This is a genomic window from Aestuariivita sp. (assembly GCF_021404545.1).
GTDB lineage: Bacteria > Pseudomonadota > Alphaproteobacteria > Rhodobacterales > Rhodobacteraceae > Aestuariivita.
In genome coordinates, this window is the sequence record NZ_JAAWWD010000007.1 from 1 (window position 1) to 57671 (window position 57671).

Annotated in this window: 51 protein-coding genes, 1 tRNA gene and 2 pseudogenes (1 of these 54 running past the window's edge); 23 read left to right on the forward strand and 31 right to left on the reverse strand. The window is 62.5% G+C overall.

Going from position 1 to position 57671, the window contains the following annotated elements:
- Nucleotides 1-517: 517 nt before the first annotated feature.
- The 4 genes from HEP69_RS04855 to HEP69_RS04870 form a co-directional block, all read right to left on the reverse strand.
- A complete protein-coding gene (locus HEP69_RS04855; RefSeq protein WP_290557410.1) occupies nucleotides 518-3016 on the reverse strand; it encodes an FAD-dependent oxidoreductase in 2499 nt (832 codons plus the stop codon).
- Nucleotides 3017-3243: 227 nt separating this feature from the next.
- Complete coding sequence (locus HEP69_RS04860) at nucleotides 3244-4647, reverse strand: FAD-linked oxidase C-terminal domain-containing protein (RefSeq protein ID WP_290557412.1); 1404 nt, start codon at nucleotides 4645-4647, stop codon at nucleotides 3244-3246.
- Nucleotides 4648-4725: 78 nt separating this feature from the next.
- The gene (ggt, locus tag HEP69_RS04865) at nucleotides 4726-6519 is read right to left on the reverse strand and encodes a gamma-glutamyltransferase (protein ID WP_290557413.1); all 1794 of its coding nucleotides are present in this window, start codon (nucleotides 6517-6519) and stop codon (nucleotides 4726-4728) included.
- A gap of 36 nt (nucleotides 6520-6555) precedes the next feature.
- A complete protein-coding gene (locus HEP69_RS04870) occupies nucleotides 6556-7542 on the reverse strand; it encodes a D-glycerate dehydrogenase (protein WP_290557414.1) in 987 nt (328 codons plus the stop codon).
- A gap of 150 nt (nucleotides 7543-7692) precedes the next feature.
- On the opposite strand from HEP69_RS04870, the gene HEP69_RS04875 reads away from it, so the two are divergent.
- The gene (locus tag HEP69_RS04875; protein WP_290557508.1) at nucleotides 7693-8175 is read left to right on the forward strand and encodes an SH3 domain-containing protein; all 483 of its coding nucleotides are present in this window, start codon (nucleotides 7693-7695) and stop codon (nucleotides 8173-8175) included.
- A 155-nt stretch (nucleotides 8176-8330) separates the two neighbouring features.
- On the opposite strand, the gene HEP69_RS04880 is transcribed toward HEP69_RS04875, so the two are convergent.
- The gene (locus HEP69_RS04880; protein WP_290557416.1) at nucleotides 8331-9239 is read right to left on the reverse strand and encodes a haloalkane dehalogenase; all 909 of its coding nucleotides are present in this window, start codon (nucleotides 9237-9239) and stop codon (nucleotides 8331-8333) included.
- A gap of 92 nt (nucleotides 9240-9331) precedes the next feature.
- Here HEP69_RS04880 and HEP69_RS04885 point away from each other — a divergent pair, with 92 nt between their 5' ends.
- The 4 genes from HEP69_RS04885 (at nucleotide 9332) to HEP69_RS04900 (ending at nucleotide 14293) form a co-directional block, all read left to right on the forward strand.
- Nucleotides 9332-10327, forward strand: coding sequence for an NADPH:quinone reductase (locus HEP69_RS04885; RefSeq protein ID WP_290557418.1), 996 nt, complete (start codon nucleotides 9332-9334; stop codon nucleotides 10325-10327).
- 79 nt (nucleotides 10328-10406) lie between these two features.
- The gene (locus HEP69_RS04890; protein WP_290557509.1) at nucleotides 10407-11732 is read left to right on the forward strand and encodes a mechanosensitive ion channel family protein; all 1326 of its coding nucleotides are present in this window, start codon (nucleotides 10407-10409) and stop codon (nucleotides 11730-11732) included.
- Between the two features lie 78 nt (nucleotides 11733-11810).
- Nucleotides 11811-11885, forward strand: a tRNA-Gln gene (locus tag HEP69_RS04895).
- A gap of 506 nt (nucleotides 11886-12391) precedes the next feature.
- Nucleotides 12392-14293, forward strand: coding sequence for an ATP-binding protein (locus tag HEP69_RS04900; RefSeq protein ID WP_290557420.1), 1902 nt, complete (start codon nucleotides 12392-12394; stop codon nucleotides 14291-14293).
- A 6-nt stretch (nucleotides 14294-14299) separates the two neighbouring features.
- On the opposite strand, the gene HEP69_RS04905 is transcribed toward HEP69_RS04900, so the two are convergent.
- Nucleotides 14300-14986 carry a response regulator transcription factor gene (locus tag HEP69_RS04905; RefSeq protein ID WP_366111303.1) on the reverse strand — a complete coding sequence of 229 codons (687 nt, stop codon included), beginning with the start codon at nucleotides 14984-14986 and terminating at the stop codon, nucleotides 14300-14302.
- 265 nt (nucleotides 14987-15251) lie between these two features.
- Here HEP69_RS04905 and HEP69_RS04910 point away from each other — a divergent pair, with 265 nt between their 5' ends.
- Complete coding sequence (locus tag HEP69_RS04910; protein ID WP_290557423.1) at nucleotides 15252-15962, forward strand: hypothetical protein; 711 nt, start codon at nucleotides 15252-15254, stop codon at nucleotides 15960-15962.
- 93 nt (nucleotides 15963-16055) lie between these two features.
- Complete coding sequence (locus tag HEP69_RS04915; protein ID WP_290557425.1) at nucleotides 16056-17342, forward strand: surface lipoprotein assembly modifier; 1287 nt, start codon at nucleotides 16056-16058, stop codon at nucleotides 17340-17342.
- Nucleotides 17343-17397: 55 nt separating this feature from the next.
- Here the strand turns inward: HEP69_RS04915 and HEP69_RS04920 are convergent.
- Nucleotides 17398-17619: pseudogene (locus HEP69_RS04920) on the reverse strand (hypothetical protein); the annotation flags it as partial.
- Nucleotides 17620-18074: 455 nt separating this feature from the next.
- Between HEP69_RS04920 and HEP69_RS04925 the strand changes: the two are divergent.
- Complete coding sequence (locus tag HEP69_RS04925; RefSeq protein ID WP_290557427.1) at nucleotides 18075-18329, forward strand: hypothetical protein; 255 nt, start codon at nucleotides 18075-18077, stop codon at nucleotides 18327-18329.
- Between the two features lie 365 nt (nucleotides 18330-18694).
- On the opposite strand, the gene ychF is transcribed toward HEP69_RS04925, so the two are convergent.
- Complete coding sequence (ychF, locus tag HEP69_RS04930; RefSeq protein ID WP_290557429.1) at nucleotides 18695-19792, reverse strand: redox-regulated ATPase YchF; 1098 nt, start codon at nucleotides 19790-19792, stop codon at nucleotides 18695-18697.
- A 151-nt stretch (nucleotides 19793-19943) separates the two neighbouring features.
- Here ychF and HEP69_RS04935 point away from each other — a divergent pair, with 151 nt between their 5' ends.
- Both HEP69_RS04935 and trpA read left to right on the forward strand, forming a co-directional pair.
- A complete protein-coding gene (locus HEP69_RS04935) occupies nucleotides 19944-20498 on the forward strand; it encodes an acyloxyacyl hydrolase (protein WP_290557431.1) in 555 nt (184 codons plus the stop codon).
- 54 nt (nucleotides 20499-20552) lie between these two features.
- Nucleotides 20553-21344, forward strand: a complete 792-nt coding sequence (gene trpA / locus HEP69_RS04940) for a tryptophan synthase subunit alpha (RefSeq protein ID WP_290557433.1) — start codon at nucleotides 20553-20555, stop codon at nucleotides 21342-21344.
- On the opposite strand, the gene HEP69_RS04945 is transcribed toward trpA, so the two are convergent.
- The 3 genes from HEP69_RS04945 to HEP69_RS04955 form a co-directional block, all read right to left on the reverse strand.
- Nucleotides 21332-21775 carry a MaoC family dehydratase gene (locus HEP69_RS04945; RefSeq protein WP_290557435.1) on the reverse strand — a complete coding sequence of 148 codons (444 nt, stop codon included), beginning with the start codon at nucleotides 21773-21775 and terminating at the stop codon, nucleotides 21332-21334. The genes trpA and HEP69_RS04945 overlap by 13 nt on opposite strands.
- A 154-nt stretch (nucleotides 21776-21929) precedes the next feature.
- Nucleotides 21930-22421, reverse strand: a complete 492-nt coding sequence (locus tag HEP69_RS04950) for a MarR family transcriptional regulator (protein ID WP_290557437.1) — start codon at nucleotides 22419-22421, stop codon at nucleotides 21930-21932.
- Complete coding sequence (locus tag HEP69_RS04955; RefSeq protein WP_290557439.1) at nucleotides 22414-23550, reverse strand: twin-arginine translocation pathway signal protein; 1137 nt, start codon at nucleotides 23548-23550, stop codon at nucleotides 22414-22416. The genes HEP69_RS04950 and HEP69_RS04955 overlap by 8 nt, the downstream gene beginning before the upstream one ends.
- 136 nt (nucleotides 23551-23686) lie before the next feature.
- Here HEP69_RS04955 and HEP69_RS04960 point away from each other — a divergent pair, with 136 nt between their 5' ends.
- Nucleotides 23687-24853: an alpha-hydroxy acid oxidase gene (locus tag HEP69_RS04960; protein ID WP_290557441.1), complete on the forward strand. Its 1167-nt coding sequence runs from the start codon at nucleotides 23687-23689 to the stop codon at nucleotides 24851-24853.
- A gap of 22 nt (nucleotides 24854-24875) precedes the next feature.
- Nucleotides 24876-25502 carry a hypothetical protein gene (locus HEP69_RS04965; protein ID WP_290557443.1) on the forward strand — a complete coding sequence of 209 codons (627 nt, stop codon included), beginning with the start codon at nucleotides 24876-24878 and terminating at the stop codon, nucleotides 25500-25502.
- Here the strand turns inward: HEP69_RS04965 and HEP69_RS04970 are convergent.
- A complete protein-coding gene (locus tag HEP69_RS04970) occupies nucleotides 25497-26636 on the reverse strand; it encodes an MFS transporter (protein WP_290557445.1) in 1140 nt (379 codons plus the stop codon). The genes HEP69_RS04965 and HEP69_RS04970 overlap by 6 nt on opposite strands.
- Nucleotides 26637-26730: 94 nt before the next feature.
- Here HEP69_RS04970 and HEP69_RS04975 point away from each other — a divergent pair, with 94 nt between their 5' ends.
- Nucleotides 26731-28170: an MFS transporter gene (locus HEP69_RS04975; RefSeq protein ID WP_290557447.1), complete on the forward strand. Its 1440-nt coding sequence runs from the start codon at nucleotides 26731-26733 to the stop codon at nucleotides 28168-28170.
- Nucleotides 28171-28251: 81 nt separating this feature from the next.
- Nucleotides 28252-28896, forward strand: a complete 645-nt coding sequence (locus HEP69_RS04980) for a 50S ribosomal protein L25/general stress protein Ctc (protein WP_290557449.1) — start codon at nucleotides 28252-28254, stop codon at nucleotides 28894-28896.
- A 295-nt stretch (nucleotides 28897-29191) separates the two neighbouring features.
- Here HEP69_RS04980 and HEP69_RS04985 read toward each other — a convergent pair whose 3' ends face one another.
- A complete protein-coding gene (locus HEP69_RS04985) occupies nucleotides 29192-29503 on the reverse strand; it encodes an antibiotic biosynthesis monooxygenase (protein ID WP_290557451.1) in 312 nt (103 codons plus the stop codon).
- Between the two features lie 71 nt (nucleotides 29504-29574).
- On the opposite strand from HEP69_RS04985, the gene pth reads away from it, so the two are divergent.
- From pth to HEP69_RS05000, 3 genes are all read left to right on the forward strand, one after another.
- On the forward strand, nucleotides 29575-30249 hold the full coding sequence (gene pth, locus HEP69_RS04990) for an aminoacyl-tRNA hydrolase (RefSeq protein ID WP_290557453.1): 675 nt from the start codon (nucleotides 29575-29577) through the stop codon (nucleotides 30247-30249).
- A gap of 116 nt (nucleotides 30250-30365) precedes the next feature.
- Nucleotides 30366-31532 (forward strand): serine hydrolase, encoded by a 1167-nt coding sequence (locus HEP69_RS04995; RefSeq protein WP_290557455.1) that lies wholly within the window; start codon nucleotides 30366-30368, stop codon nucleotides 31530-31532.
- A gap of 13 nt (nucleotides 31533-31545) precedes the next feature.
- Nucleotides 31546-31920, forward strand: a complete 375-nt coding sequence (locus HEP69_RS05000) for a DUF2237 domain-containing protein (protein ID WP_290557456.1) — start codon at nucleotides 31546-31548, stop codon at nucleotides 31918-31920.
- A 452-nt stretch (nucleotides 31921-32372) separates the two neighbouring features.
- Here the strand turns inward: HEP69_RS05000 and HEP69_RS05005 are convergent, their stop codons facing one another.
- From HEP69_RS05005 to HEP69_RS05040, 8 genes are all read right to left on the reverse strand, one after another.
- Nucleotides 32373-32633, reverse strand: coding sequence for a hypothetical protein (locus HEP69_RS05005; protein ID WP_290557458.1), 261 nt, complete (start codon nucleotides 32631-32633; stop codon nucleotides 32373-32375).
- Between the two features lie 449 nt (nucleotides 32634-33082).
- Entirely contained in the window at nucleotides 33083-34312 is a 1230-nt protein-coding gene (gene trpB / locus HEP69_RS05010; protein ID WP_290557459.1) for a tryptophan synthase subunit beta, read from the reverse strand.
- A 107-nt stretch (nucleotides 34313-34419) separates the two neighbouring features.
- The gene (locus HEP69_RS05015) at nucleotides 34420-34650 is read right to left on the reverse strand and encodes an N-(5'-phosphoribosyl)anthranilate isomerase (RefSeq protein ID WP_290557460.1); all 231 of its coding nucleotides are present in this window, start codon (nucleotides 34648-34650) and stop codon (nucleotides 34420-34422) included.
- 24 nt (nucleotides 34651-34674) lie between these two features.
- Nucleotides 34675-35367: a phosphoribosylanthranilate isomerase gene (locus HEP69_RS05020; protein ID WP_290557461.1), complete on the reverse strand. Its 693-nt coding sequence runs from the start codon at nucleotides 35365-35367 to the stop codon at nucleotides 34675-34677.
- A 12-nt stretch (nucleotides 35368-35379) separates the two neighbouring features.
- Entirely contained in the window at nucleotides 35380-35730 is a 351-nt protein-coding gene (locus HEP69_RS05025; protein ID WP_290557463.1) for a LapA family protein, read from the reverse strand.
- Nucleotides 35731-35736: 6 nt separating this feature from the next.
- On the reverse strand, nucleotides 35737-36018 hold the full coding sequence (gene ihfB / locus HEP69_RS05030) for an integration host factor subunit beta (RefSeq protein ID WP_290557465.1): 282 nt from the start codon (nucleotides 36016-36018) through the stop codon (nucleotides 35737-35739).
- A gap of 268 nt (nucleotides 36019-36286) precedes the next feature.
- Nucleotides 36287-37966, reverse strand: coding sequence for a 30S ribosomal protein S1 (gene rpsA / locus HEP69_RS05035; RefSeq protein ID WP_290557466.1), 1680 nt, complete (start codon nucleotides 37964-37966; stop codon nucleotides 36287-36289).
- A 642-nt stretch (nucleotides 37967-38608) separates the two neighbouring features.
- The gene (locus tag HEP69_RS05040) at nucleotides 38609-38860 is read right to left on the reverse strand and encodes a hypothetical protein (protein ID WP_290557467.1); all 252 of its coding nucleotides are present in this window, start codon (nucleotides 38858-38860) and stop codon (nucleotides 38609-38611) included.
- 459 nt (nucleotides 38861-39319) lie between these two features.
- Between HEP69_RS05040 and HEP69_RS05045 the strand changes: the two genes are divergently transcribed.
- On the forward strand, nucleotides 39320-40237 hold the full coding sequence (locus HEP69_RS05045) for an alpha/beta hydrolase (RefSeq protein WP_290557469.1): 918 nt from the start codon (nucleotides 39320-39322) through the stop codon (nucleotides 40235-40237).
- 83 nt (nucleotides 40238-40320) lie between these two features.
- Here HEP69_RS05045 and HEP69_RS05050 read toward each other — a convergent pair whose 3' ends face one another.
- From HEP69_RS05050 to HEP69_RS05085, 8 genes and pseudogenes are all read right to left on the reverse strand, one after another.
- Nucleotides 40321-40878: a hypothetical protein gene (locus tag HEP69_RS05050; RefSeq protein ID WP_290557470.1), complete on the reverse strand. Its 558-nt coding sequence runs from the start codon at nucleotides 40876-40878 to the stop codon at nucleotides 40321-40323.
- 93 nt (nucleotides 40879-40971) lie between these two features.
- A pseudogene (locus tag HEP69_RS05055) lies at nucleotides 40972-41667 on the reverse strand (fasciclin domain-containing protein).
- 80 nt (nucleotides 41668-41747) lie between these two features.
- Nucleotides 41748-42368: a d(CMP) kinase gene (locus HEP69_RS05060; protein ID WP_290557471.1), complete on the reverse strand. Its 621-nt coding sequence runs from the start codon at nucleotides 42366-42368 to the stop codon at nucleotides 41748-41750.
- Nucleotides 42365-43717, reverse strand: coding sequence for a 3-phosphoshikimate 1-carboxyvinyltransferase (aroA, locus tag HEP69_RS05065; protein WP_290557472.1), 1353 nt, complete (start codon nucleotides 43715-43717; stop codon nucleotides 42365-42367). Before aroA ends, HEP69_RS05060 begins: the two co-directional genes overlap by 4 nt.
- Nucleotides 43718-43837: 120 nt before the next feature.
- Complete coding sequence (locus HEP69_RS05070) at nucleotides 43838-44917, reverse strand: amidohydrolase family protein (protein ID WP_290557474.1); 1080 nt, start codon at nucleotides 44915-44917, stop codon at nucleotides 43838-43840.
- Between the two features lie 80 nt (nucleotides 44918-44997).
- Entirely contained in the window at nucleotides 44998-45702 is a 705-nt protein-coding gene (locus HEP69_RS05075; RefSeq protein ID WP_290557475.1) for a tRNA (guanine(46)-N(7))-methyltransferase TrmB, read from the reverse strand.
- A 48-nt stretch (nucleotides 45703-45750) separates the two neighbouring features.
- A complete protein-coding gene (locus HEP69_RS05080; protein ID WP_290557477.1) occupies nucleotides 45751-46341 on the reverse strand; it encodes a GNAT family N-acetyltransferase in 591 nt (196 codons plus the stop codon).
- Nucleotides 46338-47117, reverse strand: coding sequence for a methyltransferase domain-containing protein (locus tag HEP69_RS05085; protein ID WP_290557478.1), 780 nt, complete (start codon nucleotides 47115-47117; stop codon nucleotides 46338-46340). The genes HEP69_RS05080 and HEP69_RS05085 overlap by 4 nt, the downstream gene beginning before the upstream one ends.
- 187 nt (nucleotides 47118-47304) lie before the next feature.
- On the opposite strand from HEP69_RS05085, the gene HEP69_RS05090 reads away from it, so the two are divergent.
- The 5 genes from HEP69_RS05090 to HEP69_RS05110 all read left to right on the forward strand — a co-directional run bounded on the left by HEP69_RS05090 (nucleotide 47305) and on the right by HEP69_RS05110 (nucleotide 55701).
- Nucleotides 47305-49764, forward strand: a complete 2460-nt coding sequence (locus tag HEP69_RS05090; RefSeq protein ID WP_290557479.1) for an FAD-dependent oxidoreductase — start codon at nucleotides 47305-47307, stop codon at nucleotides 49762-49764.
- Between the two features lie 250 nt (nucleotides 49765-50014).
- Nucleotides 50015-52204 carry a thiamine pyrophosphate-dependent enzyme gene (locus HEP69_RS05095; protein ID WP_290557480.1) on the forward strand — a complete coding sequence of 730 codons (2190 nt, stop codon included), beginning with the start codon at nucleotides 50015-50017 and terminating at the stop codon, nucleotides 52202-52204.
- Complete coding sequence (locus HEP69_RS05100) at nucleotides 52201-53238, forward strand: ACP S-malonyltransferase (protein WP_290557481.1); 1038 nt, start codon at nucleotides 52201-52203, stop codon at nucleotides 53236-53238. The genes HEP69_RS05095 and HEP69_RS05100 overlap by 4 nt, the downstream gene beginning before the upstream one ends.
- A 16-nt stretch (nucleotides 53239-53254) precedes the next feature.
- A complete protein-coding gene (locus HEP69_RS05105) occupies nucleotides 53255-54466 on the forward strand; it encodes an FAD-binding oxidoreductase (RefSeq protein WP_290557482.1) in 1212 nt (403 codons plus the stop codon).
- An 86-nt stretch (nucleotides 54467-54552) separates the two neighbouring features.
- Entirely contained in the window at nucleotides 54553-55701 is a 1149-nt protein-coding gene (locus HEP69_RS05110; RefSeq protein ID WP_290557484.1) for a lytic murein transglycosylase, read from the forward strand.
- Between the two features lie 109 nt (nucleotides 55702-55810).
- Here the strand turns inward: HEP69_RS05110 and hutU are convergent, their stop codons facing one another.
- Nucleotides 55811-57478, reverse strand: coding sequence for a urocanate hydratase (hutU, locus tag HEP69_RS05115; protein ID WP_290557485.1), 1668 nt, complete (start codon nucleotides 57476-57478; stop codon nucleotides 55811-55813).
- A protein-coding gene (gene hutG, locus HEP69_RS05120) for an N-formylglutamate deformylase (protein ID WP_290557486.1) crosses the window boundary here: on the reverse strand, nucleotides 57475-57671 show its 3' end. The gene runs 589 nt beyond the window's last position; the window shows 197 of its 786 coding nt (coding positions 590-786); the start codon falls outside the window, past its right edge; it ends in the stop codon at nucleotides 57475-57477. Before hutG ends, hutU begins: the two co-directional genes overlap by 4 nt.

The following is a 57671-nucleotide window of genomic DNA, read 5'->3' on the forward strand; positions in this document are numbered from 1 at the left end:
GGGGGTGTGAGGGGTCTCATGGGACGTGGGATGTGGAGATAAGGCGGCCCTGGCCGCGGGGGCCGCCCTGCGGCGCAGCCCGGGCCTGTCCCGTGCGCCGGATCGCAAGACCCCAACGCGCTCCGGTGGCGGGTGAAAGCTTCAACCGCAATGCCGCCGCACGCCCGCTTAACCCTTCTTCAACCAACTTCTGAAACCGCGCTCGCAGCGCATCCGGCAAAGGTGCTGACATAATCCATCCTCCCAAACAGGATGAATCACAAATCAGCATTCATGGGAATCCCAACGATTCAGGTTTTCGGCCGGACGCTTTAAAAGCGCGCCTTTGGCTTCTTCTGGCCACAAGTATTCCCGGGGGAGGCCGAAGGCCGGGGGCAGCGCCCCAAATGCCACTCGGCCAGATGCGTCGACCAACATCGGTCGCGCACCGGTTCACATCGCACAGGGCCCCATCAAAGCGGACCATGCCAGCCGGATGAGTCTTTTCTCATCTGGCCCAATGGTGGCCGACACACCGTCATCCGTCCTTGCGGATGACCTCGTTTTTCGGGTCATAGGGGCTGTCCTCTACCACTTCGGCATCCCAGAGCTGATTGAGGATCTTGACCTTCAGCAGCTTGCCCGGCACCGCCAGATCCGGTGTGACATACCCCATCCCAATAGATTTTCCGAACGCCACCGAATAGCCGCCGGATGTCAGGCGACCCACCCGGCGATCGCCGTAATAAAGCGCCTCGCGTCCCCAGGGATCAGCATCTTCCGGCCCATCAATAAGCAATGTACAGCACTTCACCCGAACGCCAGTTTTTTCCATCGCCGCCTTGCCGAGAAACTCTTTCGACAGATCCACAAAGCGCGGCAGATCGGCCTCCAGAGGGGTGGCGTCCCGCCCCAGCTCGGTGCCGAATGCACGATAGGATTTCTCCTGCCGCAGCCAGTTTTGCGCGCGGGCGCCGACAAGTTTCATGCCATGCGCCTCACCTGCAGTAAGCAATTGATCCCAGAGGTAATTCTGCATCTCGATGGGGTGATGCAACTCCCAACCCAGCTCACCGGTATAGGCCACGCGAATGGCACGGACCGGGCACATCCCCAACTCGATCTCGCGCATGCTCAACCACGGGAAGCGCTGATTCGACAAGACAGTCGCGGGATCGGCATCCCTGACGATGTCACGCAGCACATCGCGGGATTTCGGACCGGCAATGGCAAAAACACCCCATTGCGTGCTCACATCCTGGATCTCGATATAGCCAAACTCCGGCACTTTATCTTCCGCTGCCTTGCGCAGGTAATCCGCGTCATAGGCCGTCCATGCCCCGGCGGAGACAAGATAGTATTCGTCCTGTCCCAGCCGCACGATCGTGTATTCCGTGCGTGTGGTCCCCTGGTTGGTCAGCGCATATGTGAGGTTGATCCGTCCGACCTTGGGCAACCTGTTGCAGGTAAACCAATCCAGAAACGCCGTCGCCCCCGGACCCTTGACGACATGTTTGGTAAAGGCCGTGGCATCGATCAACCCGACACTCTTGCGCACCGCCTCAGCCTCCGCCTTGGCATAGTCCGACCAACCGCCACGCCGGAATGACCGCGCGTCATGGTCGAAACTGTCCTGTGCATCCAAAGGCCCATAGTAATTGGGCCTTTCCCAACCGTTCACCGCACCAAACTGGGCACCAAGCGCCTTTTGGCGGTCATAGGCCGGTGCCGTCCGCAGCGGCCTGCACGCGGGTCGCTCCTCGTCAGGATGGTGCAGCACATAGACGTGATCATAGGCCTCTTCATTCTTGCGCGCCGCATATTCCGTCGTCATCCACGACCCGTACCGCCTGGGATCAAGCGACGCCATGTCGATCTCGGCCTCTCCCTCGACCATCAACTGTGCAAGATAGTGGCCCGTGCCGCCGGCGGCGGTAATGCCAAAGGAAAACCCTTCGGCCAGCCACATGTTGCGCAACCCCGGCGCGGGCCCCAACAGCGGGTTGCCATCCGGCGTGTAACAAATCGGCCCGTTATAGTCATCCTTCAGCCCCACCTCTTCGGAGGAGGGAATGCGATGGATCATCGCCATATACTCGTCCTCGATCCGCTCCAGATCCAGCGGGAACAGATCCGCGCGAAAACTCTCTGGTACATCATACAGGAACCGCGCGGGGGCATTCTTCTCATAAGGCCCCAGGATCCAGCCGCCGCGCTCCTCACGCACATACCATTTGGCATCCGCATCACGCAGCACAGGGTGTTCGCCGTTCTCCTTGCGCCAGGCCAGCAGAGCCGGGTCGGGTTCGGTCACGATGTACTGATGCTCAACCGGAATGGCAGGGATCTTGATCCCCAACAGCCGTGCCGTGCGCTGCGCGTGATTACCGGTGGCGGTCACCACATGCTCGGCGTGGATAACGGTTTGCTCCTCCGAAGCCACCAGACTGCCGCCCTTTTCCACCATCCGCGTGCAGGTCACATCCCAATGATCACCGGTCCAATGATACCCGTCCACCTGCCATTTCCGCTCGATTGTCACACCGCGCTGGCGTGCGCCCTTGGCCATCGCCATCGTCACATCGGCGGGGTTTATGTACCCATCGGTGGGATGGAAGATCGCGCCCACCAGATCCTCGGTCCGCACCAGCGGATAGCGCGCCTTGATCTGCGCAGGGCTCAGCCACTCATAGGGCACCCCACAGGTCTCGGCCGTCGAGGCATAGAGCATATACTCGTCCATCCGCGCCTGGCTTTGCGCCATGCGCAGGTTGCCCACCACCGAAAAGCCCGCGTTCAGCCCGGTCTCGTCTTCCAGCGTCTTGTAGAACTTGATCGAATAGTCGTGAATATGCGTGGTCGCATAAGACATGTTGAAATAGGGCAGCAACCCCGCCGCATGCCAGGTCGAGCCGGAGGTCAACTCATCGCGCTCCAGCAACATGACATCGTCCCAGCCAAACCGCGCCAGGTGATACGCAATCGACGTGCCAACGGCGCCGCCACCTACAACCAGAGCTTTGACATGGGTTTTCATCGGACGACTCCCCTGAACCTGAATTGCTTCCGTTTTAGGCCGAAACCGCCAGGCCCGCCAAAGCCAGCCGACCTGCCATCGCCCAAATGCGACGCCCGCAGGGCAACTGGTGCACCCTGCCCCTTCTTCTTGCTGAAAATACGCAACACCGCCGCCAACCCCATGGCGCACCGCACGCGCATCGCACCAATCCGGTATCGTGTCACGCCGCAGGCGTGTCCTTTGGATCAGACCGCGACGATCTTACCGGGGTTGAGGATATTGTGCGGATCCATCGCGCGTTTGATCGCCCGCATCGTCACGGTCGCGGGGCCCAGCTCCTTTTCCAGATAGGGCATCTTGCCTTGCCCGATCCCGTGCTCGCCCGTGCAGGTCCCGTCCATTGAGATCGCAAGATCCGCCAGCCAACCGGTAAACGCATCCGCGCGGGCACGCTCCTGCGCGTCGTCCATATCGACCAGCAGTGCGGTATGGAAATTGCCATCCCCCACATGTCCCGCGATGGGGCCGATCAACTCCAACTCGGCCAGCTTGGCCTGGCTCGCCGTGACGCATTCCGCCAAACGGGAGATCGGAACACACACATCCGTGGCAAAGGCCTGGGTGCCGGGCCGCAGCGTCTGCATCGCCCAATAGGCATCGTGCCGCGCCTGCCACAGACGGTTGCGCTCCTCAGTTGTCGCCGCGGCCCGATAGCCGCTGCCGCCAACCTCTTCGACGATTGCGCGAAACGTCTCTGCCTGCTCGGCCACACTGGCTTCCGAGCCGTGGAACTCCAGCAACAGAAGCGGTTCTTCCGGCAGATCCAGTTTGGAATAGGTGTTGATCGCGCGAACCGAGAGGACATCCAGCAATTCGATGCGCGCCACCGGCAGCCCGTATTGAATGGCCATCATCGTCGCCTGACAGGCCGCGTCAACGGATGGGAAGGAGCAGCGCGCCGCCGAGATCGCCTCCGGGATGCCTTGCAGGCGCAAGGTGATCTCCGTGATCAGGCCCAGCGTACCTTCGGAGCCCACCATGAGCCGTGTCAGATCATACCCGGCCGAGGATTTCTTGGCCCGGTTGGCGGTGCGCATCACCGTGCCGTCGGCGGTAACCACCTCAAGCCCGATCACATTGTCCTTCATCGTGCCATAGCGCACCGCATTGGTGCCCGAGGCGCGCGTCGCCGCCATCCCGCCAATCGAAGCATTCGCACCCGGATCAATCGGAAAAAAGAGCCCCCGATCGCGCAGATGGGTATTGAGATCCTCCCGCGTGACACCGGGCTGGACCACCACGTCCAGATCCTCCGCATGCACCGCCAGGATCCGGTTCATCTCCGACAGATCGACCGAGATGCCGCCGGCGGGCGCGTTGACATGCCCCTCCAGCGAGGTGCCTGTGCCGAACGGGATCACCGGCACCTTATGCGCGGCGCAGATCCTGACGATCTGCGAGACGTCGTCGGTGTCTTGCGGATAGACCACGCCGTCAGGGGCCTGATTGACGATCCAGGTGGTGGTGTGCCCATGCTGCTCGCGGATCGACTGGCCGGTCTGGAATTTCTCCCCGAACCTTTGCTTGAGAATACCCAGCACCGTCTCGATCCCGGTTTCATTGCGCGGCAACGCGGTCGTGTGCACCATCTTCTCAATCCTCCCAAAGGCATTGGTCACAAAGACTGCCCTATCGCCCGATCCACGGCAAGCACCTTGAGGCGCCGATCACTCGCCCAGCGCAATCCCTTCGCGGCGCGGATCAGCGGCGCCTTTCAGGCCCTCGCCGATCTCGATGGCATGCAGACCCGATGTCAGCGCCCGCACCGCGACCTCGTATCCCAACTCCTCCAGCGCGGGCGCCAGCGTCTCCGCCCCGGTGCCCTCCTCCAGATCGAAGGTGCCGAACCGGTTGACCGCATGGGGCAGTGACACGGCCTCCTGAATATTCAGCCCCCAATCGGCCCAGGCGATGATGGTCTTGGCCACATAGCCGATGATCCGACTACCGCCCGGGGAACCGATGGCCAGAACCGGCGCACCATCGCGCATCACAATCGTGGGCGCCATCGACGAGCGCGGGCGTTTGCCCGGCTCCAGCCGATTGGCGATCGGCACGCCGTCGCGATGCGTGCGAAAGGAGAAATCCGTCAGCTCGTTGTTCAGCAGGAACCCCCGCACCAACAGCCGCGACCCAAAGGCGTTCTCGATGGTCGTCGTCATCGACAGCACATTGCCCGCGCCGTCCACAATCGAGATATGCGAGGTCGACGGAAACTCGATGGAGGCATCATCCGCCCAAAGCTGCGCATGATCCCAGTCCGGAGTGCCGGGGCTGACCTCGGGCAGCGCATCCCCGCCCGCCAAAAGCGCGCCGCGTTGCGCCAGGTATTCGGGCGCCACCAGCCCTTGGGTCGGCATCGGCACGAAATCGCTGTCGGCCATGTACCGGCCCCGATCCGCAAAGGCGAGCCGCGAGGCGTCGCCGATCAGCCTCCAGGCCTCGGCACTTTGGGGGCCAAGTGCGGCCAGATCGTACCCATCGAGCATGCCCAGGATCTGGCCAACGGTCAGCGCCCCCGATGAGGGCGGCCCCATCCCGCAAACCTCATGCACGCGATACGTCGCACAAACCGCTGGCCGCTCGCGCACCTGATAAAGCGCCAGATCAATGGCCGACAGCATGCCGGGATTGCCCTCGGCCCCGGTCACGGTGCGCACGATATCGGCGGCAATCGGGCCGGAGTAAAACGCATCCGCGCCGCCATTGGCCAATGCGCGCAGCGTCGCAGCATAAGCCGGGTTACGCAGAATCGCGCCTTCGGCGACCGGCTGCCCACCGGGCAGGAAATAAGCGGCGGTCTCAGCAAACCGGCCCAGCCGCTCGGCATCGCGCGCCACCAGACCCGCAAGCCGGGGCGAGACGGCAAAGCCCTCTTCCGCCACCGCGATCCCGGCCTCGAAAAGATCGGGCCAGGGCGTGCGCCCCCAGCGTCGATGCACCTCGGCCAAAAGCGCGGGCGTGCCGGGCGCGCCAACAGACCGCCCCCCAACAACCGCGTCAAAAAAGCCCAGAGGTTCGCCGTTTTCGTCCTGAAAAAGCGTCGGTGTGGCCGCAAGCGGCGCGGTTTCACGCGCATCAAGCGTGGTCAACTCCCCCGACGCCGCATCGTACCAGATCAGAAACGCGCCCCCACCCAGGCCCGAGGATTGCGGCTCCACAAGCCCCAGCATCACCTGTACGGCCACCATCGCATCCGCGGCACTGCCGCCCTGGCGCAAAACCTCGGCCCCCGCGGTGACCGCCAGCGGGTTGGCGGCCGACACCATCCACCGCTGTGCCTCAACCGGTTGTCCTGCGTCCCGTGCCCCATAGGCTGCGATAACATCCTCCGACAGCGCCATTGCGGCACGCGCTGTCGGCGCCTCCGGCGCCACGGCATCGGTCACCTGCTGAGCCTGGGTCAGGCCCGCCCATCCCATCAAGAGGGCGATCAATGCACCGCTCAATCCATATCTCATGTCAGCTCCTCACGCAGTGCACCGACCATCGGTGGGCTATAGCATGGATGGGACCACCTGATCGGGCGGGCGGTGGCCATCCTCGAACGTCTTGATATTGATGATGACTTTTTCGCCCATTTCGATCCGCCCCTCGATCGTGGCCGACCCCATATGCGGCAAGAGCACCACATTGGGCAATTCACGCAGGCGTGGATTGATGTTGGTGCCATGCTCGTAAACATCGAGACCGGCGCCCGCGATCTCGCCCGCGCGCAGCATTCGGGTCAGAGCGTTTTCGTCGATCACCTCGCCGCGCGATGTGTTCACGATCACAGCATCCGGCTTCATCAGCTTGAGCCGCCGCGCATTCATCAAATGAAAGGTCGAGGGCGTCGACGGGCAGTTGACACTGATCACATCCATCCGCGCCACCATCTGATCGAGGCTGTCCCAATAGCTGGCTTCAAACGCCTCTTCGATTTCGGGGCGCAGGCGGCGGCGGTTGTGATAGTGGATCTGCATGCCAAAGGCAGCAGCCCGGCGCGCAACGGCCTGGCCGATCCGGCCCATGCCCAGAATACCCAGCCGCCGACCCGCAATCCGCCCACCCAAAAGCGCAGTGGGCGCCCAACCATCCCATTCACCCTTTTGCATCAGGTTCAGCCCCTCCGGCAGCCTGCGGGTGACGGCCAGGATCAGACCCATGGTCATGTCGGCGGTATCGTCGGTCAGCACACCGGGCGTGTTGGAGACCAGCACGCCACGCTGGCGGGCAGTGGCCACGTCGATGTGATCAACTCCCGCACCGTAATTCGCGATCAGCTTGAGCCTGTCGCCCGCCCGCGCAATCAGTCCCGCGTCAATCTCATCGGTCACCGTGGGCACCAGCACATCAGCCGTCTGAAGGGCGGCCGCCAACTCATCGCGCGACATAGGGGCGTCGTCTTCGCGCAGAGCTACATCAAATAGTTCCTTGAGCCGGGTCTCTACCGCATCGGGTAACCGTCGCGTCACGACAACACTCAGACGTTCTCTGGGCACAGATTATCCCCCCGCGCTTTTCAAACCGTTCCATTGCATGGCATGGTGGCCCAGTCCGTGACGGGGCACAAGAACCCCCGCGGCAAAAAGAGCAGAGCAGACGAACCGAGGCAGACAGTGATCACGCGACTTTTGGGATTTACACGCGCCCTGGCGGCTCTTTTGGTGGTAGCTGTCGCGGGCAGTGCCGTGGCCCAGGAGGTGGCACGCGGCCCGGTCACCAACCTGCCCCTGCCACGTTATGTGTCGATGAAGGCGTCAGAGGGCAATGTCCGTCGTGGCCCGTCGCTTAGCCACCGCATTGACTGGGTGTTCAAGCGCCGCGACATGCCGCTGCAGATCACCGCCGAACATGGCCATTGGCGCCGGGTCCAGGATCGTGACGGGCAGGGCGGCTGGGTCCACTATGCGCTCCTGTCCGGCGCAAGAACTGTCCTGGTCGAGCAGGATATGCTCACAATCCACGCGCGCCCCGAGACCGCAGCGGCGGTCGTGGCCGCATTCGAGAACGGTGTTGTCGCACGGCTGGGCAAATGCGAGCCGGAGTGGTGCCGCGTCTCGTCTGGCGGGTTTCGCGGCTGGGCACGCAAGTCCGCGCTCTGGGGTGTGGCCCCGGACGAGCTGCGCGACTGAGACCATCGGGTGTTCCTTTCGGGGGCTCTGCCCCCGCGCTACGCGCTCCCCCGGGAATATTTAGGGCCAGAAGAAGCAGGGGCGCCAATGGCTTCTTCTGGCCCAAAATATCCCCGGAGCGCGAGGCAGAGCCTCGCATATCGCCCCCTCGCCGTTCAGCGCGTCGCCGAGATGAATGCAGTGATCAAGGCCGCAAGCTCGGGCCCCACATCCTCCTGAAGGAAATGCCCGGCCTCCGGCAGGATGGTATGCGGCTGACCTGCAGCCCCAGGGATCATCTTTTGGAACACCCGGTCGATGCCCGCCATGACTTTGTCATCCGCGCCAAAGGCGGTGAGCCAGGGTTTGTCGAAGCCGCGCAACACCTCCCAAGCCGCGCGATTGGGCGCGGATGCCGGGTCGTCGGGCGTCGAGGGGACAAGCATCGGAAACTGCCGCGCGCCCGCTTTGTAACGCTCATCCGGGTAGGGCGCATCATACGCGGCAATCTCTTCCCCGTCGATCTTGGACGTCGTGCCGCCATAGATGATGCGACCCGCGGGAAAGATCTCGACCTCCTGGGAAAAAGCGCGCCAGGCCTCAAACGCCTCCCCCATCGGCTGATCGCCTATTGGGAGCGCTGTATTCGCCGTCACCACCCGGTCAAACCGATCGGGCATGGCCGCCACCAGGCGCAGTCCGATCAACCCGCCCCAGTCCTGACAAACCAGAGTTATCCGGTGCAGGTCGAGGCCGGTCAGCCACTCGGTCATCCAATCCACATGCCGCTGGTAGGTGTAGTCGCTCCGCTCGGTCGGTTTGTCGGATTTTCCGAATCCGATCAGGTCGGGCGCCAACACGCGGTGCCCGGCTTTTGTGAAGACAGGTATCATGTGGCGATAGAGATACGACCACGACGGCTCCCCATGCAGGCACAAGACCGCAGGCGCGTCCGATGGTCCCTCATCGAGATAGTGCATCCGCAGACTGCCCCCGTCGCCGTCGGCTAGCGCGACATAGTGCGGCGCGAATGGATAATCCTTGAGGCCTTCAAAGCGGCTGTCGGGGGTGCGCAGATACTGCATCTCACTTCCTTTCCTTGTCCTGGCCATGCTACCCCGGTCTCGCTACTGGGCCAGAGGGAACGTGGCGGCATGACAACAGGAAGGAAATCCAGATGCAGGCCATGATCTATCGCGCATTCGGCGCCGCACGGGATGTCTTGCACCTCGAAGAGGTTGCCAGGCAAACACCTGAGCCGGGCGAGGTGCGCGTGGCGCTGCGCTGGTCCGGGGTCAACCCGTCGGACGTCAAAGCGCGGGCGGGCGCGCGCGCAGGAGTGACCGAACTTCCTTTCCCCGCCATCATTCCGCACAGCGACGGCGCAGGCGTGATTGCCGATGTCGGCGCAGACGTGGACCCTGCCCGCTTAGGTGAACCTGTCTGGATCTGGAACGGTCAGTGGCGACGCGCCTTCGGCACGGCGGCATCCGAAATCACCCTGCCTGCCGAACAGGCCGTTGCCCTGCCACGCGATATCGATCTGCAAACCGGCGCGATCCTTGGCATTCCGGGCCTAACTGCGGTTCACACGGTCTTTAACGGTGGGCCGGTCGCAGGCAAAACCGTCCTGGTCCAAGGGGCCGCAGGCACGGTGGGGCTTCTGGCCGTGCAACTGGCCAAATGGGGCGGTGCGCAGGTGATCGCCACCGCACGCGGTGCGGGGCTGGAGCGGGTCGCAGCCCTTGGTGCCGATGCCGTTTTCGATTTCACCCGGCCCGATCTGGCGCAGGCCATCCTGGCGGCCAGTGACGGCGCACCTATTGACCGGATCGTTGAGGTCGAGTTCGGCCTCAACGCCGCAACCGATACCGCCGTCATCGCCGAGAACGGGACGATCTGCGCCTATGGCTCGGCTCAGTCGATGGCGCCCGTGTTGCCGTTCTATCCACTGATGTTCAAGGCCGTGACCTTGGAAATGGCACTGATCTATCTGCTGACCCCAAGCCAGCGCGCAGCCGCCATCGACCATTTGAACGCGGCGCTCATTGCCGGAGCACTGACTTGCCCGGTCGCCGAAACCTTTGCGCTGGCCGACACCGCAGCCGCGCATGAAGCTGTCGAGGCGGGCAATCGCGCCGGAGCCATTCTGGTTCGGACCGGGCGGGATTGATCACAGCGCGATCCCCATTGCCTGAGGCGCAAGGCAGGTTAAGCTGGGTGGACCCATTTCGAGACGGATCCATTTCATGATGCGCTTGCTTGTCGCCTGCCTGTTTTGCCTGCTGCTGCCCCTGCCCGGCCATGCCCAAGACGAAAGCCAGCCAACCGGCACCATCGCAGTGGAAGACAGCGCGGTCCAGGATGCCGCCATCGCGGTACGCATCCGCGATATCCTGACCGAGCTGGGAGGCTACAGCGATGTCACGGTCACGGTCACCTCGGGCATCGTCACCTTTCGGGGCACGACACTCGACACCGCATCTGCCGCACGGCTGAATGAGCTGGCAGGCCGTGTCGAGGGGGTGGTCGCGATCGAGAACGACGTGACCGAGACCACGGATGTGGTTGAACGCCTTAACCCTGCGATGGACAGGTTTCGCGCCCGCCTGGCCCAATTCGTGGCCTTCTTGCCGCTGGCTGCGGTGGCTGTGGCGGCCTTTCTGCTGGTGGTTTTTGCAGGCCTTGTCATCGCGCGGATGCGTCAACCCTGGGACCGGTTGGCGCCCAACGCCTTTATCGCCGATATCTACCGCCAGATCCTGAGACTGGCCTTTATGATCGGCGGTCTGGTCGTTGCGCTCGATATTCTTGGGGCGACCGCGCTGCTCTCGACCATTCTCGGGGCGGCCGGTATTGTCGGGCTGGCCATCGGCTTTGCCGTGCGTGACACGGTTGAAAACTTTATCGCGTCGATCATGCTGTCGATCCGCCAGCCCTTTGCCCCCAATGACACGGTCGAAATCGAAGGCGATATCGGCAAGGTGATCCGCCTGACCAGCCGTGCCACGATCCTGCTGAGCTTTGACGGCAATCACATCCGCATCCCCAACGCGACCGTCTTCAAAAGCCGGATCGTGAACTATTCCCGCAATGATGAGCGGCGGTTCCTGATTGACCTGGGCGTGGCCTATGACACCGATCTGGCGGCGGCTCAGGCGCTGGCGCTGGACACTGTCAAGGCCCTGCCCTTTACGCTTGAAAGCCCCGAACCCTCGGTCTGGATCGAGGAACTGGGCGACAGTGCCGTCATTATCAAGGTCGCAGGCTGGATCGCGCAGCACGAAACGAGCTATCTCAAAGCGCGCAGCGAGGCCTGGCGCATGTGCATGGCGGCCTTCGACACCGAGGGAATCGTAATGCCGGAAACCACGCTGCGTGTGCTGGGTGTCGGGTCCTATGGCACGGATCAGGAGACCGCTTTTCCTGTGCCCCCTGCCCCGCAAGCAGAGCCCGACCTGCGACCCCAGGATGTTCAGGCCAGCGACGAAGCGGCCCTTGAACGCATTGTGAATGCCGAGCGCGAAGAACTGAGCGAGGACGATCTTCTGAACCGTGAAACGCTGCGTCAGGAATAGCGTGAAAATTTGAAGCCCGTTTTCCTCAAAATTGGTCTTGAACAGCACGCCAGAGCGGCGTAATTAGCCGGTCACTGTTGGGATGTAGCCAAGTGGTAAGGCAACTGTTTTTGGTACAGTGTATCGTAGGTTCGAATCCTACCATCCCAGCCATTTAATTTTACCCATAAAATCAAGAACTTAGGCGCCCGGATTTGTTGCACGAGAAGCAATTCTGTGTTACACATCTGCCGCACTCGCCTGGCCGTTTGTGCTGTGAGCATAGCTGGGGATTCCGATGAGAAAGCAGACTGGCGCATTGCCGCGCCCGCCAGCCAAGCTCCATGCGGCCTCCGCAAAGACAAGCTCCTCGAAATCATCAACTTTTGAGTGAGTTGAGCCCTGAAAATCGGACACTGACGTAAGCTGCGATTTGTTGTCTGCTGGTCTTCGACGAAAAGGAGATCACAGATCTCGAAACGGAAGACCCATTCGTCTGAGTTCGGGACCGCCTTGAGACCGGGACGCCACCAGCGCCGTGCGGCCCACGTCATGCCTCGAAAGCTTGCAACCCCCTGAACAGGGGGTTTGCAGCTCTCCCGTTGCATTGCATCTGGAAGTGGACTGTGATGGCAACAATGCGTCCTGCGGTCACATGAAATTCAAAAAAAGGCTATTCGTTGTTTAGGTCCCTGCACACGCCCGCCGCCCGTCTTTCCGTTCTCTTTGCTGTTGCTGCGACAGCGATGCTGGTGGTGTGTGGACTGACAATCTATGGGCAGGACCGGCAACAGAATGTCAGCGGTCTGAGCGCGCTTTGGCAGCAGGATTTCAGGTTCTGGGTGCAAATCCTGACGGGTATGGGTGCATTTTTGATCGCCGCGTGGATCTGGGCTTTGAAGCCGCGCAACCCTGATGTGACGCTGTTTGCGCTCAGTGGCTTGGCCACGATGACGTTCACTTTTGCTTACGCGCCGCTTGGGGGTGTTGGTGTGGTCATGCCGGCCGAGGTTTTGGTGCCACTCTACCGGGTCAACGCGTTGGGGGCATCGCTGTTTGGAATCGTCATGACGGTGCTGTTGCTGCGCTATCCCGTGCGCCTGCCCTTTCACCAGGTTTTGACGGCCGCCGCAGTCGTGGGATTTGGTGGCTGGACCGTCGCCGCGCTGCTCGGCCCGGTCGAGGGGCTGATGATCATACATACCATCACCTTTCTTGAGATGTTATGTATGATCACAGCTGTGATCGGTCAGTACTTCGCCACCCGGCGCTTTCCCAAGGAACGTGCCATCGCGATTTGGCTGGGCATTTCCATCATAGTGGGATCTGGCATTTTCATCGCACTGGTGGCCGCACCCATTGCGCTGGGCCTTGCGCCACTGGTGGATGAGCGGTTCGCCTTCTCATCGTTTCTGCTGGTCTACATTGGGATGGCCGTTGGCTTGACCCGGTACAGGGTGTTCGAGCTTGGCGAATGGGCGTTTTACGTCCTTTTCTATGTCGCGGGTGCGATCCTGTTGATTACCATAGATATTGCGCTGATCTTTCTTCTGTCATGGGATGCACGCGCCTCGCTCGGGTTGTCGTTATTGCTGGTTGCGCTGGTCTATCTGCCGACGCGAGATGTGTTCTGGCGATCGCTGTTCCAGCGCAAACGCATGCAAGAGCATGAGCTGTTTCAGTCCATCTTCGATGTTGCGTTTGAGCCCGATCGCGACAATCGCAATCTGCGATGGGGGGAGCTGTTCAACACCCTGTTCGAACCGCTTGAGCTGGTTATGGCGGAGAATGCCGATCCCCGGCCTGTGATCCGCGATGATGGTGTCACGCTGTTTGTCCCCGCAACCGCGGCGATGCCTGCAATGGTGCTGCGCCACCCCTGGCGTGGCAGGGGACTGTTCGGACCGCGTCACCTGCGGACAGCGCAGCACCTGGTCGATATCATGTCACGTGCGGAGGAAGGGCGCCGCGCCTATGATCTGGGCGTCGCAGAAGAGCGGACACGGATCGCGCGCGACATGCACGACAATATCGGCGCCCAGTTGATGAGCGCGCTGCACAGTCCCGCGCTTGAACGCAAGGACTTGATGATCGGGCAAACCCTGAGCGATCTAAGAGACATCATCCGTAACGCCACGCGCCCCGGCCTTCCGGTTGAAGAAGCTCTTGCGGATCTGCGTGCCGAAACAGCCGAGCGGTTCGAACCGACGGGGATCACTTTGAACTGGGAAGCGCAGGGACAGCCAGACACCGCGCTGGCACCTGATCCGGCACACGCATTGCGGTCACTGGTGCGTGAGGGGGTGAGCAACATTATCCGCCATTCCTCGGCCAGATCCGCAAGTGTTCACATCGATTACCGCCCGGATCAGATCACTGTTCAAATGACCGATGACGGGCGCGGTCTGAGTGAAAACAGCACCGGCACAGGATCGGGATTACAAAGCATGCATGACCGTGTGCGCGCCTTGGATGGCACATTTGAGATCCGCGATCAGGGAACCGGCACATCCATCACAGCCACATTTCCGCTATCGGGGCAGGTTGCGTCCGGGATCATTGCTGGGCAAGCCGCCGACTAAATCCAGCTATGACGGCGTTCCTGGATCCTTCGCCGTCAGCCCCATCTGCGTTGCGTGCCATGACGCCTCGGCCCTGGATGAAATACCCAGCTTGCGGTATATCCCCTTGATATAGCCAGCAATGGTGCTTTCGGCCAAATCCAATTCATCGGCGACTTCGGCATTTCGCAGACCGCGTGCAATCAGCGACAGCACATCCGTCTCGCGCTGTGTTAACTGGTGTTCGTTACGGCTGACCGGGCCTGTCAGGCGGAAATGCTGCATAATGCGCCGGGCGATGGGAGGGGACAACGCCGGAATGCCAGCGCCAATCTGACTGAGCTGCCGGGCCAACACATCTGAGGGGTTTTCTTTCAATAGGTACCCATCTGCCCCCGCAGACAAGGCCGCAACCACGGTTGCATCATCGCTCATCACTGTGGTGACCACACAGATGGTCGGCGCACCATGCCCGCGCAGAATGCGCAGAACATCGACGCCCGAACCATCGGGCAGGCCGATATCGATGAGCGCGAGATCATAGACTTTTTCCTCCAACATCGCGCGCGCGTCCCGCAGAAATGGGGCGCAATCTATCTGTGCCTCAGGGTATGCAACGACAGCAATGTCATGCAGCCAGAGCCGGGTCTCTGCGATGTCTTCCACAATCAGGATGTGCTTCATAACCGCGCCCGCCTCATGATGTCTGCGCATGTGTCACCGGGTGGCCGTTCGATAAGAACATGCGATGCGACTCTCGATGAGATGACGGGGTCACACAGACACATTGGTTTCTTACACTCTCGATTTGACGGCCGTGGGCAAGGGCTTCGGGTTGGGTGCCGCCGCCCCATGGCAAAACACCATAATCAAAATTACTGTCCCGTGGCCCCCCTGAACGGGGGGCAGACATCTTGGCGAGCAGCTGAAATACCTTTCTTTCATAACGGGTTAGAAGCCCGCAGGAAAGGGGATTACTTTGAAAAAGTCTGCGATTTTGAATATGGGTGTAGTGCTGATTGCCACCACTGCACTGTCTGGCTGCCTGGGATCTGACAGCAACGGAGGCGGTGCCACCGCGGCAAGCGGCGGCGGGGGCGGATCATCCGGCGGCGGCACTGTGACATTTGCCAATTACCAAAGCGAGTTTGATCGTGTGAGCATGACGATCCCGACATCTGACATGCCGACGACACTGAAAGGCAATTATGTTGGCGCGATGCAAGCGCAAGTCGGAGATGCCTCCGGCAATATTGCGGGCTCACTCGTGGCTGATGTGAACCTTGCCATTGACTGGACCGAAGGGGCGACACCCAACCCGTTTTCCGGCGGCGCGTCGAATTTCCGCGGCACGACGGATGGCGGCACGACTGTCGAAGCGATCTCGGGCTCGCTCAGCGTCGATCCGAACCTGCCGAGTGCCATCATCCGCAACTCAAACACGCTGAACACCGTGGCCGGTCAGGTCACAGTGGACGCAGGGTCGATGACCGTGCCGCTGGCCGGTGATCTGACACTGAACGGTCAAACCGCCGAGGCAAACGTTCTATTGGGTGGCGGCTTTTTCGGTTCGGGCGGCACCGCCGCGGCAGGCACCGCTGTGGGTGGATTCAGAGCTGCTGGTACAGCGCCTTTGTCAGGGATATTCGACGGCTCTATCTCGGGCACCTATTACGTGGAACGGCAATAAACCCGCGCATTTCATTACCTAATCTATTGATTGGCCTCTGCCCACGGACAACCGATCCCGATTGGTGGTCCGTGGGACATTGACAAAGGTATCGTGACCATTTCCCGGATCTTGATCGTCCTGCTATGCTTTTTCTGGTCTTCTACGGCCTGGGCGAGCCCGCTTAACACGGCAGAAGCGCTGATCGAACATCAAGACACCCAGCAAGCCATCGCTCTCTTGGAAGATTATACACCTGCCAGCGTCGCTGAGCAGGAACGTCGGCTTTGGGCATTGGCTGTGGCTTACGGTCGAGAGCAGCGCCCGCGAAAGGCGCTTCCGGTTCTGGAAAAGCTGGTGTCGCTTAATCCACGCAGTGCCACCTACAGGCTGGAACTGGCCTCGGCATTGATGGCTGCCGAACAGGATGACCGCGCGCATTACCATTTCAGCCTGTTGCGCGGATCCGTCGACGATCCCGAGACAGCCGCAGCGCTGGACGCACGGCTTGAGACGCTGAACCGGCGTAAATCCTGGCAGGGTTTTTTCAGCTTTGCTCTGACACCCGAAACCAATGCGGCGCGGCGCACGGCCGCGGACTCCATCGTGATCGGTGGCCTGCCCATTCTCATCGACCCGGCCGCGCGTGAGCAATCCGCAACCGGCGTGCGCGTCATACTGGGTGGCGCATTGCTGCCCCGGCTCGGCAAGGACACCCGCGCGCGCATCGGCCTGTCTTTCGACGGGCGGTTCTTCGGGTCCGACAAAGCGTTCGACGATGTCACAGTGACCGGCCGCCTCGGCCTTGTGACGTTCGGGGACCGGGCACGCCAGATCAGTGCAACCCTTCATACGGCACAGCGGTGGATTGATGGAAACCGCTATTCGCTCACCTCGGGCCTGACCCTGCGCTACGGTCAGCTTATCGGACAATCCGGAGCGCTTCTGATGAGCGCGCGCCTTCAACAGATCGACTATGACCGTCCAGGTCTGCGAACAGCCCGGGAAACTCGGTTGCAGATGCGCTATGCGCATAACCTGTCGCCTCGGTTTCAGCTGTATGGCAGTGGCTATGTCGAGGACAGATCAACACCAAGTGCCGCCGATGCCGGATCTACTTTGGGTCTCACCGTCGGCACGCAATACCTGTTCACAGGCGGCTTGCAAATCGGGCTTGAGGTGGAGCGAAGCCGTTTGAGCCGCGATGGTCCCCATCCGTTGTTAGGGATCCGGCGACAGGATGAGAGGTTTTACACAACACTGCGCGTGAGCAATCGCAACTGGCAGGCGCGCGGTTTCACGCCTTTGCTGGAACTCGGATTTGAACGCCAGAACTCGTCGCTAGCCCTCTATGAATATGACAACACACGGCTGTCGATTGGCCTCACCCGGGCGTTCTGACATTGCCGAGTTTTCGCAGGCGTGCCGGGTTAGGCTTGCATGGCTGCGGGTCAACTCACGGCCCAAGAAGTCCGGTTACGGCGAGTGTGCTGGCGGACAGGAAGATTTTTGGGCCTCTGCCATATCGGCTTGCGACGGTGAGGTCATGAACGCCGTCTGTCTGACAGAAGGGTCGACCCCAATCCTTAAGCCTGTCGAGCATTATCTCGATGCGTTTGCGCCTTTCGCAGCGGCGACTGTCTTACTTCACCGGCGTCTTGCGCGGCTTTCGACCAGGGCTGCGGGCGCAGACGCGGCGTCTCCAAGAACCATTGCGCGACAGCCGCTATATCGGTCCGCGCCGGGATCATTCCCTCGATCGAGCGCGAAGCGACGAGCAGGCTGAGTTCAGGCCCCGCACCAAAGAGATCGCAGAAACGCACGCGGCCTGGGTTTCGGAGCGGGCTCAGACGAGGCGGTTCAAGATGACAAACCCAAACGCCACATTGCGCGCTCCAATCGGTGATCCGTGAAAGGTTGCAACATCAAAGAATTCTGTAAATTCTTGAATTTAGATGCTTTTAAGCCAGACTGACATCACGCCACGCACGCATCGACACCCTGAGTGACAAGCGCGCACAGCGCGGTGAACAGACGTGTTTTGAAACCCGCCCCCCAAGCCCTCATGTGAGCGTCATCGATCCAAACCCGCCCCCGACAGGGCGACCCACACCGAAGACAAGGATATCTCCGATGACACGTTTCGCAATGCCTGCCGCCGCCCTTCTGATCGCAACCCTCAGCGCCGGCGCCGCCGCTGCCAGCAGCTTCCATTCGGATCGTGGATATGACGACGCACGCAGCTATGCTGTCTCCCAGTCGGTCGGCGCGGTTGCCAAAGCCGCCACCACCCTCGATCAGCGTGCCGACACATCCAAAGGATCTTTCAAAGGGTTCAACAAGAAATTCGGCTCACCGGACCGCAATTTCGAATCCGGCCGTCGCTGATCGCGCAACATCCCCACTCACCGGACAGTTACCCGCGTGCCCGTCCCACGGGCGCGCGGTTTTACGTTGCGGCAGGGCGGCGGACTTGCCGGTGTTGCTTGCCTGCTCGCCCTGGCAAAGCCTTTGCCGACAGCCATCGCGAACCGAGCCGCCCGGGCAGCAGAGGCGCGGCGCAACGATCGTGAAAGATTGAGTTTTCCGATCGTCGCGCACCTTGTCCGCCTATGCGATACTGTGGACGGATCAAACCCATCGCATCTCAGCGCAGGATCGCGCCCCGTGATCGCGCATGCAGCGCGAAAGCCAAAGACCTGTTCGGCCCGGATCGCATGCCTGTGGCATGGACAGCCGGTCAGGCCACCCGATCATGTGTTGAACAGGAAATGCAGCACGTCGCCATCCTGCACCACATAGGCTTTGCCCTCGGCCCGCATCTTGCCCGCCTCCTTGGCCGGTTGCTCGCCCCCCAGCGTGACGTAATCGTCATAGGCAATCGTTTCGGCCCGGATGAAGCCTTTCTCGAAATCGCCATGGATCACGCCGGCGGCTTGTGGTGCGGTGGCGCCAGCCGGGATCGTCCAGGCCCGCGCCTCTTTCGGTCCGGCCGTGAAATAGGTTTGCAGATCCAAAAGCGCATAGCCTGCCCGGATCAAGCGGTCGAGCCCCGGCTCGGCCAGTCCCATTTCCTCCAGAAACATCGCTGCCTCATCCGGTTCAAGCTGCGCCAGCTCTTCCTCGATCTGCGCGCTGATGATGACATGGGCATTGCCCTCGGCCGCGGCCATCTCGGCCACTGCGGCGGAATGCGCATTGCCTTGCGCGGCCTCTGCCTCCGAGACGTTGCAGACATAAAGCACTGGCTTGGTGGTCAGAAGCTGGAGCAGGCCCCAGGCCTTGGCATCCTCGGGATCCACTTCCACGGTGCGCGCGGGCTTGCCGTCTTCCAGCGCGGTCTTGGCGGCTTCCATCAAGCGCTGTTGCTGGACGGCCTCCTTGTCGCCACCGCGCACCTTGCGCACGATGTTCTGGAGGCGTTTTTCGATGGATTCCAGATCGGCCAGCATCAACTCGGTCTCGATCGTTTCGGCATCGGCCACCGGATCGACCCGCCCCTCGACATGCGTGACGTCGCCATCCTCGAAACAGCGCAGCACATGGGCAACGGCATCCACCTCGCGGATATTGGCCAGAAACTGGTTGCCCAGCCCCTCCCCTTTGGAGGCGCCTTTGACCAGCCCGGCAATATCGACAAAGGTCATCCGCGTGGGAATGATCTGCTTGGATCCCGCGATCTCCGCCAGCCGGTCCAGCCGGTGGTCGGGCACGGACACCTCGCCCACATTGGGCTCGATCGTGCAGAACGGGAAATTCGCGGCCTGTGCCGCGGCGGTCCGTGTCAGCGCATTGAACAAGGTGGACTTGCCCACATTGGGCAGCCCGACAATCCCCATCTTGAAACCCATTCGCAGCCCTTTCGCTCTGATCCGATCCGCGACGCGCTTCTATCAGCCCTGCGGCGGGGCGCAAGCCGGGCCATCCACCCCCTGGATCGGGGTGTTGCACCTCGCCATCCAAGGGACCATACTGACCCTCTTTGGATGATCGACCGCTATTATGAAACGACACTCATTTACCCGCTCCGTTCTGCTCGTCTGCCTGCTTGCGACACCTGCCGCCTCTCAAGAAATGATGCTGGGGGTGGGCCATGCCGACTATGCCCGTCAGGGCACCGATACCGGGATCCTCAGCGCGACCTACCGGCACACCCCGTTCTACCAGGGCGACAAGCTGGCCCTGTCGTTTGGCGCCCATGTCAGCGTCACCGGCGAGAGCGACGTTTATGTGGCCGCAGGGCTCTACGGGCGCTGGGCCTGGCCCTCGGGATGGTTTGTCGATCTCAGCCTGATGCCCGGGCTCTACGATGCGGCCTCACCCGGCAACGATCTGGGCACAACACTCAATTTCCGCTCGCTCTTGGGTGTCGGCTATCGGTTCGAAAACGAGCGGATCCTTTCGGTGGCCGTTTCTCACAAGTCAAATGCGGGCATTGATACGTTCAACCCCGGTGTCGATGCGCTGCTGGTCCGGTATCATGTCCCACTCAAACACGCCCGTCGGACCCGGGCGCGGCGCCAAAAAATCACCAGGCCCTGGCCGAAGTCGCATTGATTTCCCCCCGACCATTTGGCAGGACGGCACGATCCCATCAGGACGAGGCCGCCCATGACCCGCATCGACACCAAATTCGCTGATCTCAAGGCACGCAACAAAAAGGCCTTTGTCGCCTATGTCATGGCGGGCGACCCCGACCTGGCTACCTCGCTGGAGCTGGTCAAAGGCCTGCCAGAGGCCGGTGTCGACATTATCGAACTTGGCCTGCCTTTCACAGACCCCATGGCCGACGGACCCACGATCCAGCGCGCGGGCCAACGCGCCCTCGAAGGCGGTATGACCCTTGCCAAGACGCTGGAAATGGTGCGCGATTTCCGCCAGAGCGATGACAGCACGCCCATCGTATTGATGGGCTATTACAACCCGATCTACAGCCGCGGCGTCGACCGCTTTCTGGCCGAAGCGAAAAAGGCCGGGATCGACGGGTTGATCATCGTCGACCTGCCCCCCGAAGAAGATGCCGAGCTGTGTCTTCCCGCGCAGGAGGCAGGCCTCAATTTCATCCGCTTGGCCACGCCGACTACCGACGACAAGCGCCTGCCCCGGGTGCTGCAAAACACCTCCGGCTTTGTCTACTATGTCTCGATCACCGGCATCACGGGTGCTGCCGAAGCGCAAGCCACCGATGTCGGCCCCGAAGTGGCACGCATCAAATCGCAAACCGATCTGCCGGTCATCGTGGGCTTTGGTATCACCACGCCCGAGCGCGCCAGAACCATCGCCCAGGTCGCCGATGGCGCCGTTGTGGGCTCGGCCATTGTGGCACAGATCGGCGCAGGCAAGCCGGTGAGCGATGTGCTGAACTTCGTGCGCGACCTCGCAAACGGTGCTCATACTGCCTGACGGCGCCGGAGCATATGGGTGGCCCGGTATGAGGCCACAAGTACATCGTCCTGATTGACGGTATCATATTGCAGCTCGACAAAGCCCCGGTCGGGTTTGGAGCGAGACGCGCGGGCGTCCACGACCTCGGCCCGCACGTGGATCGTATCGCCCGCATAGACCGGCTTGATCCAGCGGACAGTCTCCATGCCCGGCGACCCCATCGAGCTTTGCGACCAATCGCTCGCTTCAAGTGTGAGGTTGAATGCGGTCAGGATCGTATGGAACCCGCTGGCAATCAGCCCAACATAAGGCGAGGCGCGCGCCGCCGCCTCATCCAGGTGAAAGGGTTGCGCATCCCACTCCTGCGCAAAGACCTTGATCGCGTTGGCCGTAAGCGTCCGCGCACCTGTCTCAAAGCGAAACCCAACCGGCAAATCGTCAAAGAACATGCACATCCCCCCTGCTTCTTCTCGCTCTTAAATACGAAAAACTCCACCGCACACCAGATGCGCGGAACCACGAGAAACGCCACAGACCGGACCAGAGCGCCCATCGCACGGAATGTGCAAAAAACAAGGCATGCGCGGCACGCGCTCTGCGGGATCATCTCGCGTTGCGAAACTCGCGGTCGCGCGGGCCTTCTGCGTTGCGATGGGCATCCAGAAACACCCGCATGTCCGTCAGAACGGGCAGAATACCCAACACCCGTTCCAGATCCATGCCTGCCACCAGCTGTTGAAAATCCGGCTCCAGATCCGCAATCGTCCGATCGCGCAAGGTACGGCCCGCCTCGGTGATCCACACACATTTGCTGCGCCCGTCGTTCGGGTTGGGACGCACCTGGACCAATCCATGCTTTTGCAGGCCCGATACGGTATGCGTCATCGAGGTCTTGGGCACCTGAAACGCCCGCGCCAGCTCGACCGGTGTGCGCCCATCGGCCACCCGGATCAGATGATTGAGCACCGAGAAATGGGGCGCGATCAGCCCTTTGGGCAACCGCGCCTCCAGCAGGGTCCGGCTGAGCTGTTCGATGATCCCGATTTCGTTGAACACCTGAAACAACGCTGTCGGGTCCCCCGGGCTGTCAGACAATCTTTTCCTCCAAAGGCCAACGCGGACTTGCCCCCACTTGGGGGCCATATCCTATCCGTGCGAACATTTGCACGATCCCGCCCTCGGGCGCCAGCCTGCCGTGGATCTGGTCATAAAGCACCGCCATCTCCGGGTACTCCTGCAATGCCTGGCTCAGCGGTTGTATCCCCAGCCCCTCAGCCGTGGCCGCAAGATTCAACCGGACCCAATCGCGCCCTGCGGAGATCTGATCGGCGCGGGTGTTGCTGGTGGTCACCTGCCACAGATGTCCCATCGCCGTTTCAGCATTCGCATAGACCGCCTTGAGCCCCTCGGTATAGGCCATGCTCTCACGGTTCAATGCGGCCTCGCGAGTAAAGGTGCGGGTCAGGGCCATCGCCTCGAACATCGGGCCCGAAAAGTCGATGCCGTCTGGGTTCGCGTTCACCTCCCGGCGCCCGATGCGAAACAGATCCACACTCTCCTTATAGGTTCGCGGTGTCTCGATCTCGATCCGCAGCGCTTCGCGGCTCAGCTCCCGCAATGCACCGATATCCTGTGGGTCCACAGTTCCCGCGACCTGCGTCGCGCGTGCCGCAGCCAGGACCCGGTCCAGCACCGAGCGGTCAACCGGGCGCGCGACGTCGAAGGGCTCTTTCAGCGTCCGGCGATGCGGAACCTGCGCAAACAGCGGATCGCGCGCCGCCTCGGTCTCAACGAACCGGCACAGCGCCACGGGCCGCGCATCGAGCCGGTCCGGGGCGGATCCTTCGGGGAAAACCACCGTCTCGACCGCCAGACCCTCTTCGAGGGCCGCCATCCGCATCACTTCCAGAAAACACCCCAGCCCGATTACGATCTGACGGCTGAAGGGATCCGTATGTGGCAAAAGCCTGTCGCCGTCGACATAGAGGGCAACCTCACCCGGGGTCGCGATATCGACCTTCCAGGGTTGCCGGTTGTGCGGGTTCGGCGCCAGGATCGCAAAGCTCAGCGCGCGCAAGCGTGGGTCGTCATAACCGCCCGCCAGGCTCCAGGGCGCAATTGCGGCCTGCGGTGTGCGGGTGACGGCGATCGCGGCCGCAGAGGTTGCAGCCAGGATCGTGCCCCCGCCGATCAGGGCGAGGGTCTTGCGACGGGACAGCGTCATGAGTGTGCTCCATTATAAAATACGATATCGAACTATCTAGCGTGATATTGGATTTCTTTCAAGTGGGGAAAATGTGCCCCATTGAGAATCCGGGCCGACATTGGTAACCCAGCCTGACCAAAGGGAAGGGACCGACATGGCTGTCATCACCACCATCGAAGATCTGCGCCGTCTTTATGAACGCCGTGTCCCCCGGATGTTCTACGATTACGCTGAAAGTGGCAGCTGGACCGAGCAGACCTTCCGCGACAACAGTTCCGATTTCGACGCGATCCGCCTGCGCCAGCGCGTTGCGGTCGATATGTCGGGCCGGTCCACCAAGACCCAGATGATCGGTGAGGATGTGGCCATGCCCGTTGCCCTCGCCCCCGTGGGCCTGACCGGCATGCAGCATGCCGATGGCGAGATGAAGGCCGCGCGTGCCGCCGAAAAGTTTGGCGTGCCCTTTACGCTGTCGACCATGTCAATCAACTCGATCGAGGACGTGGCGGGATTTACCTCCAGACCCTTCTGGTTCCAGCTCTATACGATGAAAGACGAAGACTACGTCCGCCGCCTGATCCAGCGCGCCAAGGACGCAGGCTGTTCGGCGCTGGTGATCACACTCGATCTGCAAATCCTCGGTCAGCGGCACAAGGATCTCAAGAACGGCCTTTCTGCTCCGCCGAAACTCACGCCCAAGACGATTGCCAATCTGATGACCAAATGGACCTGGGGCATCGAAATGCTCAGCGCCAAGCGCCGCGAATTCGGCAATATCGTGGGCCATGTGGATGGCATCTCCGACGCGTCCTCGCTGGGCGCGTGGACCGCCGAACAGTTCGATCTGACGCTGGATTGGAACAAGGTCGGAAAACTGATTGAGATGTGGGGCGGCAAGGTCATCCTCAAGGGCATTCTGGATGCCGAGGATGCCAAAATGGCCGCCAAGCTGGGCGCCGATGCGATTGTGGTCTCAAACCATGGCGGGCGCCAGCTCGATGGGGCGCTCTCGTCAATCCGTATGTTGCCGCAGATCCTCGATGCAGTTGGCGACAGTGTCGAGGTGCATCTCGACAGTGGCATCCGGTCGGGCCAGGATGTGCTCAAGGCCGTGGCGATGGGCGCCAAGGGCACCTATATCGGGCGCGCCTTTGTTTATGGGCTGGGCGCGATGGGTCAAAAAGGCGTCACCACAGCGCTTGAGGTCATCCACAAAGAGCTCGACATCACCATGGCGCTTTGCGGAGAGCGGTCAGTGCAGGATCTGGGTCGCCATAACCTTCTGGTGCCACAGGATTTCGAAGGTCAATGGCAACAGTGAGCCGATTGACCGGGACCGGCCCATGTTGATTTTCTCGCGCCAGAACCTTGCCTATTTCGCGGTCCCGAAAACCGGGAGCACAGCGGTAGAACTGGCCCTGAAACCCAAGGCTGACATCATCTTTGCCAAGGGCCGAAAGCACACGCCGTTGATGCGGTTTGATGCCAAGATCGCGCCGTTTCTGGATGACGCGTTCGATCTGCGACCAGAGCGCGTGGCGGTGATTCGCGACCCGGTAGAGCAGCTTTCCAGCTGGTATCGTTATCGGACCCAGGCGGCGCTGCGCGGCTCGGACAACAGCACCGCCCATCTCAGTTTTGATCAATTCATTGCCGATGTGATCTCGGACGACCCACCACCCCATGCGGGCGTCGGCAGCCAGTTCCGCTTTCTGACCGCCAGCACAGGCGAGGTTCTGGTTCACAGGCTGTTTGCCTATGAACGCCAACCCGCCTTTCGCGGCTTTTTGGAAGAGCGGTTTGAGCAGGCGCTTGATTTCAAGTCGAAAAACGTCTCGCCCCAGACAGATACTCCGCTGGAGCCTGCCACCCGCACGAAACTGCGCGCAGCCCGCGCAGCGGAGTTTGCACTTTATGACCGGCTGATGGCCGCCGACGGCATGCTCACCTTTACCCCCGGTGCCTCATAGCTGCCGCGCTAAGAGCGGTATCAGGAAGACGGCCACCCCGACCATTACAACGCCCACCAACAGAAACGAGGCCGAGAGCGATGCCACTTCGGCCACGCCGCCCATGATGGCAGGTCCGAAAACAAAGGCGGCATATCCAATGGCCGAAGCGCGGGCCAAGGCTGTCACCCGCTGACGCGGCGGCACGCTGCGCCCGACGATCCCCATCGCCAGCGGCAGCACCAGGGAAATCCCGAGCCCCATAATCCCGAATCCGGCTTGTGCGACCAAAGGCGTGCCCGCCAGCGCCGCCAATACGGATCCTATGGCCGCAGTCAGACAGGCCACGATGATCAGCGTGGTATCCCGGAAGTAACGCGCCAGTTGATGCCCAAAGAGCCGCCCGATACCCATGGTCAATCCCAGGATCGCAGGTCCCATCGCCCCGGCGGTGGCATTGCCGCCCAGCTCCCGCTCGATATGAAGCGCGGACCACCCTTCCACCGCCGATTCGGTGAAAAACGCCGCCAGCACCACCAGACCGCCAATTAAAACCAGGCCCGTGGGGACGGCAGCATCGGTTTTGCCCACCTCTCCGCTTAGGTCGGCCTGGGGCGCGCGCATGAAAACACACATTGCAAGGATTATCATTGCCACCACGCCAAAGACCGTCAGCGGGCTGAACCCGGCTTCGCGCGCAAGACCGGTGGCCAGCGCTGTGCCGGCATAGGCAAACGAGAAGATCGCGTGATTGAGGCTCATGAGCGAGCGTCGTTCTGCCGCCTCCACCTCGGATGTACGGGCGTTCATCACGATATCCGATACGCCCGAAATCGCAGACAAGACCAAGAACACAAGAACAAAGCTGACAACCCCCGGTGAGATCGCCAAGAACAAGAACGACACCCCCAGGAGCGCCGAAGTAACCGAAACCGATTGCGCACCCAGCCACCGGTCCACCACGGGCGCGATCCAGACCGAGGCGATCGCACCCAGCGAGGCCAGCAGGAACACCACCCCGAACACCGCGTCCGACGCGCCGATCTGGGTTTTGATCACTGGCACTTGTGCAGCGAAACTGGCCCAGACCATGCCTTGTGCGACAAAGGCCAGCGCGGGCGCGCGCAATCCGGGAATGGGGGTCAGGAACGGCATCCGTCAGCCCATGACACAAGGGTCGAGTGCGGCGCAAGAGGGGCTGCAAAAAATCCCTTGACCTCAACCGGGCTTGAGCAATTAGGCAAGGAGCATGACCTCAGATCTCTCCTCAGATGACCACATCAGCTGGTCTGAATTCCTTGGCGCGGTGCATGTCCCCTCGCTGCTGCTGGTGTGTCTTGCCGTTTGGCTGCATGCCGCCGACAGCCTGATGGTCGCCACCATGCTGCCGTCAATCGTGGACGAGATCGGCGGGGCCGCTTTGGTGGGCTGGTCGATTGCCCTTTATGAGTTGGGCTCGATCGTTACCGGGGCGGCCTCGGCTCTCCTGGTGATGCGCCACGGGTTTCGTGCACCGATGACCGTCGCCGCGCTGATCTTTGGCACGGGCTGTCTGCTTTCGGCGCTCAGCCCGACGATGCCCTTGATGCTGAGTGGGCGCCTGCTCCAGGGCCTGGGCGGTGGCGGGTTGGTCGCCATGGGCTTTGTCGCCGTGTCGGTCCTGTTTCCCCCCCGCTATACCGCTCGGGCCATGGCTGCGATTTCCGCGCTTTGGGGCATGTCGGCCTTTACCGGCCCGTTGATCGGCGGATTGTTTGTCGAGTTCGCAAGCTGGCGCTGGGGGTTCGTCTTCTTCGGCGCACAGGCTTTTGGCCTGGCCATTTGGATCCTTCTGCGCGCACCCGTCGGTGGGCGGTCTGCGGACGCCGGGCACGCCGGTTTTCCGGCTTTACGTCTGGTCTTGCTGTTGGCGGCGGTGTTGTTCGTGGCCATTGCGGGAATCGACGTTCAGCCGTTTCAGACCACCCTTCTGATCCTTGCGGGCCTTGCGGCGTTCCTTCTGTTCCTGCATCAGGACAGCCAGGCATCGCGCGACACGCGGCTTTTGCCTGCGGCCCCGTTCGATCCCCGACGCCCCGCCGGAGCGACCCTGTCGATGATCCTGGCGCTGTCGGTCGCCACCATCGCGATCACCGCCTTCGGACCGCTGATGATGACAGCCATTCATGGCGCATCGGCCCTGATCGTTGGCTATATCGTGGCATGTTCTTCAATTGGCTGGACAGTCACGGCGCTGCTGGTCTCATCGGCGCCTGAACGGCGCGACCCGGTCTTGATCACAGCGGGCATCGCGCTTGTCGTACTGTCGATCCCTGCGTTTCTGTATGCCGTGCCCAACGGTCCGCTGTGGCTGATCGCGGTTTGCGCATTCGTGGAAGGTGGCGGCTTTGGCATGGCCTGGACCTTTATCCTGCGCCGCACAACGGCTTTGTCTCCACCCGAGGAAGCGCAACGTATCGCGGGCGCTCTGCCCACAGTTCAGCGGTTCGGTTATGCGTTGGGAGCGGCCTATATCGGCATCGTCGCCAATGCGGCCGGTTTTTTTGAGATGTCCACGCCAGAGGAGGCGCGTGATGTGGCCCAGGTCGTTTTTCTCGCCTGCCTGCCGCCCGCGCTTCTGGCCTTGCCCGGCCTGTGGGGTCTGGTGCGCGCGCGCCCCGAGCGTCTGGCGTATTCGCACTTGCAATAGGGCCGTTTCCGGTCTAGACGCGCGGCTTCATGCGGGGTGACAGCCTTGGAGGCACCCTGCCCTTATATATTGGAGAACATTATGGCTGGTGAGATTCCTGATCTCGTAGCCCTGGAACGGACGGGGACAGGCAAGGGCGCCGCTCGTCAGGCCCGCCGCGCGGGGCTGGTTCCGGGGATTGTTTTTGGCGGCGATACCGATCCGCTGCCGATCAGCATTCCGTTTAACGAGCTGTTCAAACGGCTGAAAGACGGGCGATTCAAGTCGACCCTGTTTAACATGAAGATCGACGGGCATGACGATGTCCGCGTGATCTGCCGCGATGTGCAGCGTGACGTGGTCAAGGACCTGCCGACCCACGTGGATTTCATCCGCCTGCGCCGGACCACGAAGATCAACCTCTTCATTCCGGTTGAGTTCGAAAACGAAGGCGCAGCACCCGGCCTGAAAAAAGGCGGCGTGCTGACTGTCGTGCGCCCCGAGGTTGAGCTGGTGGTGACCGCTGGCGATATCCCCGAAAAGCTGACCGTGGATCTGAGCGGGCTGGAGATCGGCGACACGATCACCATCTCCTCGATCACCTTGCCGGCCGGCTCCAAGCCGACAATCGACCGGGACTTCGTGATCGCGAACATCCAGGCACCGTCTGGCCTGCGCTCGTCCGAGAACGAAGAGGATGATGAGGCCGACACCGAGGCGGATGAAACCGCGACTGCCGAAGAGTAAGTCCCTCACACCGGTATTCGGACAAAAGGGGGCCTCCGTGGCCCCCTTTTTCGATCCCCGGCTCGCACACCTCGATAAATGAGCGGCTGCGCCGCATTCTTTTTTTACTTGTGCGCGGCCGCACGGGCCTTGGGACGCTGTCCCAATCCCTGGGAATATTTAAAGCCAGAAGAAGCACGGAACGGTGCTGTGGCGGCTTGCCGGAAAACCGCCTCAAAAGCCTGGCATGAGGTGGCAACAGAGCCTGCCCGGCGAAGGGGCACGATGATGTGCCGCGGCGCCCGCGGGCAGGTCTTCAGATCAGTTCCTGGACTGTTTCAAAGATCTCCAATGCTGGGGGCTCCAGATAGAGATCCCGGCTGCCGCCTGCGTCCTTATGGGCGGCGCGGAACGCCTCGGATTTGGTCCAGCCCTGAAAATCCGCTTCACTTTGCCAGGCTGTGTGCGAGGCATAAAGGACATGATCGTCGGCTTCGGGCCCACGCATCAGATGAAACGAGAGAAAGCCCGGCACGTCTTTGAGGTGGCTGTCGCGCTTGAGCCACAGCGCCTCGAACGCGTCAGCGGCATCGGGACGGACTTTGAACCGGTTCATTGTCAGATACATTGTGGCCTCTCTGGAGTTTCGCTCGGTTTCAGGGCATATCGGAACCATCTGAGTAAAGCACAAGGCAGGCCATGCAAATCTTTGTCGGACTTGGCAATCCAGGGCCAAAATATGCGGCCAACCGGCACAATATCGGGTTCATGGCTTTGGATCGGATCGCGCGCGATCACGGGTTTGGCCCGTGGCGTGGCAAGTTTCAGGGTCAGGTTGCAGAAGGGCGGCTGGGCGATGAGAAGGTGATGCTTCTCAAGCCCGAGACCTTCATGAACCTGTCCGGTCAATCGGTGGGCGAGGCGATGCGGTTTTATAAGCTGGAGCCTGACGACATCACTGTGTTCCATGACGAATTGGACCTTGCCCCCGGAAAGGTGCGCGTCAAGACAGGCGGCGGGCATGCGGGCCATAACGGGCTTAGATCCCTCCATGGCCATGTCGGAGAGGCCTACAGGCGTGTGCGGCTGGGGATCGGTCATCCCGGGCAGAAGGATCTTGTCTCGCATTACGTGTTGCATGATTTCGGCAAAGCCGATCAGGCCTGGCTGGACGATGTCCTGGATGGCCTCTCGGACGGGGCGGTGCATCTGGCGGCGGGAGACAGCGGCAGGTTTCTCAATGCGGTATCGCTGCGCACGGCTCCGGCCCGGTCCAGTATGTCGGCGCAGAAACACAAAGCCCCCGCCGCGCCCGACCCCGCGCCACAAGAGAGCCGCAGCCCGATGCAGCGTCTGATCGACAAGTTCCGGTGAGCCCAAACGTGCGACAGGGGCGAACACGGTCGGAACGGTGAGGCTGACGGCACGTCGGCATTGCGGGGTCGGCTCAAGAGCTTACGCTGTGAGAAATGGGCTGGAGGATGCGGAAGATGCGCAAATTTGGGAAATGGTTGGGCCGGATCCTTTTTATGCTGGTTTTGGCAGGCGGCGTTGTTGCGGTCTGGAAATGGGAAGAGATCCAGCGCCTCCATTTCGTGACAACGATCTTCGATGCCGACCGGATCGTCCATAACTTCAGCAATATGGAAGAGGCGTTTCTGACCGTACCGGTGCTACGGGGCGACGGGCCTGTCATCCCATTGCCCGATGGGCCGCCGATGACCCTGCCCCCGGCTGTCGCGAACTGGGTTGTGGAGGCGGACCTGACCTCTCTTTTGGTGCTCAAGCGCGGCGACGTGGTGTTTGAGGACTATTACCGCGGCACCACGGCTGAGGATCGCCGTATCTCGTGGTCGTTGGCCAAGAGCTATGTTTCGGCCCTGTTCGGGATCTTGCTGACCGAGGGCGCAATCGGATCGCTGGGCGATCCCGTCACGCAATATGTGCCCGCATTGGTGGGCAGCGCCTATGAGGGGGTGAGCATTCGCAATGTCCTGCAGATGTCGAGCGGAGTGGTCTTTGACGAGGACTATCTCGATCAGTCCTCCGACATACGGCGTATGGGCCGGGTTCTGGCCCTGGGCGGGCTGATGGATGACTTCACGGCCAGTTTTACCGAACGCTCCGGCCCGCCGGGTGAGACATGGCGCTATGTCTCGCTTGACACCCATGTGATTGGCATGGTGATCCGAGGGGCGACGGGACGGTCGGTTGCCGATCTGATGGGAGAAAAGATCATGACCCCGCTTGGGCTGGAAGGCGCGCCCAGCTTTGCCAGCGATGGGGCCGGTGTCGCGATCGTTCTGGGGGGGCTCATCATGACCACGCGCGACTACGCGCGGTTCGGGCAGATGATCGCACAGAACGGCACATGGAATGGACGGCAGATCGTGCCGGAGGAGTGGATCGCGGCCTCGACCCGGGCAAGCGCGCCGACAGACCCGGATCGCGTCGGGTATGGCTATCAGTGGTGGATCCCGATCGGAGCGGAGCCGGGAGAGTTTTTCGGGCGTGGCATCTATGGGCAATACATCTATATCGATCAGCAAAGAGATGTTGTGATCGTCACCACCGCCGCCGATCTTGAGTTCCGTCAACCAGGCGTACATCGCGGCAATATCGAGCGGATGCGCGAGATTGCCGCAGCCACGCAGTAGAAAAGGACCGGCCATGGAACCCGATGAGAGCGTCAATGTCTTGGGCGGCGCACTGGAGCTTTGCTCTACTTCGCCGATGACTGGGTTCTTCCGAGATGGCCATTGCAACACCTGTGCCAGCGATCATGGCAGCCATACTGTATGCGCGGTCATGACTGCGGAGTTTTTGGCCTTTTCCAAATATGTCGGGAACGACCTGAGCACGCCGCGCCCGGAATTCGGATTTGGCGGGCTCAAGCCCGGCGATCAATGGTGCCTTTGCGCCGGACGGTTTCTTCAGGCTGCTGAAGAAGGTTGCGCACCACGGGTGCGATTGGGCTCGACCCATGCGCGCGCACTCGAGGTGGTGCCATTGGATATGTTGAGATCCTATGGGCTCGACGGGTGAGGTGGGCAGAAAATGACACATTTTCTGCCCAGAATTTGTGTCAAATTCTGGCGCGGAGCCGGAATGCCGCTTCGTCTGAAATCCCGGATCCCGTATCGGCACATGTCGCTGCATTGACCTGAAATTTCTGAGAACCGGCCAAAATCTGCGGTCATGCCCTTTCTATCCGTTTTACATCGGTGCGCATCGATCCAAACCGACTGCGACGTTCTGAGCAGGACGCTCCTGGGGCCCCTCAAAGGGGCATAGGCAGATGCGCACGTCCTGCAGCGTGACGCCATCGGCCTGGCAAGAGCTTGTTAGAGCCGGATCTCCCCCGGCGCGGATTGCTCGGGTCAAATCCCCGGACAACGCGCTCAATCCTGCGATACGGCAACGGCTTTGAACGCGGCGGAGGGCGCTGCGCTTGAACATTCAATGAGAACCGGGCCAGACCGCTCCGTCACTGTCCCTCAACTGTCATCGTCTTCGTCCTCGCCATCCTCTTCGTCCTCTTCTCCTCCGTCGCCCTCATCGTCTTCGCTCTCGTCACCGCTTGCCCCGTCAGCGTCGCTCATCGCAAAGATCAGGTCCGAGGCGGCGCGGTCCATATCTCCGGAAAGGGAGGTCACCATATTCGGGGGCCGTTCAATGGTCAGAGGAACGGACATACCCGCAAAGGCTGCGCTCCCCATCAGGAGAGTCACTGCGGAGAGGGTCAAAGTCGTTTTCATCGTATCCAGTCCTTTCATTCTTCAGGCCCGTCCTGGCCCACTCCGGGCAGGAACGGAACAGTCCAAACCTGCGCGCCTCGTGGATCGCAAGGAGCCTCCAACTGCTAACAAAGATAGGGGGTTGGAGATCACACAGAAGGGGTCCGATGCCAGACGGCGGGAAACGGCTGATCTAGGTCCAGAGTGGCCTTGGTTTATCAAAGATGGGGCAGGTTTTTCCAGACAGCCGGCTCAATGAACCATGCCGACGCCGATCCTGAGGGACTGACCGCGTGACGTCTGCAAGAAGTCCGAAGGCGCTCTGACCCCGTCAGGCGGGCGGTCCCGCTCCAACAACCGGCGTGCTGCAGACATGACGCGCAAAATCCGCCGCAGATCCCCAGACTGCCCGAGGCCAGCCAGGCTCACCCCCGGATCGGCGGAGTGTCGCGCCGCTCAGGCCAGTCACCTCAGTACTTGTCGGCCATCTCAAAGCCCAACGCGCGGGCGACGGTGAAGATATCCTTGTCCCCTCGTCCACACATATTCATGCAGATCAAGTGATCAGTGGGCAGCTTGGGCGCGATCTTCATCACATGGGCCAACGCGTGGCTGGGCTCGAGAGCCGGAATGATGCCCTCTTTCTCGCAACACAGCTGAAAGGCCTCCAATGCCTCCACATCAGTGATCGACACATATTCGGCGCGACCGATGTCATGCAGCCAGGCATGTTCCGGCCCGATGCCCGGATAGTCGAGCCCTGCGGAGATCGAGAACCCTTCCAGGATCTGTCCATCGTCATCCTGTAACAGATAGGTCCGGTTGCCATGGAGCACACCGGGACGCCCGCCAGTGAGGGAGGCGCAATGCTCCATCTTGTCGTTCACACCCTTGCCGCCAGCCTCGACCCCGATGATGGCGACTTCGGTATCGTCAAGGAATGGATAAAAAAGACCCATCGCGTTCGAGCCGCCCCCGATGGCGGCGATCAGCGTATCTGGCAATCGCCCTTCGGCGGCCATCATCTGTTCCTTGGTTTCCTTGCCGATGATCGCCTGAAAATCGCGCACCATGGCCGGATAGGGGTGGGGACCGGCGACCGTGCCGATGCAGTAGAACGTATCCCGGACATTCGTGACCCAGTCGCGCAACGCGTCATTCATCGCGTCTTTCAGCGTACCCCGGCCCGAAGTGACGGGGATTACCTCGGCGCCCAATAGCTTCATGCGAAAGACGTTGGGCGCCTGCCGTTCAACGTCATGGGCGCCCATGTAAACAATGCATTTCAGACCGAATTTGGCGCAGACAGTGGCGGTGGCCACGCCGTGCTGGCCCGCGCCGGTTTCTGCAATGATGCGGCTTTTACCCATGCGGCGCGCCAGAATGATCTGGCCCAGCACGTTGTTGATCTTGTGGGCGCCGGTATGGTTCAGCTCATCGCGCTTGAGATAGATCTTCGCGCCGCCCAGATGCGTGGTCAGCCGTTCGGCATAATAAAGCGGGCTGGGTCGGCCCACGTAATGGGTCCAAAGATCCTGCATCTCGGACCAGAAGCTGTCATCGGTCTTGGCGCGCTCGTATTGCTCTTCCAACTCCAGGATCAGCGGCATGAGCGTCTCCGAGACGAACCGCCCGCCAAAATCGCCGAACCGGCCGTTCTCGTCCGGTCCCCTCATGAAAGAGTTGAAAAGATCATTCATAGCGACATTCCCCGTATCGTTGTCAGCGGTTTAGCGAGACCGGGCGCAAGGGTAAAGCGATCCTTCGAAGGATCACTGACAGGGGTGGGCGAATTTTCGAAAATTCGCTACTCTAGGGGATAGATCGGCGCGCGGTTGCAAAACACCACGAAATGGCCGTTGTTCTCAATCGCCCGAAAGCCGCGCCGCCGCACCTCTCGGCAAAAGAGTTCCCGTCCCGCGATGCGCTCGACGTCCCGCACCCGGCGTCGGACAACGCCGCCGGTTTGCGCGGCCTTCGCGCTGAAAACGTGGTCAAGCCAGATCTGCGGGTCGAGGAATTCGGGCATGCTGCTCATGCCCCGAAGCTGCCCCAAACAGAGTTACTTTTGGGTTAACTCCTGGTCTGCGGGACCGAACGCCGCCGCCGACGCGGTCGCGGCGCGCACGAAATCCCGGATCAGGCCCACATCCTTGATCCCCGGCGCGCGTTCGACGCCCGAGGCCACATCGACCTGGCGCGCGCCCGTCATCCGTATCGCCTCGCCCACGTTCTCGGGCGTGAGCCCCCCCGCCAGCATCCACGGCAGTTTCCAGTGCTTGCGCCCGGCCAGCAGACGCCAGTCAAAGATCAGGCCGTTGCCGCCGGGCAAAACGGCATCACGCGGCGGTTTGGCATCGATCAAGAGCTGATCGGCGACATCCGAAAAAGCATCGATCGCCGCCAGATCGCCCGCATCCGCGATACCGATGACCTTCATCACCGGCAAGCCAAACAGTGTTTTGATCTCACGCACCCGCTCTGGGGTCTCTGCCCCGTGCAGTTGCAAAACATCCAGCGGAACCTGCGTCAGCAGATCCTCAAGCTCGGCATCGGTCGCGTTCACTGTCAGGCCCACCGTGGCCACGCCAACGGGCACGGCTGTGGCCAGGTGGGCCGCCTTGACCGGATCGACATACCGCGGCGATTTGGCAAAAAAGTTAAAGCCCAGATATCGCGCGCCTGCTGCCGCAGCCGCGCTCACTTGGTCCACCGTGGTCAGCCCACAGATTTTGACGGATACATCAGATGGCATAGTGCCGGAGCTTTAGCTTGCTTCGTCCAGAAGCGCCAGAACCTCATCCTTCTGCCCGGCTTTCTCGCCTTTGAGCCGGGTCACCTCGCGTTCCAGCTGCTTGGCTTCGCGTGACTTCACGCTTGCCAGGCGCCGGTGCTTGTATTCCCGCATCCATTCCCAGACAAAGCCGATCACCAGCCCCGACACGATCCCGCCAAACACGACGACAAAGAGCGGCAACTCGATCTGCCAGTTCAAACCAAAGAGCTCGGACAGCCCGCCCGGCAGAAGCTGCAATGTCACCTCGCCCCGATTGGCCATCGCAATCGACACGAGCACGATCGCCAGTACCGCCAGAAACGCATAGCGAATGTAACGCATGTGATCCTATTTCCCGTTCAACCTGTCGCGCAGTAACTTGCCCGTCTTAAAAAACGGGACATGTTTTTCTTCGACCGCAACCGTTTCGCCCGTGCGCGGATTGCGCCCAATACGCGCATCCCGCTTCTTGACCGAAAACGCCCCAAAACCGCGCAGCTCGACCCGGTCGCCACGTGCCATCGCATTGGTCACCTCTTCGAACACGGTGTTGACGATCCGTTCCACATCGCGCTGATATAGATGCGGGTTCTCTTCGGCAATCTTCTGGATCAATTCGGACCGTATCATTGTGTGGTCTCTCCCCCGTCGTTTTTTAAAACTATAGGCTCAATCGTCCATCACGGAAATGGGAGTTGCGACACCGAATTGAGATAAATCCCCGTTTCTGCGGGGATTTGCTGATCGACCGCCTTCGAATCGAACCTATTTCGCCGACACGGTCGCATACGGGACAAGAGGCCATCGCGCCGAGGGCGGCTTGATTCGGATGCAAAACGGCCCCGCCTCATCAGGCGGGGCCGCAGCGTCTTGTAACAGGGCGCAGAGCGCGCCGGGATCAGTCGTCGCCTTTCAGCGCCGCACCCAGGATATCGCCCAGCGATGCACCCGAATCAGACGAGCCATACTGTTGCACGGCCTCTTTCTCTTCGGCGATCTCGCGTGCCTTGATCGACAGGCCAAGACGGCGGGTCTTGCTGTCGACATTGGTCACGCGCACATCGACCTTATCGCCGACCGAGAACCGCTCGGGGCGCTGTTCGGACCGATCCCGGCTGAGATCGGAGCGACGGATGAAGGATTTCATGCCTTCATACTCCACCTCGATACCGCCATCCTCGATCGCGGTCACAGCGACCGTGACGATGGAGCCGCGCTTAACGCCGCCGACCGCTTCGGCGAACTTGTCACCGCCCAGCGCCTTGATCGAAAGCGAGATCCGCTCTTTCTCCACATCGGTTTCCGACACAACCGCCTGCACCATATCGCCCTTGCGATAGTTCTGGATCGCGTCTTCGCCGCGCTCGTCCCAGCTGAGGTCCGAAAGGTGCACCATCCCGTCGATATCGCCATCGAGACCGATGAACAGACCGAACTCGGTGATGTTCTTGACCTCGCCCTCGACTTCGGTGCCCTCGGGATGGGTTTCGGCGAACACTTCCCAGGGGTTGCGCATGGTCTGTTTCAGACCCAGCGAAACCCGGCGTTTGGTCTGGTCGATTTCCAGAACCATGACGTCAACTTCCTGGCTGGTCGAAACGATCTTGCCGGGATGCACGTTTTTCTTGGTCCAGGACATCTCCGAGACGTGGACCAGACCTTCGACACCCGGCTCCAGCTCAACAAAGGCACCGTAATCGGTGATGTTGGTCACGCGGCCCTTGTGGACCGAGCTGAGCGGATATTTGGCGCCGACCAGATCCCACGGATCTTCCTGGAGCTGCTTCATGCCCAGGGAGATACGGTGAGTTTCCTTGTTGATCTTGATGACCTGCACCTTGATCGTCTCGCCGATATTGAGGATCTCCGAGGGGTGGTTCACACGGCGCCATGCCATGTCGGTGACGTGCAGCAGCCCGTCAACACCGCCCAGATCGACGAAGGCACCGTATTCGGTGATGTTTTTGACCACACCGTCGACGTTCTGACCTTCGGCCAGGTTGCCGATGACCTCTGCGCGCTGTTCGGCGCGGCTTTCTTCCAGGATCGCACGGCGCGACACAACGATGTTGCCCCGGCGGCGGTCCATTTTCAGGATCTGGAAGGGTTGCTTGAGGCCCATCAGCGGGCCAGCATCGCGCACGGGACGCACATCGACCTGGCTGCCGGGCAGGAACGCAACCGCACCGCCCAGATCGACGGTAAAGCCACCCTTGACACGGCTGAAGATAGCGCCTTCGACGCGCTGGTCGTCGGCATAGGCTTTTTCCAGGCGATCCCAGGCTTCCTCGCGGCGCGCCATTTCCCGGCTGATCACGGCCTCGCCACGGGCGTTCTCCGCCGAGCGCAGGTACACCTCAACCTCATCGCCAACAGCGATTTCAGGGGCTTCACCAGGGTTCGCAAATTCTTTGAGATCGACACGGCCTTCCATTTTGTAGCCGACGTCGATGATGGCTTGTCCCGCCTCGATGGCGATGACCTTGCCTTTGACAACAGTCCCTTCATCGGGCGTGTCCATCTCGAAGCTTTCGTTCAGGAGGGCTTCGAATTCCTCCATAGATGCGTTTTGAGCCATAAGGTCTCGGTTTCCTTTACATAACGATCTTTCGGGCCATGCGGTTGTCTCCGCCGGTCTTTGGGTTGGGTTGGTCCGGGGCCGGGCATGCGCCGGGATACAAAAACGAAGGGCCGGTGCGTCACCGACCCTGCTCAAGTCCCAGTCGCACGGCTGTCCCGCCGCTTCGACCAGCGCGCTATAGCGGGTATCGGGCAAGGGATCAAGCGCGGTTTGACGCTCAGGCCAGGGTGGGCGGTCATGCGCCGTGGTGCGATCTGGCTGATGGGGCCGAGGCATCAGCAACCGGTCCACGGGTCGGCGCAGGCATCCACACTTCAGCAAATTGGGAGGTGGGCGCTTGGCCCTGAGGGAGTAACTGTAATGACATACCGGCGAGGTGATGAAAACAGAGCATGGCGGAGCGCCCGGCACTCTTGCGGTATGTCAGCCGTTCAGGGACCAGCCTCTGCCGCGCCCACAGGTGGCCCATCCAACCACTCGTTGGGAGGCTATCGACCCATGCCGCCCGGGCGCGGCGGCGATCCTGAATGCACGCCAGGTTTTGCGCGCACTGCCTGCTGGCGCCCGAAGGGTGTCCTGTCTCACGCAAGAACGGGTCTGCTGCCGTGGACCTGGCTCTGGCCCTGTCTCCGGTACACGCTATAACTCGAGCCAGGACGCGTAACGTGGCACAAGGACCGTCTGCTTGGAACCAACACTGAAAACCGCGCCCTCCCAGGATGGCATGGCCGCCGCTGTCTCAAGGCAGAGGCCAAAGCCTGCAAGACCGATATGCGCGAAATCGGGATCCTGCCCGCCCCCGATCCCCGCGACAAGGATGGGGTCGATGGCTGCCGCCCACCGGTGCAACGATCCCTTTCCTGCCTGTGCCAAGGCGATACGGGCCGGCAAGCCTGGTCCCGGCATTGTCCCCGACCCGCGCGCGAAGGCGAAGCACCGCCCTCACAGCTTCCCGGCACAGAGACCGGCAAGATGTCAGCTGGCGGCCACACCTTCGTGCAAACCCGCTGAAAAGGATGCCACGCAGCTTTGGATCAGCACAGGTCTGCACGCCAATCCGGCAAACCATTGCAGACCGTTCAACACCGTCACCAATCAAAACCCGGGCCAGTGCGCGATCCTTTTGGCGGTCGTTACCGGCCATGGCTCGGGCGGCAATGCCGTGCGTATGAAAAAACCACTCACAGGCCATAGAGTGCCCGCCACCTCCCCCGTGCAGTCAGCGTTCAGAACCACCCCCACACACAGCGCGCGACCGGACTGCCCTTCTTGGCAAGCCACCTCTGGCCAGCGCCGGGACCACATCATGGTTCACAAACATCCCGCTTCAACCCCGCAGGCCGGCCCCGCATGAGGTATGGCCTCTGGCTTGGCCTGATCCTGATGCTCGCAGGCTGCGCGCAACAGGCCGCGCCGCCTACACCGCAGGCCGATCCGCTCCTCTACCGGCCCGAAAAAATCGCCGCGACCGACCGGCTGGTCATCTTTATACCCGGTGCCCTCACATCCGTGCGCATGTTTGCGCCCGCGCGCGGCTGGACGCAAAGCGGCTTTGCCCCGGTCTTCTACCGATTTCCCGGGCTGGACGGCCGCCCGCTCACCGGCCCTCTGGATATCGGTGCGGCCGCGGATGAGATCGCAGCATTCGCCAATGCGCATCCCGAAAAGGATGTGGCCCTGGTCGGCTATTCTTCGGGTGCGCCGATCGCGATCCTGGCCGCTGCGCGCATCACCGGCGACCGGATCGTTCCGGTGGCGGCAATCTCTCCGGCGGTCGAACGATCCGGCGGACTGCCAACCCTGGCACGCGGCGCGGGCGATATCCTAAGAGCGGCGGCACGCGCAGGCACGCTCGAGCGCCTGCCGATCTGGGTCGAATACTGGCAAATCCTACTCTACGGGCGCAATGCCACCCCGGACCCACAGTTCCGCCAGCGCATCATCAGCCGTGCCCACACCCATAGCGGCGAACGCAGCCTGGGTCCCCCCGATCCCAACCTCGCCCGCTCCCATGCCAGCAGACTGGCCCGGTGGGAGCTGCCCCCGAAGCTCGATCTGACCCATGTCCGGCTGCGCCTCTATGCCGGGCTGGAGGATCCGGTATTTTCCACTGCGCAGACCCTAAGGTTCGCCCGCAAACTGGGGCAGGACCGGATCTATGGCTATCCCGGCGAAGGACACCTTTTGTACCTCACCCAATCGGACGTGTTCGACACCGCGCGCCAATTCGCCGACACCGTTCTGGACCCACAAACCGATCGGCAATAATGCCGCTGCTTCTTCTGGCCGGAAATATTCCCGGGGGAGCGCGCAGCGCGGGGGCAGAGCCCCCATTCGGACAGGCCCGAAAGCTAAAGCTCCTGGCCCCGGTTCAAAAGCTCCTCGAAGAGCTCGCGATAGATATCGTTGCTGTCGCCACCGCCAAAGACTTGCGCGCCGCCCGAATAGGTCTGACCGTAGGTGCGCGCCAGGTTGATCGTCTGCACCAGGCCCGAAATCAGCTGCTCGCGCTCCAGAGGCGACAGCGGGTGAATGAACACCCCCCAAAGCCGCCCCCGCGCCACCGCATAGCGCGCGTCGAGCGCGCTGTCGAAATTGGCCTGCATCAGGCGCATCAACTCATCAGGCTCCAACCCGTCGGCCGACCGGATGGGCACCATCGCGCGCATCCGGTCCGATCGGGGATCGGTGATCACGATGACCGGAATATCGGCCAGCGTAAGTTGAAAGGACGCCCCGTCCTGACGCGCATCGGGATCAAGCGCGGCCAGAATACCTCCCATCCGATCCAGCGTCATCGCCGGTTCGGAAGGCTCCGGCACGGCAGGCGGATCTTCTGCCTGGGCCAGCGCTGGCATCGCCCCGAACAGGGTTACCGCCAAAGCACAGGTCAACAATGTTGCGCGCATGTCCAATCCTCCGTGTTGCGTCGCGTCAGCCTAACGGGCGGGCCGACAAGGGCGCAAAACAGGATTTCGTGACGGCCACCACCGGCACCCGTCCTATCCGGCCGGCAGCGTCAGCCCGAACACCAGACCGGCAACACCCAGAGCGCCCAGAATCACCTCCCAGACATCATCCTCATCATCGTCCCCGACCACCCGGTCCTCCTCCACTTCAGGCGGCAGATCTGCAGGCACGCCCAGCAAGGTCGGCGCATCCGAAACCGCGGGCGTGTCGACAGGCAGCAGGATCTGATCGACCACCTGGACGGTACCGCCCGGCACCGCGATATCGGCAGAGATGACATCTGCATCCTGACAATCGGGATCACCATCGACGACGGTTCCGCCCGTCAGCTCGACACGCGCGCCGTCAAGCAATGTTGGAACAGGACCCTCGGCGTTCAGCTCATCAAGATCGGCCTCTTCGGGTGAGACGTGATAGAGCAGGATGTCCGTCAAGAGCGGGATAGGATCGTCGTCGGGCGACAACTGCGTCAACGCCCCGGCGATTGAGCCGAAAACCGCATCCGCATCGGACGGATCGCCTTCGAACCCAAGATTTTACGCAAGCCCGGCAAAGGCCGCGTCTGTCGGCGCAAAGAGCGTGAAATCCTCCAACCCCTGCACCGCTTCGGTCAGGTCTGCGGCCTCCAGGGCCAGGCCCAGAACCTCGAAATCATCCGCGGGCGACCACGTGCCCCCCATAACCGGCAAAGGTGACGTGATTGTCGGAAACAACGCCTCAAGTGACATATCATACCCCCCAGTAGATGTCCGCTATACGGATCACTCGGGGGAAGCGGTTCACATTTTCAGAAAATTTCCGCCGATTTTTACGGACGAGCCACGCTGACCCGCGCCTCAATCGCGGCGATCGCGGCGGCAACCGCTGCCTCGACAGACATCTCCGATGTATCGATGATCACCGCATCCTCGGCGGGGCGCAGCGGCGCCTCGGCGCGCTCCATATCACGCGCGTCTCGGCCGCGGACGTCGTCCAGAACCTGCTCATATGCGGTCTCGATGCCCCGGCCGATCAGCTCATCATAGCGGCGCCTGGCGCGCACCTCGGCGCTGGCGGTGACATAGAGCTTGGCCCCGGCATCCGGGCAGATCACCGTCCCGATATCGCGCCCGTCCAGAACCGCGCCCGCCGCACGGCGGGCAAAGGCGCGTTGAAAATCCACCAGGGCCGCGCGGACCTCAGCAATCACCGCGACCTTGCTGGCGGCCTGGGCCACGTCAGGTCTGCGCAGATCGGCGTTCTCCAGCACCTTGGCATTTAGTGTCCGGGCCGCTTCAACCGGATCGGCGCCGTGCAGGACCGCATGGGCCACCGCACGATAGAGGAGCCCGGTGTCGAGATGCGCAAAACCGAAATGCGCGGCCACCGCACGGGAGATTGTGCCCTTACCCGCCGCAGCCGGACCGTCAATGGCGACCGCGAAACTCATTCCTGGACCTGCGCAACATCTGCACCCAGAGCCGCCATCAACGGCTCGAACATCGGAAATGACGTGGCGATTGGCCCTCCGTCATCGACCGAGACAGGGGATTGCGCGGCCATGCCGAGAATCAGAAAGGACATGGCAATCCGGTGATCGAGATGGCTGGCACAGCGGGCGCCTCCCGCGACACCGCCTGGACCCGCGCCTGTCACGATCCACCAATCGGGGCCGTCTTCGACCGCCACACCATTGGCGCGCAGGCCGCTGGCCATCGCCTCGATCCGGTCACTTTCTTTCACGCGCAGCTCCTTGACCCCGCGCATCACGGTCTGTCCTTTTGCGTTGGCGGCCACGACCGACAGGATGGGGTATTCGTCGATCATGCTGGCGGCACGCGCGGGCGGCACCTGGGTCCCGCGCATGTGGGGCGAAAAGCGCGCGCGCAGATCGGCCACCGGCTCGCCCCCCTCCTCGCGTTCGTTTTCGTAGGTCAGATCGGCGCCCATCTCCTGCAAGGTCGCAAAAAGCCCCGCCCGCGTGGGGTTGAGCCCGATGCCCGGCACCAGCACGTCCGAGCCGGGCACGATCAGCGCGGCACAGACCGGAAACGCGGCAGAGGACGGATCGCGCGGCACGGCGATCTCTTGCGCGCTGAGTTCGGGCTGCCCGGTCAGGGTGATCACGCGGCCCTCGCCGGTCTCCTCCACCGCGATCTGGGCGCCAAAGCCTGCCAGCATGCGTTCGGTATGATCGCGGGTCGCCTCGCGTTCGATCACGACAGTCTGGCCCGGAGCGTTGAGCCCCGCAAGCAGCACCGCCGATTTGACCTGCGCCGAGGGCACCGGGACCGCATAGCGCACCGGGACCGGGTCTGCCGCCCCGACGAGGGTCATCGGCAACCGCCCGCCCGCGCGCCCCACCGCCCGCGCCCCGAACAGCGCCAGCGGATCCGTCACCCGCGCCATGGGGCGCCCGTTCAGGCTCGCATCCCCGGTGAAGGTGGCGCTGATGGGCGAGGTGGCCATCGCCCCCATGATCAGCCGGACGCCGGTGCCGGAATTGCCGCAATCGATCACCTGATCGGGCTCGGCAAAGCCGCCCACGCCCACGCCCCGCACCGACCATGCCCCGCCGCCGTGATCGGTCACCTCAGCCCCAAAGGCGCGCATCGCCCGCGCGGTATCGAGCACGTCCTGACCCTCCAACAGACCGGTGATCCGTGTCTCACCGACTGACAAAGCGCCCAGGATCAGCGCCCGGTGCGATATCGACTTGTCCCCGGGCACCTCGGCCACACCGCTCAGCGGGCCGCAGGGGCGGGACATCATCGCCTGGGGCGTACCGTGACCGGACATATCGGGGACCTTTCCTTTGCAAAGCCCCCCGGCCTTACCCAATCCGCGCCAGCCGGTCCAGCGTCAATGGCGCGGTGCCAAGCGGTCGGCAGGCCCGGTCCCTGCGCGGGGCTCGATCTCTCAGCTCTCGCCCAACCAGCGACGCGGGTTGTCGTGGGCGATGGCGTGGAAATCCTCCTCGCCCAGCGCATCGCGCAACTTGATCGAGACGGCTTTCTCCGACAAGGCCTCCTGCCGGGTCATGTAGAAATCCGACCCAAAAAGGACCCTCTCGCGCAGACGCGAATCCTTGAGATACATCCGCAACAGCGAAATGTGATTGTCGAACTTGAAAATCGTATAGCTGATATCGGTATAGAGGTTGGGGTAATTGCCGCTCCTGATCATCTCCTCGATCACCGACACCCAGTTTTTGTCACGCGCCTGCGGGTCATCGGGATCGAACCCGTCCCGCAAGAGCGAGATCCAGTCCTGATCGCCGCCGAAATGCGCAAGGCACAGACGCAGATCGGGAAAGCGGTTGAGCACCGTCTCATAGGCGCGCGGCTCGGTTACCTGATCCTGGCGGTATTGCAGCCAGCCCTTGTGATAGACGCCGCCACGCGAACAATGGCTCATCACCGGAATGTTGCGTTCGACGCAGAAGGGATAGACCTCCTCCATCAACACCGGATGATCGGGCGCAAAGCCCAGTTTGGTATAGATCTTGAGCCCGCGAAAACCCAGCTCGTCGACACAGCGGCGCACCTCCTCGGCCGCACCAGGGCGGTCGGGATAGATGGTGGCAAAGGGAATCACCTGCGGGCCGTAATCGGGATCGGCGGCCAGCCGCGCCAGCCCGTCATGCTGGGCAAAGATATCCTCGTTGACCGGGCCATGGCCGATCAGCTCCATATCCATCGGCAGCACCACAAAGCGCGTGTCCTTGGGATAGTAATGCAACAGCTCACGAAAGACCGCGCGCTGGCTGGATCTGGAGCCGGTGCGGTGAAACGCTTCCATCCGGGCCAGGAAATCGGTGACCTTGTCGTAAGGTGTGAAAGACGAAAGCCAACGGAAGAACCGTGCCAGCCCGGGCACATAGCGAAAGATCGCAACCGGCCAGGCCGGAAAGTAGAGCGGCGTATGATCGGTGGTAAAGGTGTGAACGTGACAGTTCACCATCTGTGTTTTCGGCGGGTCGGCGGGTGTGTCGGGCATGGGCTAAACGGATCCGGCAAAATGGCATGACATCAGGCAATGCCCCAACCCTAGCACGAAAATACAGCGGGACATACCCGCTAGCCGTGCCGCCGGAACGTCAGGTAGTGCGGCACCCGCCCTTCACGCAGCGCCTTTTGCTCGTACCGGGTCGATATCCAGTCGTCCCACGGTAAACGCCAATCGGCAGGCCGCTCTGCCAGCCAGTCGAACCCGGCGCGCGGCACCTCCTCAAGCGTCTGGCGCACATAGTCAGGGATGTCGGTCGCCACACGCAGGATTGCTCCGGGCTTCATGATGCGCGCCAATGGTCCCAAGTGTTCGGCCGTGACGAACCGGCGCCTGTGGTGGCGTGCCTTGGGCCAAGGATCGGGATAGAGCAGGAAGGCGCGCGCGATCGAAGCCCCGGGCAGCACATCCATCAGATCGCGCGCATCACCGGGATGAACCGCCAGATTGTCCACGCCCGCCCGCCGGATCTTGCCCAGCAGCATCGCAACGCCGTTGACATAGGGTTCCGCGCCGACGATCCCGACGCCGGGGTTTTCAGAGGCCTGGTGCACCAGATGCTCGCCGCCGCCAAACCCGATCTCAAGCCAGACATCGCGGTCCCCAAAAAGCTGCCGGAGGTCGAGCGGATGGCGTGCAGGGTTCTCATCCCAGCTCACAGGTCCGGGCGAGAGGGCGGTGAGATCCTCGTCTAGATAGGCCTTTTGGCTTTTCTTCAGCGCCTTGCCTTTGAGGCGGCCATAGAAGTTGCGATGGGGTCGGATGGGGTGTGTCATGGCGCCGGGCTTTAACGCCAGTTGCCGGAGGGAGCAACGGCGCGTGTTTCAGGCTCCGGCTTGCCATTCCGGGCGGGTGATCTCGAACCAGCAGACATCGTCATAACCATAAGCGCGTTTGCGACCCAGGGGGCGCAACCCGCATTTCCCCAAAACTGCCTGAGATTTTGCGTTACCGGGGTCTGTGGTGGCAACCACCTCCGCCAGTGCGGTCTGCTCGAATGCAAAGCGCAGGAGGCGCGCGCAGATCTCGGTGGCGAACCCCTGCCCCCAGGCCGAGGGGATCAGCAGATATCCGACCTCGATCTGCGCATCGGGATAGGCGCCCGGCACAACCCGGTCCCATTCGATGTCGGGCGCATCGATGGGCACCGGGGTCAGCACGGCGTCGCCGATCTTTTGTCCCGTCTCTTTCAGCGTGACGCACCAGATCCCGATGCGCCCGCCTGCACCGCGTTTGACGGCATCGGACATATGCGCCCGAACCGCCTGCGGCGTCATCGGATCATCGACATAGCGCATCACCGCCGGATCGCAGAGCAGCGCACAGGCGATGTCCTCGTCCTGAGGCGCCAAAGGTGTGAGGCGCAGCCGCTCCGTCTCCAGCACCAGCGCATCGGCGGATAGCGGGTCGATCACGCGGGTTTCCTTGCGCGGATATGGTGGGGGCAATGCTCCCCCGATTGCAGGACCGGAACCATCGCGGTCCAGATCTCGATTTGATGGTCGATGAAGGCCGGATCATGGTCCGCACGCCAGCGGTCGCGGTTGGCGCCCGACAGCTCTTCCAGCTCCTGCGCCGCGACCCCGGCATACCAGGGCGCGCGGTTGACCAGTTCGACCTCGGTGAAGCCCGCCTCTGTCATGGCCTGCTCATAGCGGTCCGGAGAGGCCATGGCGAACTCCAGCGCCTCCATCTTAAGGTAATGCGCCATCTGGGGCGAGGGTTCTCCGTCATGTGACATCAACCAGTCCGAAGCGGCAAAACGACCCTGGGGTTTCAGCACGCGGAACGACTCTGCCGCGAGGTTGGATTTATCCGGAATGTGGATGATGGAATCCTTGGAAAAGACCACATCGAAGGTGACATCGGGGAATGGGAACGGACCCGGCACGACCTTGGTGATGCTGACACGCTCGGCGAGTCCCGCCTGCCCCACCCGGGCGCGGGCTGCGGTACAGACCGGATCCTCAACATCGATACCGGTAACCCGGGCCGCTCCATAATCCTGCGCCATCAGGACCGCAATCGCGCCGGACCCACAGCCGATATCCAGTACATGCTTGCCCGCAAGATCGACACCGTCGAGCACACGTGCCACCTCATCCGGGCCACCGGGCGACAGGAACCCGTCCCCCCAAAGGTCTTCGAGAAACCGGATATGATCCGTATCATAAAGATCCTCGTCGCTCATGGTTCCCCCTCGATTGAACAGCCATTCAATCGAGTTTTTCGCGAATCTGCCCAGTTCACAAGCCTTTTTGTCTTGCGGCGTGCAGGATTACCACTCACCGCCCATTGAATGATCATTCAGTCGATTGCAAATGCCGGGTCCAGTTGCTAACGATCACGAATAGCCCTTTTCAACCGGAGCTTCTGACATGCCCGATACGCTGCCCAGCCATGCCCAGACCGTCATTATCGGCGGCGGCTCCATTGGGACCAACACCGCTTATCATCTGACCAAGCTGGGCCACCGCGATGTGGTGGTTCTGGAACAGGGCCAGCTGACCTCCGGCACCACTTGGCATGCGGCGGGGCTGATCGTGGCCGGACTGCTGAAATCGGAGGCCGAGTGCGAGATCTATACCCATGGGCGCGATCTCTATGCCCGGCTTGAGGCAGAGACGGGCCTGCCCACGGGTTTTCGGGATGTGGGATACCTCCAGATCGCCAATAATGACGAGCGGATGCATGAGATGCGGCGCGTGGCCCCCTTCATGCGCCGGTTCGGGATCAATTGTTACGAAATCTCTCCGCGTGAGGCGCAGGAGATGTTTCCCATTGGCGACCTCTCCGACGTCAGGGGCGCGTTCTATATCCCCGAGGATGGGCGCGCCAATCCGGTGGATCTGACGATGTCGCTGGCCAAGGGCGCGCGCATGGGCGGCGCGCGGATTTTCGAAGGCGTGCGCGTCACCGAGATTATGGCCCAGGGCGCCACCGCAACCGGCGTGCGCACCCAAAGCGGCCAGACGATCACAGCTGAAAACGTGGTGATCTGCGGGGGCATGTGGTCGCGCCAGCTGGGCGAGCGGCACGGGATCACCCTGCCCCTGCAAGCGGCCGAGCATTACTATCTGATCACCGAAACGATCCCCGATCTGCCGCGCGATCTGCCGGTGCTCGAAGATCCGTCGACCTATACCTATTACCGCGAGGAAGTGGGCGGGCTGATGCTGGGCCTTTTCGAGCCCGGAGCCGCGGCCTGGAAACTGGGCGGTATCCCCGACGATTTCCAGTTTGGCGAGATCGAACCGGATTGGGACCGCGTCGGCCCGGATCTGGAAAAAGCCTATTCCCGCGTGCCCGAGACGATGAAATACGGGGTCAAGAAACTCTTTTGCGGGCCCGAAAGCTTTACCCCGGATCTGGCCCCGCTGGTGGGGCCGACGCCCGCGCTCAGGAATTGCTGGGTGGCCTGCGGGATGAACTCCCTGGGTATTCTCAACGGGGCGGGCACCGGCATGGTGCTGGCCCATTGGATCGTAGACGGGCTGCCGCCCATCGACGTCACGGGCATCAACGTCAACCGTTTCCAGCGGTCGGAGGCCACACCCGCCTTTCGCCGCGACCGCACCCCTGAGCTTTTGGGCAAGCTTTTCGGTCAGCACTTTCACAACGAAAGCCCCCGGACCGCCCGAAATGTCAAACGCTCGGTCCTTTATGACCGGCTCACGGCGGCGGGTGCCTATTTCGGCGAGGGCAACGGCTGGGAACAGCCCGACTGGTTCGCGCCGACACCGGAACAGGCAAAGATCGACAGCTATAGCTGGTTCCGCCAGACCTGGTTCGATTGGCATGCCGAAGAACATCGCGCCGCGCGCGAGGATGTGGTGCTGATGGACATGACGTCGATGTCGTGTTTCCTGGTTCAGGGACGTGATGCCTGCGCGTTGCTGTCGCGTCTGTCGTGCAACGAGGTCGACGTGGCGCCGGGCCGCGTGGTCTATACCGCCTGGGTCAACGAACGTGGCGGGTTCGAGGCGGATCTGACCGTGACGCGGCTGGATACCGACAGGTTCATGGTCGTGGTGGGCGAAAACTCCCACGGGCATACCGAGATGCGCATGCGCCGCCATATCGGCGCAGGGGAATTCGTGACTATCACCGATGTCACCGCCGGGCGGACGCAAATCAACGTGCATGGCCCCAAGGCGCGGGAGCTGATGCAGCGCGTCTCGGGCGCGGATCTGAGCAATGAGGGCTTCCCTTTCATGACCGCCCGCGAGATCGACGTGGGCTATGCCTGGGTTCTGGCCTACCGCGTGACCTTCATCGGTGAACTGGGCTGGGAGCTGCATGTGCCCGCAACCCAGGCGGTGCAAACCTATGATCTGTTGATGGAGGCCGGGCGCGATCTGGGGCTGAGGAACGCAGGGATGCAGACGCTGAACTCGCTGCGACTGGAGAAGGCTTACCGCGATTTCGGGATTGATGTGGACAATACCGACAACCCGATCGAGGCGGGCCTTGGCTTTGCCGTCAAGCTCGACAAACCGGGCGGCTTCATCGGGCGCGACGCGCTGGCGGCGATCAGGGCGCAGGGCGTGCCCAAGACGCGGATGCTGCAATTCCTGCTCAAGGACCCCGAGCCGCTGATGTATGGCAACGAGATGATCTATCTCGGCGACCGGCAGGTGGGCTACATCCAGGTGGGCGGCTATGGCCATTCGCTGGGCGGGGCGGTCGGCATCGGCTTTGCCGAGCTGGATGAGCCGCTGACAGCCCAGATCGTGGCGGATGGTGACTGGTCCATCGAGATCGCGGGGGAGCGGATTGCAGCCACCGCCTCGCTCAAACCGCTCTATGATCCGGGGATGGCAAAGATCAGGTGCTGATCTTCGCGGCGCAGGGTGGCGCACACCAAAAAGCTGGGACTGAGGCCCGCACCGCCTGCTTCTTCTTGCCCAAAATACCGCCGGGAAGCCCGAAGGGCTGGCCCCTCGCTCCTGCCATCAGCCGCCCGCGCAGGACCTATGGCCACAAAGATGCCGGACAGACACCGATCTGACTTGACCCTCCCAAGGGCGCGCATAAAGCTGCCGCGCGCATGGCCCCGGTGCGGGGCGCAACGCTTGGATGGTACCGATGGATCGCGCCCAGATCGTACATGAGAATTTCCTGCGGCGCACCGCAGAGGCCGACCTGCCCCCCGGTCCCGGCCCGACCGGTGTCTTGAAAAACGCCCAAGCCGTGCGCCTTTTTCGCGCCCAGGTGCTCAGCCGCCAGCTCGACCGGATCAGCCGCGAGATGCAAAAGGCAGGCGAGGGGTTTTATACCATCGGCTCGTCGGGCCATGAGGGGATGGCAGCGGTCGCCCACGCCCTGCGGCCCACCGATATCGCCTTTCTGCATTACCGCGACGCCGCCTTTCAGATCGCGCGCGCCGATCAGGTGCCGGGCCAGAACATGGCCTGGGACATGCTGCTCTCCTTTGCCTGCGCGTCACAGGACCCGATCAGCGGCGGGCGGCACAAGGTTCTGGGCTCGCGCGCGCTGATGATCCCGCCGCAGACCTCGACCATCGCTAGTCACCTGCCCAAGGCTGTGGGGGCCGCGTTCTCCATCGGAGCGTGCAGACGCCGCGCGCCCGAACATCAGATGCTGCCGACTGACGCCATCGCGATGTGCAGCTTTGGCGATGCCTCGCTCAACCACTCCACAGCACAAGGCGCGATCAACACCGCGGGCTGGACGGCGGTGCAGGCGACGCCCTTGCCCCTGCTGTTTGTCTGCGAGGATAACGGCATCGGGATCTCGACCAAAACGCCCACCGGCTGGGTCGAGGCCTCGATGCGCCACCGCGCGGGTCTGCGGTATTTCCGGGCCAACGGGCTCGATCTTTACGACACATACGCCGTGGCGCAGGAGGCCGCGCACTATGTCCGCACGCAGCGCAAGCCCGCCTTCCTGCATCTGGGCGCGGTGCGCCTTTATGGTCATGCGGGCGCGGATGTGGCGACCTCCTACCTGCCCAAGGCAGAGGTCGAGGCCGACGAGGCCAACGATCCGCTGCTGCATTCCGCGCGCCTGCTGGCAGAGGCGGGCGCGCTGACGCCCGAGGCCGCCCGCAGGGTCTATGAAGAGACCGGCGCGCGGCTGACCCGGCTGAGGGCCGAGGTCGTCACTTGCCCGCATCTGAAAACCGCGTGCGACGTGATGGCGAGCCTCATTCCCTCCAAACGCCCCTGCCGGCCCACAAACGGCCCCACGCCAGCGGCGCGCGGGCAGGCCTTCGGCGCCGATCTCAAAGCGATGGAGCAGCCACAACCGATGTCGCGGCTGATCAACTGGGCGCTCACAGATCTGATGCTGACCCACCCCGAGATCACGCTCATGGGCGAGGATGTGGGGCTCAAGGGCGGGGTCTATGGTGTGACGCAAAAGTTGCAAACCCGGTTCGGCAAGGATCGGGTGATCGACACGCTGCTGGATGAACAATCTATCCTGGGTCTGGCCATCGGCATGGGTCAGAACGGGTTCATCCCCATCCCCGAAATCCAGTTTCTGGCCTATCTGCACAATGCCGAGGATCAATTGCGCGGGGAGGCCGCGACGCTGCCGTTTTTCTCCAACGGGCAATTCACCAACCCGATGGTGCTGCGCATTGCCGGGCTGGGATACCAAAAGGGGTTCGGCGGGCATTTTCACAACGACAATTCGCTCGCCGTTCTGCGCGATATTCCCGGGGTGATCATCGCCTGCCCGTCCCATGGCGCGGATGCCGCCTGCATGCTGCGCGAATGCGTGCGGCTGGCGCGCGAGGAGCAGCGCGTGGTGGTCTTTATCGAACCCATTGCCCTGTATCCGATGCGCGATCTGCACCACGACAAGGACGGCGCCTGGATGCGGACCTATCCCGCGCCCGACCGCTCCATCCCGCTGGGTGAGGTCGGAGTGACCGGCGATGGCACCGATCTGGCCATCGTGACCTATGGCAACGGCCATTACCTGTCACAGCAAGCGCACCACCGACTGGAGGCCAACGGCATCAAATCCCGCGTCATCGACATGCGCTGGCTGGCGCCCCTGCCCGGCGACGCGCTGCTCAAGGCCACGGCAGGCTGCGGCCAGATCCTGATCGTGGATGAATGTCGGCGCACCGGCAGCCAGTCCGAAGCGCTGATGGCGTTCTTTGTCGAGGCCGGGCGCGGCCCCGCCATCCGCATCGCGGCCGAGGACAGCTTCATCGCAACGGGGCCGGCCTATGCCGCGCCCCTGCCATCGGCCGATCAGATCGTGGCCACGGCCTGCGCGATGACAGGGCATGCGCCATGACCCGCACCGCCGTTCTGATCTGCCCCGGGCGGGGCACCTACAACAAGCCCGAGCTGGGCTACCTCGCCCGCCACCATGCAGACCGGGCCGAGATGCTGGCCGAGTTCGACGCGATCCGTGCCGAGACCGGGCAGGAAGCCGTGACCGCTCTGGACAGGGCCGCGCGGTTTGCAACAGCGCTGCACACACGCGGCGATATCGCCTCCCCGCTGATCTATGCGGCCTCTCTGGGCGATGCACTGGCGGTGGATCCCGACATCGAGATCGTGGCCGTCACCGGCAATTCGATGGGCTGGTATACCGCGCTGGCCGCAGCCGGTGCGCTGTCGCCCGAACACGGGTTCCGGCTGGTCAACACCATGGGCGCGCTGATGCAGGAAAGCCTGATCGGCGGGCAGATAATCTATCCCTTTGTCGGCGAAGACTGGCGCGACGATCCCACCCGCAAGGCCGAGCTGTTTCAGATCGTGGCCGATATCGACGCGCGCGCAGGAAACAGCCTGGCGCTTTCGATAGATCTCGGCGGCTTGCTGGTGCTGGCGGGCGACGAGATGGGGCTTGCGGCGTTCGAGGCGGCAGTGCCTGCGGTGCAGGGGCGCTTTCCCCTGCGCCTGCCCAATCATGCGGGCTTTCATACCGCGTTGCAGGCGCCTGTCGCCGAACGGGGGCGCGCCGCCCTGCCACCCGCGATGTTCGGCCAGCCCCGGCGCCCGCTGATCGACGGGCGGGGGGAGATCTGGTGGCCCCATGCCACCGATACGCAGGCGCTCTGGGACTATACGCTGGGCCATCAGGTGACGCAGGCTTATGATTTCACCCGCGTGATCCGCGCCGCAGCCGAGGGGTTCGCACCGGATCTCTTCATCCTCACCGGTCCGGGCAGCACGCTGGGCGGGGCCGTCGCCCAATCGCTGATCCTGGCGGGATGGGCGGGGATGCGCTCCAAGACCGATTTCCAGGCCCGGCAGGCCGCAGACCCGCTCCTGCTGTCGATGGGACTGGCGGACCAGCGCCCTCTGGCCACCGGCGCCTAACGACAGGAGACCTGCCATGAGCCAGACCTATGCCAGACCGGAGGCCGCGCGCTACGATGTGGTGATCGTGGGGGGCGGCATCTATGGCGCGGCGATCTCGTGGTTTCTGAGCCGGGATCGCGGCTTTGACGGCACCATCCTGGTGGTGGAGAAAGACCCCAGCTATGCCAAGGCCGCGACCTCGCACACCAATAGCTGCATCCGGCAACAGTTTTCGACCGCGATCAATGTGGAGATTTCGCGCTTTGGTGCCGCATTCATCAAAGGGTTCCGCGACCATCTGGGCGACGCGCGGGTCCCAAAGATCGTTCTTCAGCCCTTCGGGTATCTCTTTCTGGCAGATACCGAAACGGCGCTGGCCAATCTCAAGGACCAATACACCGTGCAACAGGCCGCCGGGGCCGCGACGATGCATCTCACCCGCGACGAGATCGCCGAACGCTATCCGTTCTATGCGCTCGACGATATTCTGGGCGGCAATCACAACCTCCTCGACGAGGGCTATTTCGACGGCAACACCATGTTTGACTGGTGGAAACGGCTGAGCCGCGAAAACGGTGTGACCTGGCTGACCAATGAGGCGGTGGAGCTGAAACTGTCGGCAAATGGCACCCGGGTGGAGGGCGTCACCTTTCAGACCGGAGAGACCGTCGCCTGCGGCACGCTGGTCAATTCGGGCGGCACATGGGGCGTGCGCACCGCGCGGATGGCGGGGCTGGACCTGCCGATTGAGCCGCGCAAACGCTATACTTACATATTTGACGCGGCCCAACCGCTCGACCGCGATCTGCCGCTGACGATCGACCCGTCGGGCGTGCATGTGCGCACCGATGGCCGGTACTATATGGTGGGCAGCGCGGGGCATGACGATCCCCCCGTCGATCCCGATGACTTTGCCGCCGATCACGGTCTGTGGGAGGACAAGGTCTGGCCCGCGCTGGCCAGCCGCATCCCGCAATTCGAGGCGGTCAAGCTGATCAATTTCTGGGTCGGCCACTACGATTACAACCGGATCGATCAGAACGCCATCGTGGGCCCCGACCCGCGCGTGACGAATTTCATCTATGCCAACGGGTTCTCGGGACACGGGCTGCAACAATCGCCCGCCCTGGCACGTGGCATCGCCGAATGGATCGCGCATGGCGCCTACCGGACGCTCGACCTTTCGCCTTTGGGGATCGCGCGGCTGACCCAGCCCCGGAGCGCGCGCGAACAGGCGGTGATCTGAACCGGCAGATCTCCGCTTGGCGCTTTGCTTGGCGGGTGGATCACGCTAGGCTGGGCGCAAAGAAAAACGCATCGAGCAGGCGGCACATGACCCTTAAACGACGATCTTTCGGATTGGGCCTTGCGGCCCTCACCCTTTCGGCCTGCGGCAGCCGCGCGCCGAGCCTTGCCACCGCGCGCCCCGCCCAAGGTCTGCCCGACGACCTGCGCCCAGAGCCCAACGGCGCCTATGACGCCTGGGTCGCGGCATTCCGGCCACGGGCGGCGGCGCAGGGTATTTCGGACGCGACGCTAAGTGCTGCGTTTCGCGGCACCGGCTATCTGCCCGGCGTGGTGCGGCGCGACCGCAACCAGACCGAATTCAAGCGCAGTCTGGAGGATTACCTGGCCATCGCCGCCTCGGACGAGCGGATTGAAAAGGGTCGCGCGGCCTTTGCGCGCCATGAACGCGTCCTGCGCGCGCTTGAGACGCAGTACGGCGTTGACGCGCGCATCATCACCGCGATCTGGGGGCTGGAGAGCTTTTACGGAGAGCGGAAGGGCGATGTGCCGGTGATCTCGGCCACCTCGACGCTGGCCTTTGACGGGCGGCGCGGGGCGTTTTTCGAGCGTCAGCTTCTGGCCGCGCTCGAGATCCTGCAAAACGGCGATATCACACCCGCCCGGATGACCGGCAGCTGGGCCGGGGCGATGGGGCATACGCAGTTCATCCCGACCTCCTATCAGGCGTTTGCGGTGGATTTCACCGGCGACGGGCGGCGCGATATCTGGTCGGACGATCCGTCCGACGCGCTGGCCTCCACCGCCGCCTATCTGGAGCGCAATGGCTGGACGCGCGGCCTGCGCTGGGGTGCGGAGGTAGGGGCGGGCGCGCCGCAGGGCGATGTCATTGAGCCGCAGCCGGGCGGGCCGCGGTTTGTGGTTACGCGGAATTTCGGGGTCATCAAGCGCTATAACAACTCGGACGCCTATGCGATCGGCGTGGGTCACCTGGCCGACCGGATCGGCGGCGCGGGGCCGCTGCGCGCGCCCTTCCCGCCCGATGAATACGGGCTGACCAAGGATGACCGCGTGGCGCTGCAAACCCGGCTGACCGCGCGCGGGTTCGACACGCAAGGCGCCGACGGGGTGATAGGCCCGAACTCCCGCGCCGCGATCAGCGCCTATCAGCAGGCCCACGGGTTGCCAGTCACAGGCGATCCGTCGCCCGCGCTCTTGCAGCGGCTCGGGGGCTGAGGGGTGTGCGCACCCCGCACCCGAGCGCGGGGTCAAGGCCGCAGGCCGCCGTGCTATCGCCGCCCCGCGGTCCGGCAACAACGCGGCTGCGGTCCCAGAAATGCAGCCCCTACAAGATCCCCGGCAGGTTTAACCCATGCGCCCGCGCGCAGTCGCGCGCGATGTCATAGCCCGCATCGGCATGGCGCATGACCCCGGTCGCGGGATCGTTCCACAAGACACGCTCAAGCCGCGCATCCGCGGCCTCGGTGCCGTCGCACAGGATCACCATGCCCGAATGCTGCGAAAACCCCATACCGACCCCGCCGCCGTGATGCAGCGAGACCCAGGTAGCGCCGGATGCCGTGTTCAAAAGCGCATTCAGAAGCGGCCAGTCGCTGACCGCATCACTGCCATCCTTCATCGCCTCGGTCTCGCGATTGGGACTGGCCACGGAGCCTGAATCCAGGTGATCGCGCCCGATCACCACCGGGGCTTTCAACTCTCCATTGCGCACCATCTCGTTGAACGCCAGCCCCGCGCGGTGCCGATCGCCCAGCCCGATCCAGCAGATGCGCGCGGGCAGCCCCTGAAACGCGATCCGGTCCCGCGCCATATCGAGCCATTGGTGCAGATGGGTGTCATCGGGAAAGAGTTCCTTCATCCGGGCGTCGGTCTTGTAGATATCCTCGGGATCACCCGAGAGCGCACACCAGCGAAACGGCCCGATGCCCTTGCAGAACAAGGGCCGGATATAGGCGGGCACGAAACCGGGAAAGGCAAAGGCATTCTCCAGCCCCTCGTCCAGCGCCACCTGCCTGATATTGTTTCCGTAATCCAGCGTGGGCACGCCGGCGTTCCAGAACGCCACCATCGCCTCGACCTGGGTCTTCATAGAAGCGCGCGCGGCCTTCTCGACCGCTTTGGGATCGGTCTCGCGCCGGGCTTTCCATTCACCCACGCTCCAGCCCTGCGGCAGATAGCCGTTCACGGGGTCATGGGCGCTCGTTTGATCGGTGACGATATCGGGGTGGATGCCGCGTCGCACCAGTTCGGGAAAGACATCCGCCGCATTGCCCAGAAGACCCACGGATTTCGCCTCTCCGGCCTTGGTCCAGCGGTCGATCATCTCAAGCGCCTGATCGAGCGAGGTCGCCTTTTCGTCGAGGTACTTCGTGCGGATGCGGAAATCGATCCGGCTCTCGTCGCATTCCACCGCCAGACATGAGGCCCCGGCGAATACGGCGGCCAGCGGCTGCGCGCCCCCCATGCCGCCCAGCCCCCCTGTCAGGATCCAGCGACCGGTGAGATCGCCGTCGTAATGCTGGCGCCCGGCCTCGGCAAAGGTCTCATAGGTGCCCTGCACGATCCCTTGCGTCCCGATATAGATCCAGGACCCGGCGGTCATCTGGCCGTACATCATCAGCCCCTTGCGATCGAGTTCGGAGAAATGATCCCAGTTGGCCCAATGGGGCACGAGGTTGGAATTGGCGATCAGCACGCGCGGCGCGTTCTCATGGGTACGGAAAATGCCCACCGGTTTGCCGGACTGGACCAGGAGCGTCTCGTCCTCCTCCAGCGTCTTCAGGCTGGCGACGATGCGGTCGAAATCGTCCCAGGTGCGCGCGGCGCGCCCGATGCCGCCATAGACCACCAGCTCATGCGGATTTTCAGCCACATCGGGGTGCAGGTTGTTCATCAGCATCCGCATCGGCGCTTCGGTCGCCCAGCTCTTGGTGCTGATCTCGGGCCCTGTGGGGGGAAAGATATCGCGGGTGTTATGGCGGGGATCGGTCATGCGGGTCTCCATCGGGCGAGGGATGTCAGGATGTCCTTGAGCGGGATGCGCAGCGCTTCTGCCTTGGCGGTGTCATAGGTCCAGGGCGGCGCCTCGGCCGCCAGATAGCAGCGCTGCGCCAGTTCCATCTGGATCGCGTGCCAGCCCTGATCGGGGCGTCCGTAATGGCGCGTGGTCCAGCCCCCTTTGAATC

Coding starts and splice junctions, on each gene's coding strand:
- HEP69_RS04905 (WP_366111303.1), bottom strand. CDS start 14,986: ATGCGCAGACATCATGAGGCGGGCGCGGTTATGAAGCACATCCTGATT.
- HEP69_RS04855 (WP_290557410.1), bottom strand. CDS start 3,016: ATGAAAACCCATGTCAAAGCTCTGGTTGTAGGTGGCGGCGCCGTTGGC.
- HEP69_RS04860 (WP_290557412.1), bottom strand. CDS start 4,647: ATGGTGCACACGACCGCGTTGCCGCGCAATGAAACCGGGATCGAGACG.
- HEP69_RS05015 (WP_290557460.1), bottom strand. CDS start 34,650: ATGAGCAGCATGCCCGAATTCCTCGACCCGCAGATCTGGCTTGACCAC.
- HEP69_RS05085 (WP_290557478.1), bottom strand. CDS start 47,117: ATGAGCGACGAGGATCTTTATGATACGGATCATATCCGGTTTCTCGAA.
- HEP69_RS04965 (WP_290557443.1), top strand. CDS start 24,876: ATGTTGATTTTCTCGCGCCAGAACCTTGCCTATTTCGCGGTCCCGAAA.
- HEP69_RS05020 (WP_290557461.1), bottom strand. CDS start 35,367: ATGCCATCTGATGTATCCGTCAAAATCTGTGGGCTGACCACGGTGGAC.
- HEP69_RS05070 (WP_290557474.1), bottom strand. CDS start 44,917: ATGCCCGACACACCCGCCGACCCGCCGAAAACACAGATGGTGAACTGT.
- HEP69_RS04970 (WP_290557445.1), bottom strand. CDS start 26,636: ATGCCGTTCCTGACCCCCATTCCCGGATTGCGCGCGCCCGCGCTGGCC.
- HEP69_RS04995 (WP_290557455.1), top strand. CDS start 30,366: ATGCGCAAATTTGGGAAATGGTTGGGCCGGATCCTTTTTATGCTGGTT.
- aroA (WP_290557472.1), bottom strand. CDS start 43,717: ATGTCCGGTCACGGTACGCCCCAGGCGATGATGTCCCGCCCCTGCGGC.
- HEP69_RS05045 (WP_290557469.1), top strand. CDS start 39,320: ATGAGGTATGGCCTCTGGCTTGGCCTGATCCTGATGCTCGCAGGCTGC.
- HEP69_RS04890 (WP_290557509.1), top strand. CDS start 10,407: ATGCGCTTGCTTGTCGCCTGCCTGTTTTGCCTGCTGCTGCCCCTGCCC.
- HEP69_RS05005 (WP_290557458.1), bottom strand. CDS start 32,633: ATGAAAACGACTTTGACCCTCTCCGCAGTGACTCTCCTGATGGGGAGC.
- HEP69_RS04935 (WP_290557431.1), top strand. CDS start 19,944: ATGAAACGACACTCATTTACCCGCTCCGTTCTGCTCGTCTGCCTGCTT.
- HEP69_RS04960 (WP_290557441.1), top strand. CDS start 23,687: ATGGCTGTCATCACCACCATCGAAGATCTGCGCCGTCTTTATGAACGC.
- HEP69_RS05000 (WP_290557456.1), top strand. CDS start 31,546: ATGGAACCCGATGAGAGCGTCAATGTCTTGGGCGGCGCACTGGAGCTT.
- HEP69_RS04955 (WP_290557439.1), bottom strand. CDS start 23,550: ATGACGCTGTCCCGTCGCAAGACCCTCGCCCTGATCGGCGGGGGCACG.
- trpA (WP_290557433.1), top strand. CDS start 20,553: ATGACCCGCATCGACACCAAATTCGCTGATCTCAAGGCACGCAACAAA.
- HEP69_RS05105 (WP_290557482.1), top strand. CDS start 53,255: ATGAGCCAGACCTATGCCAGACCGGAGGCCGCGCGCTACGATGTGGTG.
- pth (WP_290557453.1), top strand. CDS start 29,575: ATGCAAATCTTTGTCGGACTTGGCAATCCAGGGCCAAAATATGCGGCC.
- hutU (WP_290557485.1), bottom strand. CDS start 57,478: ATGACCGATCCCCGCCATAACACCCGCGATATCTTTCCCCCCACAGGG.
- HEP69_RS05050 (WP_290557470.1), bottom strand. CDS start 40,878: ATGCGCGCAACATTGTTGACCTGTGCTTTGGCGGTAACCCTGTTCGGG.
- HEP69_RS05025 (WP_290557463.1), bottom strand. CDS start 35,730: ATGCGTTACATTCGCTATGCGTTTCTGGCGGTACTGGCGATCGTGCTC.
- HEP69_RS04945 (WP_290557435.1), bottom strand. CDS start 21,775: ATGTTCTTTGACGATTTGCCGGTTGGGTTTCGCTTTGAGACAGGTGCG.
- HEP69_RS04925 (WP_290557427.1), top strand. CDS start 18,075: ATGACACGTTTCGCAATGCCTGCCGCCGCCCTTCTGATCGCAACCCTC.
- rpsA (WP_290557466.1), bottom strand. CDS start 37,966: ATGGCTCAAAACGCATCTATGGAGGAATTCGAAGCCCTCCTGAACGAA.
- trpB (WP_290557459.1), bottom strand. CDS start 34,312: ATGAATGATCTTTTCAACTCTTTCATGAGGGGACCGGACGAGAACGGC.
- HEP69_RS05095 (WP_290557480.1), top strand. CDS start 50,015: ATGGATCGCGCCCAGATCGTACATGAGAATTTCCTGCGGCGCACCGCA.
- HEP69_RS04980 (WP_290557449.1), top strand. CDS start 28,252: ATGGCTGGTGAGATTCCTGATCTCGTAGCCCTGGAACGGACGGGGACA.
- ychF (WP_290557429.1), bottom strand. CDS start 19,792: ATGGGTTTCAAGATGGGGATTGTCGGGCTGCCCAATGTGGGCAAGTCC.
- HEP69_RS04885 (WP_290557418.1), top strand. CDS start 9,332: ATGCAGGCCATGATCTATCGCGCATTCGGCGCCGCACGGGATGTCTTG.
- HEP69_RS05060 (WP_290557471.1), bottom strand. CDS start 42,368: ATGAGTTTCGCGGTCGCCATTGACGGTCCGGCTGCGGCGGGTAAGGGC.
- ihfB (WP_290557465.1), bottom strand. CDS start 36,018: ATGATACGGTCCGAATTGATCCAGAAGATTGCCGAAGAGAACCCGCAT.
- HEP69_RS05100 (WP_290557481.1), top strand. CDS start 52,201: ATGACCCGCACCGCCGTTCTGATCTGCCCCGGGCGGGGCACCTACAAC.
- ggt (WP_290557413.1), bottom strand. CDS start 6,519: ATGAGATATGGATTGAGCGGTGCATTGATCGCCCTCTTGATGGGATGG.
- HEP69_RS05110 (WP_290557484.1), top strand. CDS start 54,553: ATGACCCTTAAACGACGATCTTTCGGATTGGGCCTTGCGGCCCTCACC.
- HEP69_RS04880 (WP_290557416.1), bottom strand. CDS start 9,239: ATGCAGTATCTGCGCACCCCCGACAGCCGCTTTGAAGGCCTCAAGGAT.
- HEP69_RS04985 (WP_290557451.1), bottom strand. CDS start 29,503: ATGTATCTGACAATGAACCGGTTCAAAGTCCGTCCCGATGCCGCTGAC.
- HEP69_RS05075 (WP_290557475.1), bottom strand. CDS start 45,702: ATGACACACCCCATCCGACCCCATCGCAACTTCTATGGCCGCCTCAAA.
- HEP69_RS04975 (WP_290557447.1), top strand. CDS start 26,731: ATGACCTCAGATCTCTCCTCAGATGACCACATCAGCTGGTCTGAATTC.
- HEP69_RS05090 (WP_290557479.1), top strand. CDS start 47,305: ATGCCCGATACGCTGCCCAGCCATGCCCAGACCGTCATTATCGGCGGC.